The 56618-nt window shown below is 63.3% G+C and carries 53 protein-coding genes, 2 tRNA genes and 1 pseudogene (2 of these 56 running past the window's edge); 26 read left to right on the forward strand and 30 right to left on the reverse strand.

Features of this window, described 5'->3' with window-relative positions:
- The 4 genes and pseudogenes from V1290_RS18085 to V1290_RS18100 form a co-directional block, all read right to left on the reverse strand.
- Positions 1 to 117: pseudogene (locus V1290_RS18085) on the reverse strand (hypothetical protein) (it extends 377 nt beyond the left edge of the window).
- A 29-nt stretch (positions 118 to 146) separates the two neighbouring features.
- On the reverse strand, positions 147 to 1346 hold the full coding sequence (gene rlmN, locus V1290_RS18090; RefSeq protein WP_334365660.1) for a 23S rRNA (adenine(2503)-C(2))-methyltransferase RlmN: 1200 nt from the start codon (positions 1344 to 1346) through the stop codon (positions 147 to 149).
- Positions 1347 to 1514: 168 nt separating this feature from the next.
- Entirely contained in the window at positions 1515 to 2144 is a 630-nt protein-coding gene (locus V1290_RS18095; RefSeq protein ID WP_334365661.1) for an invasion associated locus B family protein, read from the reverse strand.
- Positions 2145 to 2309: 165 nt separating this feature from the next.
- Positions 2310 to 3149, reverse strand: coding sequence for an SDR family oxidoreductase (locus tag V1290_RS18100; RefSeq protein ID WP_334365662.1), 840 nt, complete (start codon positions 3147 to 3149; stop codon positions 2310 to 2312).
- A gap of 110 nt (positions 3150 to 3259) precedes the next feature.
- On the opposite strand from V1290_RS18100, the gene V1290_RS18105 reads away from it, so the two are divergent.
- From V1290_RS18105 to V1290_RS18115, 3 genes are all read left to right on the forward strand, one after another.
- Entirely contained in the window at positions 3260 to 4234 is a 975-nt protein-coding gene (locus V1290_RS18105) for an NADPH:quinone oxidoreductase family protein (protein WP_334365663.1), read from the forward strand.
- Between the two features lie 155 nt (positions 4235 to 4389).
- Positions 4390 to 5685, forward strand: a complete 1296-nt coding sequence (locus tag V1290_RS18110; protein ID WP_334365664.1) for a hypothetical protein — start codon at positions 4390 to 4392, stop codon at positions 5683 to 5685.
- Positions 5686 to 5830: 145 nt separating this feature from the next.
- A complete protein-coding gene (locus V1290_RS18115; protein ID WP_334365665.1) occupies positions 5831 to 6994 on the forward strand; it encodes a TAXI family TRAP transporter solute-binding subunit in 1164 nt (387 codons plus the stop codon).
- A gap of 113 nt (positions 6995 to 7107) precedes the next feature.
- Here the strand turns inward: V1290_RS18115 and V1290_RS18120 are convergent, their stop codons facing one another.
- Complete coding sequence (locus V1290_RS18120) at positions 7108 to 7494, reverse strand: YkvA family protein (RefSeq protein WP_334365666.1); 387 nt, start codon at positions 7492 to 7494, stop codon at positions 7108 to 7110.
- 105 nt (positions 7495 to 7599) lie between these two features.
- Entirely contained in the window at positions 7600 to 7908 is a 309-nt protein-coding gene (locus V1290_RS18125) for a 4a-hydroxytetrahydrobiopterin dehydratase (protein ID WP_334369081.1), read from the reverse strand.
- A 242-nt stretch (positions 7909 to 8150) separates the two neighbouring features.
- Between V1290_RS18125 and V1290_RS18130 the strand changes: the two genes are divergently transcribed.
- From V1290_RS18130 to typA, 3 genes are all read left to right on the forward strand, one after another.
- Positions 8151 to 9581, forward strand: a complete 1431-nt coding sequence (locus tag V1290_RS18130; protein ID WP_334365667.1) for a TAXI family TRAP transporter solute-binding subunit — start codon at positions 8151 to 8153, stop codon at positions 9579 to 9581.
- An 89-nt stretch (positions 9582 to 9670) separates the two neighbouring features.
- Entirely contained in the window at positions 9671 to 11245 is a 1575-nt protein-coding gene (locus tag V1290_RS18135; RefSeq protein ID WP_334365668.1) for an alkaline phosphatase D family protein, read from the forward strand.
- Positions 11246 to 11617: 372 nt separating this feature from the next.
- Positions 11618 to 13444: a translational GTPase TypA gene (gene typA, locus V1290_RS18140; RefSeq protein WP_334365669.1), complete on the forward strand. Its 1827-nt coding sequence runs from the start codon at positions 11618 to 11620 to the stop codon at positions 13442 to 13444.
- A gap of 1 nt (position 13445) precedes the next feature.
- On the opposite strand, the gene V1290_RS18145 is transcribed toward typA, so the two are convergent.
- Positions 13446 to 15299 carry a hypothetical protein gene (locus V1290_RS18145; protein WP_334365670.1) on the reverse strand — a complete coding sequence of 618 codons (1854 nt, stop codon included), beginning with the start codon at positions 15297 to 15299 and terminating at the stop codon, positions 13446 to 13448.
- A gap of 163 nt (positions 15300 to 15462) precedes the next feature.
- Between V1290_RS18145 and V1290_RS18150 the strand changes: the two genes are divergently transcribed.
- Positions 15463 to 16713, forward strand: a complete 1251-nt coding sequence (locus V1290_RS18150; RefSeq protein WP_334365671.1) for a flavin monoamine oxidase family protein — start codon at positions 15463 to 15465, stop codon at positions 16711 to 16713.
- 149 nt (positions 16714 to 16862) lie between these two features.
- On the opposite strand, the gene V1290_RS18155 is transcribed toward V1290_RS18150, so the two are convergent.
- Genes V1290_RS18155 through V1290_RS18170 form a run of 4 tightly spaced genes read right to left on the reverse strand, consistent with a single transcriptional unit; the run spans position 16863 to position 19969 of the window.
- Positions 16863 to 17270 (reverse strand): thiol-disulfide oxidoreductase DCC family protein, encoded by a 408-nt coding sequence (locus V1290_RS18155; RefSeq protein ID WP_334365672.1) that lies wholly within the window; start codon positions 17268 to 17270, stop codon positions 16863 to 16865.
- A gap of 10 nt (positions 17271 to 17280) precedes the next feature.
- On the reverse strand, positions 17281 to 18600 hold the full coding sequence (locus V1290_RS18160) for an SDR family oxidoreductase (protein WP_334365673.1): 1320 nt from the start codon (positions 18598 to 18600) through the stop codon (positions 17281 to 17283).
- 5 nt (positions 18601 to 18605) lie between these two features.
- Positions 18606 to 19073, reverse strand: a complete 468-nt coding sequence (locus V1290_RS18165) for a DUF2269 family protein (protein ID WP_334365674.1) — start codon at positions 19071 to 19073, stop codon at positions 18606 to 18608.
- On the reverse strand, positions 19070 to 19969 hold the full coding sequence (locus V1290_RS18170; protein WP_334365675.1) for an alpha/beta hydrolase family protein: 900 nt from the start codon (positions 19967 to 19969) through the stop codon (positions 19070 to 19072). Before V1290_RS18170 ends, V1290_RS18165 begins: the two co-directional genes overlap by 4 nt.
- A 290-nt stretch (positions 19970 to 20259) precedes the next feature.
- On the opposite strand from V1290_RS18170, the gene V1290_RS18175 reads away from it, so the two are divergent.
- Together V1290_RS18175 and ppa are read left to right on the forward strand one after the other, a co-directional pair.
- Positions 20260 to 20769, forward strand: a complete 510-nt coding sequence (locus V1290_RS18175; protein WP_057842744.1) for a GNAT family N-acetyltransferase — start codon at positions 20260 to 20262, stop codon at positions 20767 to 20769.
- A gap of 99 nt (positions 20770 to 20868) precedes the next feature.
- The gene (ppa, locus tag V1290_RS18180; protein WP_334365676.1) at positions 20869 to 21399 is read left to right on the forward strand and encodes an inorganic diphosphatase; all 531 of its coding nucleotides are present in this window, start codon (positions 20869 to 20871) and stop codon (positions 21397 to 21399) included.
- A gap of 270 nt (positions 21400 to 21669) precedes the next feature.
- Here the strand turns inward: ppa and folD are convergent, their stop codons facing one another.
- The 3 genes from folD to V1290_RS18195 all read right to left on the reverse strand — a co-directional run bounded on the left by folD (position 21670) and on the right by V1290_RS18195 (position 23278).
- The gene (gene folD, locus V1290_RS18185) at positions 21670 to 22554 is read right to left on the reverse strand and encodes a bifunctional methylenetetrahydrofolate dehydrogenase/methenyltetrahydrofolate cyclohydrolase FolD (RefSeq protein WP_334365677.1); all 885 of its coding nucleotides are present in this window, start codon (positions 22552 to 22554) and stop codon (positions 21670 to 21672) included.
- An 85-nt stretch (positions 22555 to 22639) separates the two neighbouring features.
- Entirely contained in the window at positions 22640 to 22957 is a 318-nt protein-coding gene (locus V1290_RS18190; RefSeq protein ID WP_334365678.1) for a DUF167 domain-containing protein, read from the reverse strand.
- 30 nt (positions 22958 to 22987) lie between these two features.
- Positions 22988 to 23278 carry a YggT family protein gene (locus V1290_RS18195; RefSeq protein WP_334365679.1) on the reverse strand — a complete coding sequence of 97 codons (291 nt, stop codon included), beginning with the start codon at positions 23276 to 23278 and terminating at the stop codon, positions 22988 to 22990.
- A 184-nt stretch (positions 23279 to 23462) separates the two neighbouring features.
- Between V1290_RS18195 and V1290_RS18200 the strand changes: the two genes are divergently transcribed.
- Positions 23463 to 23538, forward strand: a tRNA-Ala gene (locus V1290_RS18200).
- 132 nt (positions 23539 to 23670) lie between these two features.
- On the opposite strand, the gene V1290_RS18205 is transcribed toward V1290_RS18200, so the two are convergent.
- The 4 genes from V1290_RS18205 to V1290_RS18220 form a co-directional block, all read right to left on the reverse strand.
- Entirely contained in the window at positions 23671 to 24483 is an 813-nt protein-coding gene (locus tag V1290_RS18205) for an enoyl-CoA hydratase (protein WP_334365680.1), read from the reverse strand.
- Positions 24484 to 24596: 113 nt separating this feature from the next.
- On the reverse strand, positions 24597 to 25397 hold the full coding sequence (locus V1290_RS18210) for a glutamine amidotransferase (RefSeq protein ID WP_334365681.1): 801 nt from the start codon (positions 25395 to 25397) through the stop codon (positions 24597 to 24599).
- 166 nt (positions 25398 to 25563) lie between these two features.
- Positions 25564 to 26343 carry an SDR family NAD(P)-dependent oxidoreductase gene (locus V1290_RS18215; protein ID WP_334365682.1) on the reverse strand — a complete coding sequence of 260 codons (780 nt, stop codon included), beginning with the start codon at positions 26341 to 26343 and terminating at the stop codon, positions 25564 to 25566.
- 229 nt (positions 26344 to 26572) lie between these two features.
- Positions 26573 to 27076, reverse strand: coding sequence for a tellurite resistance TerB family protein (locus V1290_RS18220; RefSeq protein WP_334365683.1), 504 nt, complete (start codon positions 27074 to 27076; stop codon positions 26573 to 26575).
- Positions 27077 to 27446: 370 nt separating this feature from the next.
- Between V1290_RS18220 and V1290_RS18225 the strand changes: the two genes are divergently transcribed.
- Positions 27447 to 27923 (forward strand): hypothetical protein, encoded by a 477-nt coding sequence (locus tag V1290_RS18225; RefSeq protein WP_334365685.1) that lies wholly within the window; start codon positions 27447 to 27449, stop codon positions 27921 to 27923.
- Between the two features lie 6 nt (positions 27924 to 27929).
- Here the strand turns inward: V1290_RS18225 and V1290_RS18230 are convergent, their stop codons facing one another.
- The 4 genes from V1290_RS18230 to V1290_RS18250 form a co-directional block, all read right to left on the reverse strand.
- Complete coding sequence (locus V1290_RS18230) at positions 27930 to 29339, reverse strand: adenylate/guanylate cyclase domain-containing protein (RefSeq protein WP_334365686.1); 1410 nt, start codon at positions 29337 to 29339, stop codon at positions 27930 to 27932.
- Between the two features lie 103 nt (positions 29340 to 29442).
- Positions 29443 to 30828, reverse strand: a complete 1386-nt coding sequence (locus V1290_RS18235; protein ID WP_334365687.1) for a cytochrome P450 — start codon at positions 30826 to 30828, stop codon at positions 29443 to 29445.
- 536 nt (positions 30829 to 31364) lie between these two features.
- Positions 31365 to 31814 (reverse strand): cupin domain-containing protein, encoded by a 450-nt coding sequence (locus tag V1290_RS18245; RefSeq protein WP_334365688.1) that lies wholly within the window; start codon positions 31812 to 31814, stop codon positions 31365 to 31367.
- A 314-nt stretch (positions 31815 to 32128) separates the two neighbouring features.
- On the reverse strand, positions 32129 to 32260 hold the full coding sequence (locus tag V1290_RS18250; RefSeq protein WP_334365689.1) for a hypothetical protein: 132 nt from the start codon (positions 32258 to 32260) through the stop codon (positions 32129 to 32131).
- Between the two features lie 174 nt (positions 32261 to 32434).
- Here V1290_RS18250 and V1290_RS18255 point away from each other — a divergent pair, with 174 nt between their 5' ends.
- The 6 genes from V1290_RS18255 (at position 32435) to V1290_RS18280 (ending at position 39248) form a co-directional block, all read left to right on the forward strand.
- Positions 32435 to 34126, forward strand: a complete 1692-nt coding sequence (locus tag V1290_RS18255) for an MFS transporter (RefSeq protein ID WP_334365690.1) — start codon at positions 32435 to 32437, stop codon at positions 34124 to 34126.
- A gap of 318 nt (positions 34127 to 34444) precedes the next feature.
- A complete protein-coding gene (locus V1290_RS18260; RefSeq protein WP_334365691.1) occupies positions 34445 to 35566 on the forward strand; it encodes a TRAP transporter substrate-binding protein in 1122 nt (373 codons plus the stop codon).
- Positions 35567 to 35679: 113 nt separating this feature from the next.
- Positions 35680 to 36285 carry a TRAP transporter small permease subunit gene (locus tag V1290_RS18265; RefSeq protein ID WP_334365692.1) on the forward strand — a complete coding sequence of 202 codons (606 nt, stop codon included), beginning with the start codon at positions 35680 to 35682 and terminating at the stop codon, positions 36283 to 36285.
- Positions 36282 to 37631 (forward strand): TRAP transporter large permease, encoded by a 1350-nt coding sequence (locus tag V1290_RS18270; protein WP_334365693.1) that lies wholly within the window; start codon positions 36282 to 36284, stop codon positions 37629 to 37631. The genes V1290_RS18265 and V1290_RS18270 overlap by 4 nt, the downstream gene beginning before the upstream one ends.
- Positions 37632 to 37662: 31 nt before the next feature.
- The gene (locus tag V1290_RS18275) at positions 37663 to 39078 is read left to right on the forward strand and encodes an amidase (RefSeq protein ID WP_334365694.1); all 1416 of its coding nucleotides are present in this window, start codon (positions 37663 to 37665) and stop codon (positions 39076 to 39078) included.
- On the forward strand, positions 39075 to 39248 hold the full coding sequence (locus tag V1290_RS18280) for a hypothetical protein (RefSeq protein ID WP_334365695.1): 174 nt from the start codon (positions 39075 to 39077) through the stop codon (positions 39246 to 39248). Before V1290_RS18275 ends, V1290_RS18280 begins: the two co-directional genes overlap by 4 nt.
- Before the next feature lie 21 nt (positions 39249 to 39269).
- Here V1290_RS18280 and V1290_RS18285 read toward each other — a convergent pair whose 3' ends face one another.
- Both V1290_RS18285 and V1290_RS18290 read right to left on the reverse strand, forming a co-directional pair.
- Positions 39270 to 39491, reverse strand: coding sequence for a hypothetical protein (locus V1290_RS18285; protein ID WP_334365696.1), 222 nt, complete (start codon positions 39489 to 39491; stop codon positions 39270 to 39272).
- A 231-nt stretch (positions 39492 to 39722) separates the two neighbouring features.
- A complete protein-coding gene (locus V1290_RS18290) occupies positions 39723 to 40001 on the reverse strand; it encodes a hypothetical protein (RefSeq protein WP_334365697.1) in 279 nt (92 codons plus the stop codon).
- A gap of 208 nt (positions 40002 to 40209) precedes the next feature.
- Here V1290_RS18290 and V1290_RS18295 point away from each other — a divergent pair, with 208 nt between their 5' ends.
- Positions 40210 to 41238, forward strand: coding sequence for a polysaccharide deacetylase family protein (locus V1290_RS18295; RefSeq protein WP_334365698.1), 1029 nt, complete (start codon positions 40210 to 40212; stop codon positions 41236 to 41238).
- A 75-nt stretch (positions 41239 to 41313) separates the two neighbouring features.
- Here V1290_RS18295 and V1290_RS18300 read toward each other — a convergent pair whose 3' ends face one another.
- The 5 genes from V1290_RS18300 to V1290_RS18320 form a co-directional block, all read right to left on the reverse strand.
- On the reverse strand, positions 41314 to 41718 hold the full coding sequence (locus tag V1290_RS18300; RefSeq protein ID WP_334365699.1) for a hypothetical protein: 405 nt from the start codon (positions 41716 to 41718) through the stop codon (positions 41314 to 41316).
- A 122-nt stretch (positions 41719 to 41840) separates the two neighbouring features.
- Positions 41841 to 41916 (reverse strand) — tRNA-Thr (locus V1290_RS18305).
- A gap of 95 nt (positions 41917 to 42011) precedes the next feature.
- On the reverse strand, positions 42012 to 43790 hold the full coding sequence (locus V1290_RS18310) for a heme biosynthesis protein HemY (RefSeq protein WP_334365700.1): 1779 nt from the start codon (positions 43788 to 43790) through the stop codon (positions 42012 to 42014).
- A gap of 8 nt (positions 43791 to 43798) precedes the next feature.
- Positions 43799 to 45019, reverse strand: a complete 1221-nt coding sequence (locus tag V1290_RS18315; RefSeq protein ID WP_334365701.1) for a COG4223 family protein — start codon at positions 45017 to 45019, stop codon at positions 43799 to 43801.
- Positions 45020 to 45129: 110 nt separating this feature from the next.
- Entirely contained in the window at positions 45130 to 45885 is a 756-nt protein-coding gene (locus tag V1290_RS18320; protein WP_334365702.1) for a uroporphyrinogen-III synthase, read from the reverse strand.
- A gap of 144 nt (positions 45886 to 46029) precedes the next feature.
- On the opposite strand from V1290_RS18320, the gene tsaD reads away from it, so the two are divergent.
- The 3 genes from tsaD to V1290_RS18335 are packed head-to-tail and all read left to right on the forward strand — an operon-like array spanning position 46030 to position 48501.
- Positions 46030 to 47103, forward strand: a complete 1074-nt coding sequence (gene tsaD, locus V1290_RS18325) for a tRNA (adenosine(37)-N6)-threonylcarbamoyltransferase complex transferase subunit TsaD (RefSeq protein ID WP_334369082.1) — start codon at positions 46030 to 46032, stop codon at positions 47101 to 47103.
- Position 47104: 1 nt separating this feature from the next.
- A complete protein-coding gene (locus V1290_RS18330) occupies positions 47105 to 48085 on the forward strand; it encodes an NAD(P)H-dependent glycerol-3-phosphate dehydrogenase (RefSeq protein ID WP_334365703.1) in 981 nt (326 codons plus the stop codon).
- A 2-nt stretch (positions 48086 to 48087) separates the two neighbouring features.
- The gene (locus tag V1290_RS18335) at positions 48088 to 48501 is read left to right on the forward strand and encodes an EVE domain-containing protein (RefSeq protein ID WP_334365704.1); all 414 of its coding nucleotides are present in this window, start codon (positions 48088 to 48090) and stop codon (positions 48499 to 48501) included.
- 166 nt (positions 48502 to 48667) lie between these two features.
- Here V1290_RS18335 and V1290_RS18340 read toward each other — a convergent pair whose 3' ends face one another.
- Positions 48668 to 49822, reverse strand: a complete 1155-nt coding sequence (locus V1290_RS18340; protein ID WP_334365705.1) for a DNA topoisomerase IB — start codon at positions 49820 to 49822, stop codon at positions 48668 to 48670.
- A 368-nt stretch (positions 49823 to 50190) separates the two neighbouring features.
- Between V1290_RS18340 and acs the strand changes: the two genes are divergently transcribed.
- From acs to cysD, 5 genes are all read left to right on the forward strand, one after another.
- Complete coding sequence (gene acs, locus V1290_RS18345; RefSeq protein ID WP_334365706.1) at positions 50191 to 52143, forward strand: acetate--CoA ligase; 1953 nt, start codon at positions 50191 to 50193, stop codon at positions 52141 to 52143.
- Positions 52144 to 52470: 327 nt separating this feature from the next.
- Positions 52471 to 52983: a L,D-transpeptidase gene (locus V1290_RS18350; RefSeq protein WP_334365707.1), complete on the forward strand. Its 513-nt coding sequence runs from the start codon at positions 52471 to 52473 to the stop codon at positions 52981 to 52983.
- A 176-nt stretch (positions 52984 to 53159) separates the two neighbouring features.
- Positions 53160 to 54878: a methyl-accepting chemotaxis protein gene (locus V1290_RS18355; RefSeq protein ID WP_334365708.1), complete on the forward strand. Its 1719-nt coding sequence runs from the start codon at positions 53160 to 53162 to the stop codon at positions 54876 to 54878.
- 160 nt (positions 54879 to 55038) lie between these two features.
- Positions 55039 to 56058, forward strand: coding sequence for a sulfotransferase family protein (locus V1290_RS18360; RefSeq protein ID WP_334365709.1), 1020 nt, complete (start codon positions 55039 to 55041; stop codon positions 56056 to 56058).
- A gap of 5 nt (positions 56059 to 56063) precedes the next feature.
- Positions 56064 to 56618: the 5' portion of a sulfate adenylyltransferase subunit CysD gene (gene cysD / locus V1290_RS18365; protein WP_334365710.1), read on the forward strand. It continues 408 nt past the right edge of the window; the window shows 555 of its 963 coding nt (coding positions 1–555); the start codon lies at positions 56064 to 56066; its stop codon lies beyond the right edge, outside the window.

A 56618-nucleotide genomic window follows, 5' to 3' on the forward strand; every position in this document is an offset into this window, starting at 1 on the left:
GCCGCCGAGATCGCTGAATTCGGGATACAGCACCGCGCCGACCACGATCATTCCCGCCACGAAGCAGGCGGCGAGGAAGGCGAACAGGATGACGAAGAAGCGGCCGACTAGTGCCATGGTTCATGCACCGTCATTGCGAGGATCGCTCAATCCGTCATCGCCATGGCGCGGAGCGCCTGGCGCTCGCGCGCGGACAGTTTTTCGGTCTCCGACTTCAACTGGCCGCAGGCGGCGAGGATATCGCGGCCGCGGGGCGTGCGGACCGGCGACGAATAGCCGGCGTTGAAGATGTATTCGGAGAACTTTTCGATCTGCTCCCAGTCCGAGCACTCGTAGCGCGAGCCCGGCCACGGGTTGAACGGGATCAGGTTGATCTTGGCCGGAATGCCCTTGAGCAGCTTGACCAGCAGCTTGGCGTCGTCGAGGGAATCGTTGACGCCCTTGAGCATCACATATTCGAAGGTGATGCGCCGCGCATTCGACGAGCCCGGGTAGTCGCGGCAGGCCTGCAGCAGTTCGGCAATCGGATATTTTCGGTTCAGCGGCACCAGCTCGTTGCGCAATTCGTCGCGCACGGCATGCAGCGAGATCGCGAGCATGACGCCGATCTCCTCGCCGGTGCGGATGATGTTGGGCACCACGCCTGAGGTCGACAGCGTAATGCGCCGGCGGGAAATGCCGATGCCTTCATTGTCGGCTGTGATCAGCAGCGCATCGCGCACCGCGTCGAAATTATAGAGCGGCTCGCCCATGCCCATCATGACGATATTGGTGACGAGGCGACTGCCGGTCGGCGTCTCGCGATCGGCCCAGTCGTTGAGGCGGTCGCGCGCCACCATGATCTGGCCGACGATTTCGCCCGCGGTGAGGTTGCGCACCAGCCGTTGCGTGCCGGTATGGCAGAACGAGCAATTCAGCGTGCAGCCGACCTGCGAGGAAACGCAGAGCGTGCCGCGATCGGTTTCGGGGATGTAGACGCACTCGACTTCATGCGCCTTCTGGAACGCGTCGCCGCTCGGCAGGCGCAACAGCCATTTGCGGGTGCCGTCGTTGGAAATCTGCTCGGCCACCACTTCGGGACGATCGACGGTAAAATGCTGCTCGAGCTGCGCGCGCATGTCCTTGGAGACGCTGGTCATCTCCGCAAAGGATTTGGCGCCGCGAAAGTACATCCAGTGCCAGAGCTGTTGCGTGCGCATCTTGCGCTGCGCAGGCGCAACGCCGATCTCGCCGAGCCGGTCGGCGATCTCGGCGCGCGACAGCCCGATCAGCGAGGGCTTTGCCGGCGGCACATAGGTTTCGAGTGGAACCTTCTCCAGCGGCGCCACGGAAGATGAAAGCGTCATTAAGTCACACGAGATGGTTGAGGCGGTGTAGGGTGGGCAAAGCGCAGCGTGCCCACCAAAAAACGTTGATGGTGGGCACGGCGCTGTGCGCCTTTGCCCACCCTACGAAGTCAATCAAATAGGCCTTCCCCGGCCCCTAAACAACGCCATTCTGAGCTTAAATGCCGTCTAGCGCTTACAATCCTGTGCCAGCCGGTCGAGCGCCTGGGACAGCCCCTTGAGCGAGAAGACGTCCGTGGTCTCGGTCCCCTTGGCAGAGACGCCCTTGATGGTGACCTCGGCAGACTTGCGCATGGCCGCGACCATTTGCTCTTCCTCCGCGGCGTTCTTGATCCAGAGCCCATCGCCCTGGGTATACATCGCATAGGACGCGCCGCCGACCTCGAGCGAGGATTCCGAGCCCGGCTTCAGCGCGTAGCCGATCATGATCGAAACTTCGTTGACGACTTTTTCAGCCGGACGCGTCGAGACGAAAGCGTAGGCGGGATCGCGCGGGCGGTTCGGCGGGTTGGTCTTCGACGACGACGGCTTCGCCAACGCGAAGCAAACCTTCTTGCCATTCGGCGTCGCGGTGTAGGCGCCCCAGGTCCCGTACTGACCGATCAAGGTAGGTTCCGCGCCGCCCGCGGCAGCAGCCGCTGCCGGTTCCTGCTTCTTTGCCGCTGGTGCAGGTGCAGGTGCCGCCTTGCCGGAGTCCTTGGCGCCCTTCGCAGCAGGGCTCGGTGTTTGCGCGAGGGCTGTCGTCCCGCACAACGCCGCAATCGCAACCAGAAATGCCAGTATTCGCAACACGGACAACTGGTTCCCTCATTATTGTGACTGGAAGATGGCCCGCGGGCGCATCGCGCCGCCGGGGATGGATAGCCGGGAAATGCTTTTTTGGGAAGGCAGTTACGGTGTTACTCACCGCCGCGGCGACGCTTCGTCCCTGATACCTTCGAATTCAGAGCGCGGGTCTCGACTTCAATCCCTGGAACGGCGCTCGCGCTGCTTCTGCCACTGCGCATCGGTCCATTGCAGCAGATCCTCGGCGCCGGAACTGCGCAAATGCGCGCCGCCATCCTGCACCACCATCTCGCCATTGATGTAACCGGCCTGGTCGGAAATCAGAAAGCTCGCGAGATTCGCAAGTTCGCCATGCTCGCCGGCGCGGCCAAGCGGATTGCGTTGCGCCCAGCTTTCATCGCGACCTTCAGGACGGAGCTGACCAGACGCGCCGGGCGTCGGAAACGCGCCGGGCGCGATCGCAACCGTGCGCACACCCTTCGGTCCCCATTCCACCGCAAGGCTTTTGGTCATCGCCAGCACGGCGGATTTCGCCATCGCCGAGGGTACCGTGAAAGCGCGGCCGGTGATCGTCGAGGTCGAGAGTATGCTCAGCACCACGCCCTCGTGCTTGCTTTCGATCCAGCGCCTGCCCGCGGCAAGGGTGCAGTACATCGTGCCGTGCAGCGTCGGCGCCAGGATCGCATCCGCCGCGCGGAACGAAAGATGCTCGGTCTGCGCGATGAAGGTCGCGGCAGCATTGTTGACCAGCACGTCGATCGGCGCCTCCCGCCAGATCTGGTCCATCATTACATCGACGGCCGCGCCGTCGCGGATATCGCATCGGACTGCAGTAACCTTGCCGCCGAGTTCACCACGCATCTGCGCGGCAGTCGCCTCCAGCAATTCGAGCCGTCGGCCGCAGATGACGAGATCTGCGCCAAGCTCGACGAAGCGGCGTCCCATCGCCGCTCCAAGCCCCGAGCCGCCACCGGTGACCAGTATCCGTTTTCCGGCCAACAGGTTGTTTTCAAACATCGTTTGAATCCCTTCACCCGCGAGTCATGCGTCCGAATCGGATTGTAGCCCGGCTTCAAATCCGGCATGAAGCAGTCAGCTCATCGTTGGTCCGAAAATCAGGTGTGTCCATGAAAGCCATTCTCTGCTCGCAATATTGCCAACCGAACGATCTCGTGCTGGCCGACGTGCCCGATCCGGTGGCCGAACCGGGACAGGCCGTGATCGCGATCAAGGCCGCGGCGCTGAATTTCTTCGACATCCTGATGATCCAGGGCAAGTACCAGATCAAGCCGCCGTTCCCGTTTTCGCCGGCCGCCGAAGTTGCCGGCGTGATCGAAAGCGTCGGCGCCGGCGTGACCGACCTGAAGGTCGGTGACCGCGTGGTGGCGTCCTGCGGCCACAACGGCGCGCGCGAAAAGATCGCGCTGCCGGCAAGCTCGATCGTGAATATCCCCGACAATCTGGATTTTGACCGCGCCGCCGGGATCATCATCATCTACGGCACGGCACTGCACGCCCTGGAAGATCGTGCCAGCCCGAAGCCCGGCGAGACGCTTGCCGTGCTGGGCGCTGCCGGCGGCACCGGCCTTGCGGCCTGCGAGCTCGGCAAGCTGATGGGCCTGAAGGTGATCGCCTGCGCGTCGTCGGACGAGAAGCTGGAATTTGCCAAGGCGCACGGCGCCGAGCTGACGCTGAACTACAGCAAGGAAGATTTGAAAGAGGGCTTGCGTCGGCTCACCGGGGGCAAGGGCGTCGACATCATCTTCGATCCGGTCGGCGGCCCTTACGCCGAAGCCGCCCTGCGCTCGATCGCCTGGGAAGGCCGCTTCCTGGTGATCGGCTTCGCGGCGGGCGACATTCCGAAGATGCCGCTCAACCTCGCGCTGCTCAAGGGCTGCGATATCCGCGGCGTGTTCTGGGGCGCGTGGACCAGGGTCAATCCCGAGAAGAACCGCGCCAACCTGGAAAAGCTCGTGAAGTGGACGGCGGAAGGCAAGATTTCCTCGCATGTCGACCGCACCTTTCCGCTGGCACAAACCGCCGAAGCGCTGAAGGTGCTTGCCGGCCGCAAAGCTATGGGCAAGGTGATCCTGCATCCCTGAGGTGCGCGATCATCTGTCGAACTTAGTCGCCCACTCGGAAGAAGAGAGGAACAAGAGGGAGAGCGGTCCGTGCGATGCACGGACTAGCGACGCACATTTTTTCGCGTCTGCGGCATGAATTTCATCTCACCGATATAGTTTCTCGGTAACAATGCGTGTTTTCAAACGGCAGGATGTCGCTTGTTTGCCTCAATCATACCAAAATATCTCCTCATTCCCACCCGCCGCCGCCGTTTTTTGAGCCCAATCCGTGTGCGATTTTAACCATCAGTCAAGGGGCTCCTGTACGTCAACAAAAGCAAGAAGTAGGTGCAGGGGAACGCCCGTCGTTGCGTTCAGTAGTGGGGAGCATCATCATGGCGGAGAACGCCAAGCCGATCCAGGCGAGAGATCCGTTCGACAGATTCGACGAAGCCATCAGCGATCCTCGGTTGTACGAGGCCGATCAGCCTCGGTACGAGCAGCTTCGATACGAGCAACCCCGATACGAACAGCCTCAGTACGAACAGCCCCGATATGAGCAGCCTCAATACGAGCAGCCGCAGTACGCTCAGTCTTTTGCGCCATCGTTTGAGCGGACAGATGTGTTGCCGGAGGAGCTCCCGCCACACGAGCCGGTGCCGCTTTTCCTCTCCAACTACGAGGAAGAGTCACATCAGCAGCTTTCCGAATATACGTTCGGCAGCGGAAGGTTCGGCAGCGGCGGCCTGAAGAAGGCGCGCGCCGGGCGCATCGTAACCGGCGTCGTGATCGTGTCGGCGATAGCGGCCGTTCTCGCGCTGTTTTCGATCGATTCGACCCGGGCCGTCATCTTCAACGCCTCGCTCGGTGGTGGCGGCAGCGCGCCGCCAGCCGCCCAACTCGCCGCAGCGGTGCCGGAGCCCGCACCGCCGCAGCGCGTTGCGGCGCCGCCACTGGCCGCCGAGCCATCCGGTGCGGAGATGGCAGCCGCTCGCCGCTCGCCGCCCACCGCGCTGGCATCCGCATCGCCCACGCGCGACGAAATTGCCGCCGCCTATCAGAGCGCACTCAAGGGCAAGGTCGCGGTGCCGGAGCCGGTGGCGCGCGAAGCAGCCAACGACGTCGTCGCTGCGATCAATCCGGCGGCCCCGGTTGCTGCGGCCGCACCGGCGGCACATGAGCCCGCGCGCGAGGCGGCTCCGGCACGTCGCATCGATCCGGACGAACTTGCGGCGTTGCTGAAGCGAGCGAAGGGCCTGCTCGCGATCGGCGACATTACTTCCGCCCGTCTGTTGCTTGAGCGCGCGGCGGACGCGCAGGAGGCGGAGGCGGCATTGATGCTGGCCGGAACGTATGATCCGCAAGTGCTGGGCAGCCAGGATTTGCGGAGCGTCACGCCCGATCCGGCAGCGGCGCGGCTCTGGTACCAGAAGGCCGCCCAGCTCGGGTCGCCTGATGCGAAGCGGCGGCTCGGCCAGTTGCAGAACTAGAGCATGATCCGGAAAAGTGGGAACCGGTTTTCCGAAAGAATCATGCTCAAATCAAAGACATAGAGCGAGATGACGATTCGAAAAAAGTCATGTCGCTCTACGCAATTACTCAAGAAAATTACTCAAGACCAGCGCAGAGGAACCCATGCGGCACTTAATGGGAATGGCATTGCTTGCCATAACGGTGGCATGCAGCAATACGGCGGCCAAGGCCGCTGAGACGGAATACGATCCGGCCAAAGTCAGCGAAAGCCTGAAGGCCATTTTCCAGTTCGGTTCGGTCGCCACCAAGCAGGCGCTGAACGCCAACACAGTTACGCTGATCTCAGGAACAATCGGCGGCACCTATGTGCAGTTCGGTGCCGACCTCGCTTCCGTGCTCGACGACGGAAACAAGTTGCGCGTACTTCCGATCGTCGGGCGCGGCTCCGTGCAGAGTGTGGCCGACATCCTGTTCCTGCAGGGCGTCGACCTCGGCATCGTGCGCGCCGACACGCTCGACTATCTCGAGAAGAAGGGCTTTGCGAAGGACATCAAGAAGCAATTTACCTATGTGACGAAGCTCTACAACGAGGAGATGTACGTCCTCGCGTCGAAGTCGGTGACCAACATCAGCCAGCTCAACGGCAAGAAGGTCAGCGTCGACCTTCCCAATGGCGGCACCTTCGTAACCGCCGCGATCGTGTTCGAACGGCTCGGCATCAAACCGAATTTCCTCTATCTCGAGCAGCGCATCGCGATGGAGAGAATGCGGGCTGGCGAGATCGACGCCGTGATTGCCGTCGGCGGCAAACCGTACAAGTCCGTCGCGGCATTCAAGGACGACCGCTTCCATCTGGTTCCGGTCGACTATTCGCGGCCACTGCAGGGCGACTACTTGCCGGCCACCCTGACCTCGAAGGACTATCCCAACCTGATCGCCGAAGGCGCGAAGGTCGATACCATTGCGGTGCCTGCGGTGCTCGCAGCCTACAACTGGGCACCCAACACCGAGCGCTACCGCAAGCTGGCCCAGTTCGTGGACGCGTTCTTCACGAAGTTCCCGACATTCCAGAACCCGCCGTTCCACCCGAAGTGGAAGGAGGTCTCGCTGTCGGCGCCGCTCCCTGATTGGCAGCGTCTGCCGGTTGCCGAGCAATGGCTCAAGACTCACAATGTCGAGGCCGTGTCACGCGCCAGGTTCGATGAGTTCCTGAAGCAGAGCCCGACGACGGCGGCCAGCGTCAAGACCGACGCGGACAAGGAAGCGCTCTTCAAGCAGTTCCAGGCGTGGGAAGCGGAGCGAGGCGCCAGGGCGCAGACCCGCTAGGCGTCTTCCGGCGGAAGCCGGCGTCGGATTTGGTCCGGGACGGCTGCCGGTTCATCAAGGCCAGAAAATCAAAAGCCCGTTCCGATTCAAGCGGAGCGGGCTTTTGGCATCCGCTATTCCGTCGCTTCATCAGCGTCGATCCCGCGCTTCAGCGCAGCGCGGGCGGCATCGCGATGCTCCTGCGTGATGTGACTTGCGACCAAGCGGATGGCGGTGGCAAGCACAGCCGCATCGTCGGTGAATCCGAGCAGCGGCATCACGTCCGGCATGAAATCGAGCGGCAGGATGAAATAGGCGACGGCGCCGATCAGCGCAGCCTGTACGTGACGCGGCGTCTCTTTGTCGAATGCACAATAGTACGCCGCGAGCAGATCCTCGGCGAACGGAAGCTGCGCCATCACCCGCTTGAACTTGATCCAGAAGCGCCGGCGCACGCTCTCGCGGTCCTGCGCCAGCCGATCGGCCGGCTCAAAACCCGCGGAGTGATCGGACGATGCCATCGCGGCGCTCCCCTTGCATCCGGCGCGGCAGATCGCCGCGGCCAACATGTACAAATGAAGAATTGGGGATGTCCGCCCCACCTCGCAAGATCGCGAGAGGTGACCTCAGGCGACGCCCAATTGCCCGGCGATGGCGTTCATGGCCTTGGCCAGATCGATATCGCGCCTGGTGACGCCGCCGGCGTCATGGGTCGCCAGCACCACTTCCACCGTCTTGTAGACGTTCTTCCATTCCGGGTGGTGGTCGGTCTTTTCGGCCACGAGGGCGGCGCGGGACATGAAACCGAACGCCTCGTTGAAGTCCCTGAAAGTGAAGGTGCGGGTAATCGCCTCGCGGCCGGCCGTTTCCGACCAGCCGGTCAGTTCCGCCAGCGCCGATTTTCGCGCTTCTGCCGACAGCCGTTCCGCCATGATCGCCTCCGCGCTTGAATCAGCCTGTTACCTAACACCCAGGCCTAACACCCAAGCCTAACACCCAAGGCCGCTTCGGGGATCCCCCATGCCCAAAATAGGCATGCAGGGCGCGTCCAATGGCGGTCCCGGACGCCGGTAACCATGACAGAGATGTAACAAAGGTTCCGCGGGAAAATTTGCTAGAATGTTAAGCGAAGCGTGCCGGCTGCGTGAAAATTCCACCCTCAAACCTACGGGGATTGATGACCGACGGCCCCCATTCTGCGGAAACGCCGGCCGCCCCCTCGCCCCGCTCTGCGAAACGACGGCTGACATTCGTGACGCTGGCCGGCGTACTGGCCGTCGTCGGGGCGCTGGCGGCCGGCTATTACTTTGCGATGCGGCCGGTGACGCTGCGGATCGCGGTTGGCCCCGCCAACAGCGACGATCTCAAGGTGGTTCAGAACCTGGCGCAGGCCTTCAATAATCCTCGAAACAGCCAGGTCCGGCTGCGTCCGGTGCAAACCGACGGCGCGCTCGCGAGCGCCAATCTGCTCGGCGAAGGCAAAGCTGATCTCGCCATCATCCGCGGCGACCTCGATGTGCCGAAGAACGCGCAGGCCGTGGCAACGCTGCGCAAGAACGTCGCGGTGTTATGGGTGCCGTCGGCCGGCAAGGCCAAGGCTGCCAGGGGCAGGAAGGCCGCGCCCGAAATCAAGAACATTACGCAACTCGCCGGCCGTCGCATCGGCGTGGTCGGCCGCACCCAGGCCAATGTCAATTTGCTCAAGGTGATCCTGCGGCAATACGGCGTCGATTCCGGCAAGGTCGAGATCGTTCAGTTTCCGGCCAACGAGGCCGCGGAAGCCATTCGCAGCCAGAAAGCGGATGCCTATCTCGCGGCCGGCCCGGTCAACAGCAAAATCACTTCGGACGCGATCGCGGCTTCGACGCGCGACGGCGGCACGCCGAAATTCCTGGCGATCGATTCGGCGGAGGCGATTGCGCAGAACCACCCCGCCTACGAGGCTTCCGAAATTCCCGCTGGGACCTTTGGCGGCGCGCCGGACAAGCCCGAGGCAGAGGTCAAGACCATCAGTTTCGCGCATCACATCGTGGCGCGCAGAGGCATTTCGGAAGCGACCATCGCCGCCTTTACCCGCCAACTATTCGCCATCCGGCAAAACCTGAAGAACGAATTTCCGCTCGCCGCAAAGATCGAGACGCCCGACACCGACAAGGACGCCACGATTCCCGTGCATCCCGGCGCCGCCGCCTTTGTCGACGGCGAGGAAAAAACCTTTCTCGACCGTTACAGCGATTACATCTGGTGGACGTTGATGGCGATGTCGGCGATGGGCTCCGCCGGCGCGTGGTTTGCGGGCTACCTCAAGAAGGACGAGCGCAACGTCAACGTCTCGCAGCGCGACCGGCTTCTCGACATGCTCAGCGCCGCCCGCCAGTGCGATTCGATGGACGAGCTCGACCAGATGCAGGCGGAAGCGGACGACATCTTGCGCCACACGCTGCTGTGCTACGAACACGGCACGATCGAGGAAGGCACGTTGACCGCTTTCAACATCGCGATCGAGCAATTCCACAACGCGGTCGCCGACCGCAAGGCGCTGTTGCTGAGCATGCCGCAAAACCTGCAACGCGCCAGCGCGCAGTTCCGCGCGGCCGGCAATGCCTGATCTGCCAACCCGGTAATCGGGCTGTCATCAATTCTTTCTAGATCTGACGGTGCTACGCTGCACCCGCGCCAGATCCGAAAGAGGCCCGCATGAGGTTCAGGATTTCCCGCTACCGCCTTCCTGGAATTTCGCGGCGTCATTTCCTCGCCACCGCCGGAGCAGGCGCCATCGGCGTCATTGCAACGCCTTATCTCAGCCGCGCCGCGGACCGGCCCGTGGTCACCTCCGGCGTGCAGTCGGGCGATGTCGGCGCTGACGGCGGCGTGGTATGGGCGCGCGCCGACCGGCCCTCGCAAATGCTGGTCGAGGTCGCGACGAATGAATCCTTTGCCAGCGCACGGGCTTTGCCGCCGATCGCAACGCTGCCCGAAAGCGACTTTGCCGCAAAAATGCTGCTGGAGAATCTTCCAGCCGGACAGGAGATCTTCTATCGCATCCGGTTTCGCGACCTCGCCCATACCGGCATCGAAAGCGAGCCGGTGGTCGGGCGGTTTCGCACCGCACCTGGCGACCGCCGTAACGTCAGTTTCGTTTGGGGCGGCGACGTTGCCGGACAGGGCTGGGGCATCAACCCGGATGACGGCGGCATGCTCACCTTCGCCACCATGCGCAAGCATCGCCCGGATTTCCTGCTGCACTCGGGCGACACCATCTATGCCGACGGCCCGATCAAGAGCGAGGTGACGCTTCCCGACGGCAAGGTCTGGAAGAACGTGACGACCCCCGAGAAAGCAAAGGTCGCCGAAACGCTCGACGAATTTCGCGCCGCGCACAAGTACAACTTCATGGACGAGCATCTGCGCGCGTTCAATGCCGAGGTACCGGTCTTCGTGCAGTGGGACGACCACGAGGTCGTCAACAACTGGTCGTCGTCCAAGGAACTGCCTGCCGCCTACAAGGAGCGCAACCTCGCCCTGCTCGCGGCCCGCTCAGCACGCGCCTTCCACGAGATGTATCCGATCCGCGCGAACATCACGGAGCCGGGACGGCTCTACCGCACGCTCCGTTATGGCCCGCATCTCGACGTGTTCATGCTGGACGAGCGCAGCTATCGCGGACCGAATGGCTCGAACCAGGAGACCGCTTACGGGCCGGAAAGCTTTTTCCTCGGGCCGGCGCAACTCGCGTGGCTGAAACGGGAACTGTTGAACTCGCACGCCACCTGGAAGGTGATCGCATCCGACATGCCGCTCAGCATCATCGTCTATGACGACGCGCGCAACAGAAAAGGCTCGGAAGCCGTTGCACAAAGCGACGGCCCGCCGCGCGGCCGGGAGCTGGAGATCGCCGATCTCCTGCGCTTCATCAAGACGTCGGGCGTGGTCAACACCGTGTGGCTGACCGCGGATGTGCACTACGCGGCCGCGCATTATTACAATCCCGACAAGGCGCAGTTTCAAGAATTCGATCCCTTCTGGGAGTTCGTCGCCGGGCCGCTGCACGCCGGCACCTTCGGCCCGAACGACCTCGACAACACGTTCGGACCCGAGGTGAAGTTCATCAAGGCGCCGGGACCCGGCAAACAGAATTTGCCGCCGTCCGCCGGAATGCAGTTTTTCGGCCATGTCAGGATCGACGGCGGCAGCGGACAGATGACGGTGACCTTGCGCGACCGCGCCGATGTTGCGCTGTGGTCGACGACACTCGATCCCAAGCCGGTCTAAATCGAGCATGACGAGCAAGTCTCGACCATGGGATCGCTGCGGAACCGGTCCAGCCACTGCAAAGAGGCGGCCAAAGCCCAGTTTGACCAAGTTTTGCGCAGTTTATCCCACCCCCGAAACGGGCAGTCGAGCCCGGCGCCATACCCAAAATCGGCTAACCAAATGCCAAACGAACCATTGTTTTTTGGCGTTTTCTGAATATATTGCGCCGCAACGCGTAAGGTGTGCCCGGTCCTTTTGGCCGGGCTTCCTTTTTGGGGCAGGTTTGAGCCATGGCCCCGTTCGCATCCCAGGTTTGAGCGCGATCCGGAAAAGTGGGTCCCGGTTTTCCGGTGAGATCGCGCCTCCACATGCACGACCAGAAGAAGAGCCATGAACCTTCGTAACGTCGCCATCATCGCCCACGTCGACCACGGCAAGACCACCCTCGTCGACCGTCTGCTGCAGCAATCCGGCACCTATCGCGAGAACCAGAAGGTCACCGAGCGCGCGATGGACTCCAACGATCTGGAGCGCGAGCGCGGCATCACCATTTTGGCCAAGGCCGCCTCGGTGCAGTGGAAGGACACCCGCATCAACATCGTCGACACCCCCGGCCACGCCGATTTCGGCGGCGAAGTCGAGCGCATCCTGAACATGGTGGACGGCGCGCTGGTGCTGGTCGACGCCGCCGAAGGCCCGCTGCCGCAGACCAAGTTCGTGGTCTCCAAGGCGCTCAAGGTCGGGCTGAAGCCGATCGTCGTGATCAACAAGGTCGACCGTCCCGATGCGCGTCCGACCGAAGTCATCAACGAGGTATTCGACCTGTTCGCGGCGCTCGACGCCAGCGAGGAGCAGCTCGATTTCCCGATACTTTACGGGTCGGCCAAGCAGGGCTGGATGGCCGACAGCCCGGACGGCTCGCAGGATGCCGGCATGCAGCCGTTGTTCGACCTGATCGTGCGCCACGTCGCGCCGCCGAGCGTCGAGCAGGGCCCGTTCCGGATGATCGGCACCATTCTGGAAGCCAATCCCTATCTCGGCCGCATCATCACCGGTCGCATCACCTCAGGCGCGATCAAGCCGAACCAGCAGGTGAAGGTGCTGGGCGCTGACGGCAAGACAATCGAACAAGGGCGTATCACAAAGATCCTCGCCTTCCGCGGCATCGAGCGCACTCCGCTGGATGAAGCCGAAGCCGGCGACATCGTCGCGATTGCGGGCCTGACCAAAGGCACCGTCGCCGACACCTTCTGCGATCCTTCCGTCGAGATGCCGCTGGTGGCGCAGCCGATCGATCCGCCGACGGTGTCGATGTCATTCATCGTCAATAACTCGCCGCTCGCCGGCACTGAAGGCGACAAGGTGACCTCTCGCATGATCCGCGACCGCCTGCTGCGCGAGGCCGAAGGCAACGTCGCGCTGCGCGTGGTCGAGGCCGCCGACAAGGATTCCATGGAAGTATCGGGCCGCGGCGAATTGCAGCTCGCGATCCTGATCGAGACCATGCGCCGCGAAGGCTTTGAACTCTCGGTGTCGCGTCCGCGCGTCGTGCTGCAGAAGGACGAAGCCACCGGCCAGTGGCAGGAGCCGATCGAAGAAGTCGTGATCGACGTCGACGAGGAGCATTCCGGCGTCGTCGTGCAGAAGATGAGCGAGCGCAAGGCCGAGATGATCGAGATGCGCCCCTCCGGCGGCAACCGCCTGCGGCTGGTGTTCTACGCGCCGACCCGCGGCCTGATCGGCTACCAGGGCGAACTGCTCACCGATACCCGCGGCACCGCGATCATGAACCGCCTGTTCCACGGCTACGCGCCCTACAAGGGCGACATCCAGGGCCGCCGCAACGGCGTGCTGATCTCCAACGACCAGGGCGAAGCAGTGGCCTACGCGATGTTCAAGCTGGAAGACCGCGGCCCGATGATGATCGAGCCCGGCTGGAAGGTCTACAAGGGCATGATCGTCGGCGAGCACACCCGCGACAACGATCTCGAGATCAACGTGCTCAAGGGCAAGCAGCTCACCAACATCCGCACCACGTCAAAGGACGAGGCGGTGCGTCTGACGCCGCCGATCAAGATGACCCTGGAAAAGGCGCTGGCCTATATCGAGGACGACGAGCTGGTCGAAGTGACGCCGAAGTCGATCCGCCTGCGCAAGAAGTTCCTCGACGCCAACGACCGCAAGCGCGCGGAAAAGGCCAAGGAAGCGGTGGCGTAAACTATCCTGCTGCGTTGGATGCCAGGGCGCTGTCGACCACGGCGACGGCCTTGCCAATATCCGCAAGGTCGATGGCCTCCTGAAGCGCGATGACATGCGGGGCCTGAAACGTTTCAGGCTCGCGGCAAACGTCCCAATAAGCGGTATGGGTGAAGAAGTCCGCGGCGCCATCCCCACGCGTCGCGACCGGGTAGTCGACGATGTGCGACCCGAAGATCGGCGCGAGCTTGCCACCGATCGCGTCGCCCCAGAAGATCTGCACCATCGGAAAGAAGATGTTGGTCCATCGGGTCAGGCCGAACAGCGCGCCATGATGGACCTGTTTCTGCCCTGTCTTCGGATTGCGAAAAGTAAGCAGGCCGTCATTGTCGAGACGTTTCGGCGGGCAAGTCGGGAATTCGCGCTCGGCAACGCGACGGCAGAAATCGGATTCGAGAAGACGGCGGGTATTGCCGATGCACATCAGGAAGGTCGCATGGCTCAGCGCGCTTCCTAGTGTTACGAAATCGGTTACAAGCCATGTCTTTGTCTTTTTATCTTCACCGGCCTTTTCCGCTGCCGCCGCGATGCTCGCGACGGCACGTCGCGCTTTCTCCCGCAGGGCCTTCTTGTCGGCAGCGGATGCCGTGCCGCTTGGCTGCCAGGAGGCAGTGTCGATCTCGTCAAAATCGGTTCCGAAGGTCGTGACCGGAGGCAGATCTCGGCAAATCCGGCTGAAATAGGCGCGCAGCATGTCATATGCGACGACGGTTCCGAGGCTGTGGGCCACGACGATGATGCGGTCGTAATAGCCACTCTGGTGCAGGTTATGAAGCGCGTTCACCGCCTCTACTCGGATCGCGCGGCGCACTGCGACATTGGCCGGCGAGGCACGGAAATAGCGCGCCGCGTCGCCGAGATATGGCTGGAGGAACGCAGCGTTGACGATGAGATAGATGCCCAGGATGGCAAAGGCCACCGGCGCGCTCCAGGGTGAGTTCAAGCCCCAGGGCCATGCCGTAACCAAAGTCTCCATGAAGGGCGTGTCCGAATGCCAGAGTCGGTCGACGCCGACGAACATGCCGGCCACGATCAGCGATATTAGAAGCGCACGCCAGAACGCCCGCAAGCCGGGTTCTCCGGTTAGGAGGTAGGTGGCGATCAAGCCGATCAGCGTTGGGAGCGCTACGATGGTGGCGAGCTCGGCCGCATCCGGTAATTTCTCCGTCGGCTCCCAAAGCGGATTGAACTCAACGCCAAAGTAGACCGCGCTGACAATCACGCCGATCACGCAAAACGCGGCAAGCTTTCTGATGAGACGGAAAGCCCGCCATTTCAGCGCGATAAAGAAACCGAATACCAGCGAGCTGAAGATCAGCAGGAACGGAGCGACCAGCAGATTCTGGACGACAGAGACTTGCGCAAAAATGACCGCGCCCTTTAGCGCCAGCAGGGCGAGAGAAAGATTCATGAAAGACAGGAAGATGGACGCGACCCACCAGAGCCCGTTGATCCCCTCCTTCATGATCGGGCCCTTTCGGCAAAGCTCGTACAGCCAGAGCAAAACTGCGACCGGCTTGGTTTCGCTCATCAGGTGGGCCCAATAAAGTTCGTGGAAATCGACCGCGCGCTTGTCCCTTGATTCGGGCACCTCGTTGGTTGTCATTACCGTCAGGTCGATATCCGCGCCGTCCCGTTGGGGATGGCTCCACAACCTTCGGCCCGCGTCATAGGGATTTTCACTGTTCAACCAGACGCCCTTGACGACGCCACGTACGGTTTCCAGCGCCCGCTGGCTCCCAATGCCATGGACGACGAGCACCGCCGTTCGCTTGTGAACCTTGTCGAATTCGGCATCGGTCATGGTCATGGTCATGGGGAAAATTCCTGCCTAAAAAGTAAAAAGGGAATGGTTCATTCAACACAACTTCAGGCAGAGTGACAAGTAGCTTTGCGCTGGCCACGCAAATCGGCAACTGGCTTCAAGGCGGCGTTACGGCCTATTCAGCCCTCTGCGCGAACGTGCTAGAGCCTTGCGCATGACGTCTCTCCCCTCCTCAGTCGATGTCGCCATCATCGGCGCCGGCGCCGCCGGGCTTGGCGCCGCCAATGCGCTGAAAAATTCCGGCCTCTCCGTCATCGTGCTGGAAGCGCGTGAGCGCGTCGGCGGCCGCGCGCATACCATCATGGCCTCGCCTGACGTCACCTTCGACGTCGGCTGCGGCTGGCTGCATTCGGCGGATGAGAACTCTTTTGTCAAAATCGCCGAACAGCTCGGTTTCGCGATCAACAGGTCACTGCCGCCATGGCGCGAGCGCGCTCACGGCAAGGCATTTCCGCAAGCCGAGCGCGACGACTTTATGCACGCGCTCAATGCGTTCTACGACCGCGCCGAAGCTGCGGCGGCCGAAGCCGAGAAGAGTGGCCGCGACTGCGCCGCAAGCCTTTATCTGGAGCCTGGCAATCGCTGGAACCCGATGATCGATGCGATCTCGACTTACGTCAACGGCTGCGAGCTCGACCAGGTCTCGATCCTCGACATGGACGCCTATGAAGATACCGACATCAACTGGCGCATCCGCCGCGGCTATGGCGCGCTGATAGCGGCCTATGGCGCCACGTGCCCGCTTGCGCTCAACTGCGCGGTGACGCTGATCGATCATTCCACCAAGCGCGTCCGCATCGAGACGTCGCGCGGCACGCTGACGGCCGACAAGGTGGTCATCACGGTACCGACCAGCCTGATCGCCGACGAAGGAATCCGCTTTCACCCGCCGTTGCCGCAAAAGGTCGATGCCGCGCGCGGCCTGCCGCTTGGCCTCGCCGACAAGGTGACGCTGGCAGTGGATGAGCCCGAGGCGCTGCCCGTAGAGGGCAATCTGCGCGCCGCCACCATGCGCACCGAAATGGGCACCTATCACATCCGACCGTTCGGCCAGCCCTGCATCGAAGGCTTTTTCGGCGGCCGCTTTGCGCAATCGCTCGAAGATGCCGGCCCGGGCGCGCTGGCCGCAGCAAGCATCGACGAGATCGTCTCTATCCTCGGCAACGATTTTCGCCGCAAGCTGAAGCCGCTCGCGGAATCACGCTGGGCGCACGATCCCTTCGCCCGCGGCTCCTATTCACACGCGCTGCCGGGACATGCGGGAGATCGCGAGGTCCTCGCCGCGCCCGTCGATGGTCGGCTGTTCTTTGCAGGCGAAGCTACCTCGCCGGAGTTCTTCTCGACCGCGCATGGGGCAAGGGACAGCGGTGAGCGGGCGGCGGACGAAGTTTTGACCAAGCGCTGAGCCTGACATCCGTCATTGCGAGCCACCCGGTCGGCGCGAAGCGCCGCCGGATGACAGGCTCCGCGAAGCAAGCAATTTCGCGGCTTGCCGAGACATGGATTGCTTCGTCGCTTTGCTCCTCGCAATGACGGTTGAGGCGACGTTCTTTCCTACTCCATCACCCTCGCCCGAATCTCCGCGTCCGGCACGAAGCACTCGTCATACTTCCCGAAAATCCGATACCGGTTGCGCGCGACGAGATTATAGACGGCATCGCGCAGCGGCTTCGGTACGGCAAACAGCGCGCGCATCCATCGCCAGCCCGGCAGCATGCCGAGTACGGTCAAAGCGGCGTCCGATTTGAGATACGCGACGCCTCCATGCACCACCGCGTTGGTATCGGGATCATGAGGGTCGATACCAAACGCCTGTGCCAGCCGTGTGCCATAGGGCGACTGGATCGCGGTGAAACGAAACCTCCGCTCGACGTCGCGTTTCGCAACGAAGCGGACCCAGCGCGAGCAGAAGACGCAGACGCCGTCATAGAGGATCACGTCATCGTCGGGCCATCGGGTCACGGATTTGGGCTCATCGGTTATCCAGCGTCACCAGCGCCACCAGCATCAGCACGACCGCGGGTCCCGTCTTCACCAGCGCGCCGAGCGGCTCGATCCAGAGGTCCAGCGTCAGGATTGCGGCGCCGGCCATATAGCCGAGCGAGGCAATGATACCCGCCACCAGGCCAAATGCCGAGGTGCGGCGGAACGCGATCAGCACGCCGATGGTCATATCCATCAGGCTGGTACCCACCGTGATGGGCGCGACGAGCGCCGGCGGAAAGCCGTGGCTGCGCAGGATTCCGGCCGCCGCGTCATAGGAAATCACCAGCGCAATGAAGCCGGAGACGACCCAGAACAGCACGAGGCTTGCGATCATCAGCGCCTTGATCGGAAACAGCCGGGCGAACCATTTGTCCTGGATGGTCGCTACGCGTTTTCCCGCCATTTGCCCGATCGTCTTCGGTATGATGCCGGTGGCGGCCATCCAGCCTGCGGGGCTGCCGCTGACGCCGCGCCGCAGCTCCGCAATCGCCGTGGTTCGCATCGGCGGCGTCCAGCCGAGCAAGCTCGTGAGGTCGCCGAGCCTGGCGCCGAGATCGAGCAGGAACGCCGGCATCACAATGCGCCACCATTTGCCGGTGCCGAACACCTCGCGAAATTGATCGATCACGTCGCCGAGCGTGACCGGCTGCTCCTGCATCAGGTCCCACGTCACCGCGTTCGCCTCGCCCGGATCGCGCGCAGCAAGCCAGGCAATGGTCGCCGCAATATCCTCCATGGCGACCGGCTGGAATGGCGTCAACCGTTCGGCGGGCGAAAGATCGATCGGAAGCGCTGCGACCGAGCGCAGCATGGCGCTGCCGCCATAGGCAGCCAATGCCACCACGAAACCCGGCCGCAGGATCGTGTACGGGACGCCGGAATCGGCGATCAGCCGTTCGGCCTCGCGCTTGGTGGTGCTGAAAGCGGTGGCGTCGGTCTCGGCGACACCGGGAATCGAGATATGCACCAGCCGGATCGCGAGGCGGCTTTCGCGGATCGCCTGCAACAGCCGCGCGACGAATTCGCGATGCACGACGGCGGTGTCGCTGCCGGGGCCATCCTGCAGCACGCCGACGCAATTGACGACGAGGCCGATGCCGTGATCGCGCAGCAGTCGCGCAAGTGCTGCCGCATCCATCGACATGAGCGGCAGTTCGAGATCGAGCGCGCCGTTCTTTTGCGAAGCGGATAATTTCCGGGCGACGCCGACCACGCGAAACCCCCTCCCGCGCAGATCGTCGGTCACGAAGCGGCCGATCAGGCCGGAGGCGCCGAGCACGAGGATTTTTCGGATGTCGGCGTTCATGCTGCCTAGAACGGTTTAGCGATCATCAGCCAGAGAATAGCCATGACCGAGCCAAACCCGGGAATCCCAAACAGAAACCAGCGGTGGAAAAGTGCGAAATAGCGCGACGGCAACTCCCGGTTTTGCTCCGCCGCCTTGCGCGCGAGATCGCGCATTTCAATCTGCATGAAGACGACCGGCACCCAGAACAGCCCCGCCACCGCATAGAGCCCGAGCGAGATCATCAGCCAGCGTTCGCCCCACGCGGTGGAGGATAGCCACATCAGCGCGCCACCGCTCACCGGCTGTAGCAGCACCGCCGTCAGCGTGAACAGCATGTCGGCGACCACGACGGTCTCTGCCGTGCGCGCGATGAACGCCACGTCCCGGCTGCGATGGGCCATCACCATAAAGAACGCGATGCCAGCGCCGGTGCCGAGAATGACGATCGCGCCGAATACATGCAGATACTTGACGAGGAAATACAGCGTCATCGCTTGACGGCCGGGGTGCGGGACCGCGCCCTCAAGGCACGATCGAGTTCAGGTCCGGCAAGATTTACACCGCCTCCAGTTTCCACCAGCCAGTGGCCTTCACTGCCATGGGCCGGCAGCACGCGAAAATCGGCCTTGCCGCCAGCGGCACGAAACGCATCGGCCAGTTGACGCGACAATGCGGGCGAAAAGTAGCTGTCATTGGCAGCCACCAGCCAGGTCACCCTCACGCGTGCGGCCTTGCCGAATTCGCCCGCGGCAGCCATCAGCGTGTTCGGCGCGCAGACGCGGCTGGAAGAATCATCGGCATGCCCGCCGCGCCCCGGCGCGAACGCGATGATGGCCGCAACGTTCTTCGGATCTTCGCCGGCCAGCGCCAGTGCACCCCAGGCACCGGCCGAATGGCCGATCACGACCATGCCCTCGGCACGGATGAAGGGTTGCTTGCGTATGAAGCCGGTAGCAGCGGCGATCGCATCCGCCACAACGCGGCCAGACTTGGCGTAATCAGCCTCGTCGCAACCGCCCTGATCCTCCAGGTATGTTCCGCCCGTCGCGCCGTGGCCCGGGCGTTCAGGAACCAGCACGGCAAAACCGCGGGCCACGAGCCATCCGGCGAGCGCGCGGTATTCGGGCGGCGGCATCTGCGCCCGCCGCAGCACGTTCTGGGTCGAGGCGTGCGCAATCACCGCAAGCGGAAACGGCCCCTTGCCCGGCGGCCTGAACAGCACCGCATGCGCGGCAGTCACAGGATCGGAAGCAGGCACCATCCATTGTTGCAACCGGTGCGGCTCGCCTTCGGGGCCCTGCGCGCCAAGGCTGGGCTGCGCGATGGCGGCCTTCACACCGAGCGCGGCAACGAGGACCAGCGCAGGAAGCATGTTTAGGGGACGCATGAAATGGCCTGGTGCAGCCGAGGGAAGGGCGTATTGCGAGGTCACCAATAGAATACCGTCGGCGAATCAAATCCTGCGCATTTTTCCGTGAACAGAATTCACCGAGCCGTTTGGTTGGATGATTTTAACAACGATTCGCCGCCCATTGCCTCGGCGAAACACCTGATGAGACAGCCACCTTGTCCTCTTTCGGTACAGAACAACACGAAACTGATGCAGAAAATCCACAGGTTAACCGATAATTAACGATGGACCTTGAAGCCGGCCCGCCGACTTGCTTTGATCAGGATATGAGCACAACCCTGATAGAGGTTCGACCGGCCAAGGCTGCGGATGCAGCCGCGGTGGCGTCTACCCATGATGAAGCCTGGCGCTCGGCCTATCAGGGCATCATTCCCGGCGCCGAGCTCGAAAAACTCATTAACCGTCGTGGCCCGCAATGGTGGGATAGCGCAATCCGCAAAGGCAGCCGCGTCAGCGTGCTGGTGTTCGGCGACAAAGTCGCGGGCTACGCCAATTACGGCCGCAACCGTGCGCGCAGCCTGCATTTCGAAGGCGAGATCTACGAGCTTTACCTGCGGCCGGAATTCCAGGGCCTCGGCTTCGGCCGCCGCTTGTTCACCGCCGCCCGGCGCGATCTGATGCAGAGCGGGCTGAAGAGCATGGTGATCTGGGCGCTGTCGGACAACGATCCGGCGACGGAATTCTACCGCGCGCTCGGCGGTCGCATGGTGGCGCGCTCCTCGGAGAAGTTCGGCGCCAAATCGCTCGATAAAGTCGCTTTCGCCTGGACCAACTGAAGCTATTTCAGGCTTTTCCCTGCTTGGCTGCGGGTCTAAAGGGACCCTGACGCGCGCCCGATTCCTGGCGCGCCCTTTAAACGCCAAGCGGAGCCCCTTATGCGCATTGACGCCATCCCGATCGGAGTAAATTCGCCACACGACGTCAACGTCATCATCGAGGTGCCTGTTGGCGGCGAGCCGATCAAATATGAGATGGACAAGGAAGCCGGCACGCTGGTGGTCGATCGCTTCCTCTATACGGCGATGCGCTATCCCGGCAATTACGGTTTCATCCCGCACACGCTGTCCGGCGACGGCGACCCCTGCGACGTGCTGATTGCCAATACGCGCGCCATCGTGCCGGGCGCCGTGATGAGTGTGCGGCCGGTCGGCGTCTTGCTGATGGAAGACGAGGCCGGCGGCGACGAGAAGATCATCGCCGTGCCATCCTCAAAGCTGACCCAGCGCTATGACAAGGTCCGGAACTACAACGACCTGCCCGACATCACGCTGCAGCAGATCCAGCACTTCTTCGAGCACTACAAGGATCTCGAAAAGGGCAAGTGGGTGAAGGTGCTGCGCTGGTGCGGCGCCGAGGACGCCCACCGCCTGATCCTGGAAGGCATCGAGCGCGCGAAGAAGAAGTAGCTCCGCCCTTCGTGTCCCGGACGCGGTGCAGCCTAGGCGATGCGAAGCATCGTCCGGTAACGCTGCGCCGCAGAGCCGGGACCCATTGCGCCTATGCGCCGCCTCATCGGGAACGCGGCGCGGCCATTTCCGCCGTCATTGCGAGCCTCCCGGTCGGCGCGAAGCGCCGCCGGATGACAGGCTCCGCGAAGCAATCCATAGCTCCGCAAGCGGAGGAATGGATTGCTTCGTCGCTTGCGCTCCTCGCAATGACGAGGAGAGAGCGTCGCGTCACACCGCCGGCTTCGGCAGCCCGTGAATCGCACAGGCCGCACGTAGCGTATTCACCAACAGGCACGCCACCGTCATCTGGCCGACGCCGCCCGGCACGGGCGTAATCGCACCGGCGACCTCGGCAACTTCCTTGAACGCGACATCGCCAACCAGCCGCATCTTGCCGTCAGCTAAAGGCAGGCGGTTGATGCCGACGTCGATCACGGTGGCGCCCGGCTTGATCCAGCCGGCGCGCACCATCTCGGGCTTGCCGACCGCGGCATAGACCAGATCGGCGCGGGCGCAGAGTTGCGCCAGATCCTTTGAGCGCGAATGCGCGACCGTCACGGTCGCATTTTCATTCAGCAGCAATTGCAGCAGCGGGCGGCCAACCAGGTTGGAGCGGCCGATGACGATCGCGTTCATGCCTTCCAGCGAGGCATGCACGCTCTTGGTCAGGATGATGCAACCGAGCGGCGTACACGGCGACAACGCGGCAAAGCCGCCGGCCAGCCGGCCGGCATTGTTGGGATGCAGCCCGTCGACATCCTTGGCGGGGTCGATCGCGTTGATGATGGTTTCGGTGTGAAGCGATTTCGGCAGCGGCAATTGCACGAGAATACCGTGCACGGCGGGATCGTGGTTGAGCTTTGCGATCAGCGCCAGGAGATCGGCCTGCGCGACGTCGGCGGGCAGTTTGTGCTCGAACGAGGCCATGCCGGCGGCCTGGGTCTGGGTGTGCTTGCTGCGGACATAGACCTCGCTGGCGGGGTCGTTGCCGACCAGCACCACCGCAAGGCCCGGTGTGACCTGATGCTCGCCTTTGACCCGCGCGACCTCTTCCGCGACACGGGCGCGAAGCTCCGCCGCAATGACCTTTCCGTCGACAATGCGTGCCGTCATCTCAATCCTTTGTCTTCGTCTTGACGCATGATCTTTTCGAAAAACCGGTTCTCACTTTGCGCTTCCGCGGCCCTCCGGGTCCGGATCATGCTTTGGCGGCGGCTACCTTTCGCAGCGTTTCGCCGAGAATTTTGGGATCGCCATCAACGGCGACCTGCTTGATGCGCGAGGTCATGCCCGACAAGATTTTCACCCTCGCCTTCGGGACGCCGAGCACCTTCGCCAGCAGTTCCGTGACCGCACGGTTGGCCTCGCCGCCGTCGGCGATGGCGCGGACGCGAACCTTCACCACCAAGCGGCCGTTGGCGAGCGTTTCAATGCCATCGATATCGTCGCGGCCGCCGCGCGGTGTCACCCGCAGCGCGACACTGATGCCGTCGGTGGAGTAGCGCCAGGGATCCATCAGGCATCCGTCAGCTATCAGTGCTCGCGGTCAGATGACGTTGGGATAGATGTAGTAGAGGATTACCCGCTGGACGAGCATGATGATCAGGATCAGGATGATCGGCGAGATGTCGAGCCCACCCAGGTTGGGCATGAACCGGCGGATCGGTGCCAGCGCCGGCTCGGTAATTCGGTACAGGAATTCAGCCACCGCCGCGACGAACCCGTTGCGCGTGTTCACGACATTGAAGGCGATCAGCCAGGACAGGATGGCCGCGGCGATCAAAAGCCAGACGTATAGGTCAAGGACAATGATGACGATGTCGAGGATAGCGCGCATGGGAGGGGGAGCTCGCGAGGAGGGACAAACAGCTAGATATCGGTTCATCCTCTCGCAAACAAGGGAAGTTCCCGGCAAAATCACGCCAAAATCGGTACTTTCACCGTTCTTGACTTGGCCTTGGGCCGGACTGTAAATGGCGCCGATTGTCGGCTGCTTCGGACGATGTCGAGGCGGTCGCGACGGGGCCATAGCTCAGCTGGGAGAGCGCGTCGTTCGCAATGACGAGGTCGGCGGTTCGATCCCGCCTGGCTCCACCAGCCTTCGCTCGCTTCGCGAACTTCGGCTGGGCAAGCCACACCGTGCCCTATCGTAGCGAAGCAAGCGAAGGCTGCCACGCCATAGCCCGCGCAGGGCGAAGGCGGGCCGACAGACCCGACCCCAATCCCCCTTCACTTCCCCGTAAACCGCGGCGGCCGCTTCTCCACAAAACTCGCTACCCCCTCCCGGAAATCGCTCCCCTTCAGCGCGATCTGCATTTCGCGGTTGGCATCGATGGTGGCTTCGGCGAGTGTCTGGAACGGCACGTCATAGAGCTGGCGCTTGATTACCGAAATCGCGCTGGGCGAGACGAAATCGGCGAGATCGAGCGCATAGGCATACGTCTGCTCGCGCAACTGGTCCGGCGGATAGATCCGGTTGACCAGCCCGATGCGCAAGGCTTCCTCGCTTGAGACCCGCCGCGCCGACATCAGCAGATCCAGCGCATTGGCGTGGCCGACGATGCGCGGCAGCATCCAGCTAATGCCGTGCTCGGCGATCAGCCCGCGGCGCGCAAACGAGGTGGTGAAGACGGTATTGTCGGCCGCAAAGCGCAGATCGCAATAGAGCGCGTGGACCAGGCCGATGCCGGCGGTAGCGCCGTTGAGCATGCCGATCACGGGCTTTGGGATGGCAGGATAATAGGCGTAGCGCGTCTGCCAGTCCGCCCGGCGGTTCATGTCGAAGGGCGGGATGTTCTCGCCGCGCCTGATCTCGCTGGGGTCGATGGCCTGCAACGCCTCCATGTCCGCACCTGCGCAGAAGGCGCGGCCGGCGCCGGTGAGCACGATGACGCGGACATCGTCATCGGCGCTGGCGGCCTCCATTGCATGGCGCACGTCGCGCTCCATGGTCGCGGTCCATGCGTTCATGCGGTCGGGGCGGTTGAGCGTGATGGTCGCGATCTTGTCGCTCACCTCGTAGAGAATATGCTGATAGGTCACCGCGGGTCTCCCTGTCATTCTTGTCATTGCCGTGCGGGCTCAGGAGCGCGATCCTATCACATCAGCAGTTTTTGAAAGACGTGCGGTGGCGCGGATGAAATTCCGCGCGGCGGCTATTCGGCCGCTTCCAGCAGAGCCGTGTGCGGCGCGCGCACGATCCAGCCTGCAATGAAATTCTTCAGCCACGCCCGTTCGACGACGTCGTGCACGGCGCGGCCTTCGAAGTGAAGGTGACGCGGCTGCGCGCCCGGCGAATCCATCCGCACGCATCCGCGCGTGGTCCAGCGATGCATCATGGCGTAGGTGACGTCGGGATGAAACTGGAAGCCGAACGCGTGGCCGTGCCGAAACGCCTGCACCGGAAAGTCATCGCCTTCGGCAAGCAGTTCGGCGCCGTCAGGCAGTTGAAACCCTTCGCCGTGCCAGTGGTAGACGAGCTCCGGCCAGTCCGAACAGAGCGCGTGACCGGCAGCGGTTGGGCGGATCGGATAGTAACCGACCTCGACCCTGCCTTCATGATGCGGCGCGACCGGCGCGCCCAATTGTTTGGCAAGCATCTGGGCCCCCAGGCAGATGCCGAGAAACGGCCGCCGCTCGCGCAAGGGAATTTCGATCCAGTCAATCTCGCGGCGGACATACTCGTCGGAGTCGTTGGCGCTCATCGGGCCGCCGAAGATGACCGCGCCGGCATGCTGGGCCAGTGTTTCAGGCAACGGGTCGCCGAACCGCGGACGCCTGATATCGAGGGGATAGCCGAGCGCGCGCAGCGCGTTGCCGACCCGGCCGGGCGTCGAGCTTTCCTGGTGGAGAACGATCAGAACCGGTGACAGGGATGCGGCGTCAGGCGCGGCCAGCGCCCCTCTGCCCGGAAAGGGCACGATGTTGTCGCCATTTTTGCTCGACCGGAACGACATCGACGTTGCTCAGGTGCCTCGAATCGAAACCATACCTAAGTGAGTGTTAATTTCGGGTGAGTTCACGCACACATACAAAAATGTAAGCAAACCGCGGGCCAGATGCGGTCAGCGCGCTGGCCCGCGGTGCGAACAGGCAAGAACACCGGAAAAACTCGGGGTTTCGTCAGCGCTGGCGGAGCTGGAAGCGGCCGATCGCTCCGAGGACAAAGGAGCGCGGAACCAGCCGGAGCAGGAACGGCACAATCTTGATGCCGAGGCCCGGCAACACTGCCCGTTTGTTCGCCATCAATCCGCTGTAGGCCTGCTGCGCGACATCGGCCGACGACATATTGAGGATCGACGAATCATAGCCGGGTCTAAATCCGGCGCGCGCCTGAAATTCCGAAGGCACGGGTCCCGGACACAACACCGTCACGCGCACGCCATGTGGCGCCAGTTCTGCGCGCATCGCTTCGGTGAACGACAGCACATAGGCCTTGGACGCGTAATAGACCGCCATTCCCGGCCCCGGCAGAAAGCCCGCGATCGAGCCGACGTTGAGAAGGCCGCCGCGATTTCGAATCAGGTGATCGGAAAACCGCAGTGACAGGTCGGTCAGCGCGCGGATATTGACAGCGATTATCTCAAGCTGGTTGGAGCGATCACGCTGGATTGCTCTGCCAAACACGCCAAATCCGGCGTTGTTGACGAGGTATTCAACCTCCATGCCGGAGGCGGTCAAGGCCTCGGCAATCCTGTCGCCGCAGTCGGGTTGCGCTAGGTCGCAGGGAATGACGATCGGCGCCGCGCCGCCGGCCGCCTTGATTTCCGCCGCCAACGCTTCCAGGCGATCCGCGCGCCGCGCCACCAGCGCCACGCGATGACCCCTCGATGCAAAAACGCGCGCCAGCTCGGTGCCTATGCCCGCCGATGCACCAGTAATCAGCGTCACACGCTCGGTCACGGTTGAATGCTCTTAAAAATCAAATCAGGGTTATGCCGCCAGCACGGGAACGAGAGCATAGGCGCGCGGTGTGGCGCAAGCCATCCCCCAAACATGGCGCCATGCCGGCCTGTGTGCTCCACACGCTGAAGTCCCTATGTTTTCAGGCTTATCGCGCACCGTCGCAGCCGGTTGCGGCGCACATCAAAGTTTCGTCATCTGCAATGATGCGTGGCTGCGCCGCGCATTGTCACATTGCTGCGTCTTCGGCCTTCGACGCGCCTGCGGACGAGACCGGCTGCCGCTCAGCCACCCGATGCTTGAGATCGATCCGGTCGCGCGAGGAAATGCCGAGCAGGTCAGCCGCGCGCCAGACGACGTTATCCTCGAACTCGCTCACCTGGCCGTCCGCGTATACCAGTTCCCACATCATCTCGATGATGCGAAGCCGGCCCTCTTCGTTCACCGAACGCATGATGACGCTGGTGAAACGATAGAGATCGACCGCATCGCCTTCCGCCCGCGTCGCCGACGCGATCAAATGATCCGCCGTCCCGGGATCGAGCTTGAAGCGGCTTTCGATCAAACTGTGCAATTTGCGCTTCTCGATCACGCTCGGCTCGCCGTCGAGCGAGACGACATGGACCAGTAGTGCAGTTGCCGCGAGAAGATACCCGGTATCGTCGAACGCGAAATCCTGATCCGCGTTGGGGGCGACGATGTCGGCAATGAATTGGCGCAGTCCGTCGAGCATCAATCTACCTGCAAAGTCTTGTAAAGCCTGTCGGTCGAATATGGGTTTAAAATCTGGCCTCCGCAATCAACGCCTGGCTGCGCGGGCAGATTAAATCGGCGTCACCTTTGAAGTGACCAAAACATCTGCATCGAAGATTTAGCAGTACCTGCAGGCAGTCACAGAGCCGTCGCTTATCGGTGAGTCAAAGCGCGCCGGCTGAGGTTCAAGAGCGCCACCGCCGAGTGCGTCGAAAGACAGGACATGTTCGCCAAGATCTGACCCGCGCGATTTGCCGCAGCCAGCAAGGCGTCATTCAATTGCAAATCATTCGCATTTGCATTAGAAAACGAACTCGTTGTTTCAATGAGTGATTTCTGGGGGAACGCGCATGACCCACTTCCGCTTTGCGCTCGGCGCCGCCGTTGTGCTCGGAGTCGCCTCGGGCGCCGCGCTTGCGGCAGGTGACCTGTCGCGACAGACGCCGATCGAGGTGACGGTCGATCTCGGCTCGCCCGGCAAACACGAATTCGCGCCGAAGCAACTCAAGTTCGAAACCGGCAAGCTCTACAAGCTGATCCTACGCAATTCGAGCAACGATCCGCACTACTTCACCTCGCACGCGTTCTCGCAGATGGTGTTCACGCGCAAGGCGCAGGTGACGCAGCAGCAGAACGGCAAGACCGTTACGCTCGCCGAATTCAAGGGCGCGATTCGCGAGATCGAGGTCTATCCGGGACAATCCGCCGAATGGTGGCTGGTGCCAATCGCCGCCGGCCGTGCCAGCGACCTGCGCTGCGACATCAAGACCAGCGACGGCAAGACCCACGCCGAACTCGGCATGACCGGTGAGATCGTGATCGAGTAGTATCGTTTAAGGTATCTCGTACACCATCACCTTGTCGGCGATGCCGCGCAGTGCCGCTTCCTTCTGGATCGGCCTGATCGCCTGTTTCGCCAGAATGGTGGCAACGCCCGGCGATTCGATCACAGGTCCTGTGATGTGGATCTCCTGCGAGGTCGACAGGTGCTGCACCCTTGAAGCGATGTTGACGGTCTGACCGAAATAGTCCTGTCGCTCGTTCAGCATGACCGCCAGGCACGGACCTTCGTGGATGCCGATCTTGATAATCAGGTCCTCCCGGCCGCGCTCGGCATTCAGCGTCGCCATTGCCGCCCGCATGCGCAGGCCCGCGACGATCGCATGTTCCGGCCTGATGAAGGTCGCCATCACGGCATCGCCGATCGTCTTCACGACCGCGCCCTTCTCCGATGCGATGATTTCGAGCAGCGCGTGGAAATGCGCCCGCACCAGGTCGAAAGCGGCGAGATCGCCGACCCGCTCATAGAGCGCGGTGGAGCCCTTGAGGTCCGTGAACAGGAAGGTCAGCGAGGTGATCTTGAGGCGCTGATCGACGTTGAGGTTATCCGCCTTGAAGACGTCGCGAAAAGTCTGGTTGGACAGCATCCGCTTGGCGGTCAGGATCGGCTTGCGTTTGCCGAGCAGCTCATGGAGCGTGTCGTTGGCGATCCAGACCGCGGGCAGCACCCGGTGGTCCGTCTGGTTTTCCAGCGACAGCCGTAGCGGTCCCGGCCGCATCACCGTCGAGCCCGTAGGCGGGTGCAGCTTGTTGAAGACGATCGAAAACTGTTGCCGCTCGCGGGTCGGTTCGCCCTGGACATCGAAGAAATGCGCCGAATGCGTCACCGGCTCGAACACGATCACGAACTGGTTGGGCAATTGCAGCGACAGCACTGCCTTTTCGCCCGCCGGCAACTCGATGGCTTCGAGCGAGACTTCATCGATGAGCCGCTTGATCGATTCCTCGCTCAGGTCCATCCCCGAGCTCCAGAACATCTGGCGGTTATATTCCCAGATCGGCAGCGTGTTGGGATCGTGTGCCGCAATGCGCCTGACGCGCGGGCTGACCGTGAAGGCGACCTCGACGCGGTCGTCGACCGACGCCTCGTAACCTTGGGCGCATAGCGCGCAATTGTAATCGTCGTGGCGGAGGGATTTCAGGGTGTTGTGCGCGCCGAGCACGCCACCGCAGCCGGGGCACAGCACATTCCAGGTGAGATCGAACAGCCCGAGCCGCGCCGAATGCAGGAAGGCCGAGATGACCTTTTCCTCGTCGAGCCCGTAGCGCGCGGAGAAATCCAACAGGTTGATGCGGTTGAGCTCGCGGTCCTCGCCCTTGGCGATCAGTTGCGTGATGGCGTCGACCACCGCGGGATCGGCGGTCTGCTTCAAGACTGCGAACTGGGCCTGGGTATCGCTCATGGTAATAACCTAGATGACGCTCCCGAAGCGACTGCGCAAGGTGCGCTTCCTTTTCTGACGCATTTTCTTCGCGTGATCCGGCAATCGGCCGATCAAAAAAAGACTACCGAGCCGTGATGGCAAACATCGGCGAACGGTCGGGCTGTGTCGTCACCACGCCGATCGGCATCACCGGATCCTTGTCGACCAGCGTGACTCGAAATGCGCCGATCATCTTCGCCAGCGCCAGCGTCGCCTCGACCAGCGCGAAATGCGCGCCGATGCAGACGCGGGCGCCGACGCCGAACGGCAGATAGGCGAAGCGGTCGGGCGGCGTTCCCGTCATGAAGCGGGACGGGATAAACGCGCTCGGATTGCGCCACAGTTTTTCGTGCCGATGCAGCAGCCACGGCGCGATCAGAATGACGTCCTTCTTCTTGACCGGCAGACCCGCGATGGTATCCGCCCCGATCGCCGCGCGGGCGATCAGGAACGCCGGTGGATAGAGCCGCATCGTTTCGTCGATCACCGCGCGCGTGAATTTCAGCCGCTCGATATCGGACGCGCCGTTGACGGCCGCGGTCTGTACTTCGCTCGCCACCTGCTCCTGCGTGGCAGGATCGAGCGCCAGGAGATAGAGCGCCCAGAACAGTGCGGTCGCCGTCGTCTCATGGCCGGCGAGAATCATGGTCGCGACCTGATCGCCGAGTTGTTCGTCGGAGAAGGCTTCGCCGGTTTCCGGATCGCGCGCATCGCCCATCAGGTCAAACAGATCGCGCGCCGGCGCGCCCTCCTGCTTGCCGGCAGCGCGGCGCTCGGCCATCAGCATGCCGATGAATGCAGTCCAGCGCTTGCGGAAGCGGCCGCGCGCAATGTCCTGCGGGCTTGGCCAGTTCAGCGGCAACAGCAAATCCAGAAAATGCGGGCGCGCCAGCCGCTCGCCATATTCCATCACGAAATCGCGCAAGGCGGCGCCATGGCGATCCATCCCGAACGAGAACATGGTGCGGCCGGCGATCTCGAGCGCCATCCGCTGCATCGCCTCGCGCAGGTCAACGTGTCCATTGCTGGCGCCTCTCAGCTTGGCGACTGTCTGGTCGGTCGCCGCCAGCATGTGCGGAATGAGCGGCATCACCGCGCGCGGCGTGAATGCCGGCGCCAACGTGCGGCGCTGATGCTTCCACGCGCGCCCTTCCGCGATCAAAAGGCCCTCGCCGAGAATTGGACGCAGCACCCGGATGCCGGCAGGCGTGCGCGTATAATTTTCGTAATTGTCGACCAGCACATGCTTGATCGCATCCGGCGCGTTGAGAATGAACGTGCTGCGTCCGAAGAAGCGGCCCTGGACGATATCTTCCTCATAGGCCCGCTGGCCCCAGCTACCGATCGGGCTTTCGCGGATCGCCTTCATCCGCCCGAACACTGTCATGTCGTCGGGCGCCCGCGGCGGGCTCGGCGGCACCAGCGGTGCGCGCGCGACCGTCATGTCGTAGGCTTCGGCTATGCTCATTGGCGCCACTCTCGTAGCCCGGACGAGCGACGCGATATCCGGGACCAACGCCCCGCATATCGCTTCGCTCATGCGGGCTACGGCTCCAACTATGTATTCGATCCGGGCGCCACAAAGGCGCATTTGTCAGGAAACAGCTAATAAGTCAGTTCGGCAACCGCAATCCGGTTCTCGGAGGCCGGCCACGCCCGCGCCACGATCCGCTCCTGGTTGAATAATGCCACCACGGGGCGGTTGACCTCCGCGTTGCTTGACAGCCTGGCCGAGCTCGCGGCGCTGGTCTTCGGTCGAGGAACGGTTCGGTTGTTCGAGCTTGTCATCGGAGCGTGATGGCCAGCAGGTTGTATCGGAGGTCGGACTTAGTTCGCTGAGCCCGGACTGCTTGCAATATCATTGCATCGCCCCAGAGGCATTCAGTCCGAAATTAACGCGCTCAGTCACTTATCAATAGGTAAGTCTGCGCCCGATTCAATCAGCCACCCACGTCGGCGGCTGAATTGAATTGCGGAAGCGGATCATGTCGCCACGACAAGCGGCTATTTCGCCGCTACGGTTGTGGGTTTTCCCTCCTCGCCGGCGAAGACTACCAGGACCTTAGCCGGAACATTGCCCTTATTGAAAAGCTGGTGCAGGTGATTGAGAGCCTCGATGTACGCTTCGCCGGCTTTGTATTGATGCGGCTGTCCGCCGTGACTCTGCAACTCTACCTCGCCCTCTAGGACGTACACGTAGGTCGGTACCGGGTGCTCATGCAATGGCGTGCGGCCGCCTGGCTCGATGATCCCAATAACGGAGATGATCTCTGGCTTGTCTGTCTTCGGATAGGCAATCGGCTGCTTGTCTCGAGTTTGACCCGTTTTCAGCAGCGGCTGGGTCTTGAACCCGGCCGGCAGCGCACTGTCCTGGGCACGTACTGTCGCGGCTGCGGCCACGAGCCAGATTGCGGCCAGCTTGCCAGCAGTTGAAACAAAACGCGTGGGCGTCATGGAATGTCCTCCTGGTTGCGAATGCGGCCCCCATGAGAGCAGACAGGATCATGCGCCAGGCTCGCAACGCCCGCAGCGGATAGCTGTTGTCGTCTTCTCCGAATGATTACGTCGCATCTGGTCGAGCCGCTGTTCGCGCGCGTCGCGGAACCGCTCAATTCCAATCGTCATGGCGTGTCCCGCTTTGGGGTCACATTCAATGATTAACTGGAATGATATCAACCCCAAGCACGCGTTCTATGCGCAATTTGCCGCGCATCGCGAAAGCGATGGCCATGAGCATCGTTCGGAGCCCGCTGGAACCTTATTGCAGGTCAGGGCCCGACACTGCCCTTGAGTCCTTCCGCCTTCTTTACTGCGAGCGCTTCCGTGGTGCGCTGGCTGATCAACCGGCGCTCCTTCTCTGCAGGGGCGGCGTAGAGCAAGAGATCGGCATCAGCGCCCAAGCACCAACCGCCGCGACAGCCGCATTCCGAAACCTTCCGTTGCTTTTCAATACCTTAGTTGTGCGATAGCACCGCCGATAGTGCTGCTTCGACTGGACAGGCCAGGGGTTTCGCAGGCATCACTTTACATTCGAATGGAATCAAGCCGGTGACAGAACGCCAACGGAACCGATCATGACCGACCAGCCGAAACGCTCGCGTCTTGCGACAGATGGCATCGCAGCGCCGTTGCGGCACGCGGTGTTCCGGCGCATCTGGCTCGCCAGCCTCGTTTCCAACCTGGGGATTTTGATCCAAGGCGTCGGCGCGGCCTGGGCGATGACGCAGATGACTGCTTCGGCCGACAAGGTCGCGCTGGTGCAGACCGCGCTGATGCTGCCGATCATGCTGATCTCGATGCCGGCCGGCGCCATCGCCGATATGCACGACCGCCGAATCGTCGCGCTGGTCTCGCTCGGCATCGCGCTTGTCGGCGCAACCGCGCTCACGGTGCTGGCGTGGCTCGGCCTCGTTACGCCGAATATCCTCCTGGCGCTGTGCTTCGTCGTCGGCAGCGGCATGGCGCTGTTCGGGCCGGCCTGGCAGGCCTCGGTGACCGAGCAGGTGCCGGCGGAGACGCTGCCGGCGGCGGTCGCACTCAACGGCATCAGCTACAACATTGCGCGCAGCTTCGGTCCGGCGATCGGCGGCATCGTAGTCGCCACATCAGGCGCCGTGGCGGCGTTTGCCGTCAATGCGGTGCTGTATCTGCCGCTGATGGTGGTGATGTTTCTGTGGAATCGCGCCAACGAGCCGTCGCGCCTGCCGCGCGAACGGCTCAACCGCGCCATGGTCTCCGGCGTGCGCTACATCACTAATTCGCCGTCGATCAAGATCGTGCTGACGCGCACGCTGGTCACCGGCATCATTGGCGGCTCGGTCTCGGCGCTGATGCCGCTGGTCGCCCGCGATCTCCTGCATGGCGGCGCGCAAACCTACGGCATCATGCTCGGGGCCTTCGGCATGGGCGCGGTGTTCGGCGCGCTGAATATCGGCGAGGTACGGCGGCGCATGAGCGGCGAGGCCGCAGTACGCGCCTGCGCGATATCGATGGCCGGCGCGATCGCGGCGGTCGCCCTGAGCACCAACGCGGTCCTGACGGCGATTGCGCTCGTGCTCGCTGGCGCGGTGTGGATGCTGGCGGTCGCCCTGTTCAATATCGGCGTGCAGCTCTCAGCGCCGCGCTGGGTTGCGGGCCGCTCGCTGGCGGCTTTCCAGGCGTCGATCGCCGGCGGCATTGCGGTCGGAAGCTGGGGCTGGGGACACCTCACCGACCTCGCCGGCGTGGAGATTGCGCTATTGGTTTCGGCTGGCCTGATGCTGATCTCGCCCCTGCTCGGCATCTGGCTGCGCATGCCGCCGGTCGGCGCGCGCAACGAGGATGCCACCGAACTGCTTGCCGATCCCGAGGTGCGGCTGTCGCTCACGGGGCGCAGCGGACCGCTGGTGGTCGAGATCGAATATCGCGTCGCGCAGGATAACGCGCGCGCGTTTCACAATGTGATGCAGGAAGTGCAGCTCAGCCGCCAGCGCAACGGCGCCTATGGCTGGTCGATCGCGCGCGACATCGGCGACCCCGAATTATGGACCGAGCGCTACCATTGCCCGACCTGGCTCGATTATCTGCGCCAGCGTAACCGTGCGACGCAGTCCGAGCGCGCCCTGCACCAGCGCGCGATCGACTTTCACCTCGGGCCGGAGCCGATCCGCGTCCGCCGCATGCTGGAGCGGCCGTTCGGCTCGGTCCGCTGGAAGGAAGATACCCCCGACCGCGCCGCCAACGAGGTCTTGCCGGTGGTCGCGACCGCAGCCGGCAGCAGCACCTGATCCATCGATAAGGGCGACGCGCCGCGGCCATTGGGCGCAGAAATGGCGCGGGAATAAATCAGCCCAACTTGATTCAGCGTACCGCCGACACCGCGCCACCGATTTCCTGCGACTAAAGTGCAAGACGTCGGTGCGCCGCCGAACGCGAACAGGTCCTGCTTCGCGCCTGCGAGATAGCAACGTTACCCTGCCAATTGAGCGATTCATAACGAGCCCGCGCACTTCCCGCTTGCCAAAATGCCGCGCAAGCCTTTGACTTGTCGTTGAGACAAACAAGCCTGCGGCGACAGCGGGCGACATCTCAACCGGGAGGAGCTCATGAGCAAGCGTAGCGATACAAAAACGACGCGGCGCCGTTTCCTGACGGCCGCGGCCGCCGGCGGTGCGGCGATTGCGATGCCACAAGTCAGCCGGGCGCAGACGGCGACCTTGAAGATGCAGGGCTCGTGGGGCAAGGCCGACGTCTTCAACGAGATGGCCGAAGATTATGTGAAGCGCGTCAACGAGATGGCGGGAGGCCGGCTGCGTATTGACTATCTGGTGGGCGGTTCGGTTGTGCATCCGTTCCAGGTATTCGACGGCGTGCATGGCGGCCAGATCGACGCGGCCCATACGGTGACCGTCTACTGGTACGGCAAGCACAAGGCCGCATCGCTGTTCGGCACCGGGCCGGTGTTCGGCTTTAATGCCAACGAGGGTCTTGGCTGGATTCACAACGGCGGTGGCAAGGAGCTGTTCGAAGAACTCCAGACCCAGATCATGAAGGTCAATATCAAGAGCTTCTTCGCAATGCCGATGCCGACCCAGCCGCTCGGCTGGTTCAAAAAGCCGATCACCAGTGATGCCGACCTGAAGGGGCTCAAGTACCGCACCGTGGGTCTGGCTGCCGACTTGTTCCAGGTGATGGGCGCCTCTGTCGCGCAGCTTCCGGGCGGCGAAATCGTGCCGGCCATGGAGCGCGGCGTGATCGATGGATTCGAGTTCAACAACCCGACATCGGACAGGCGCTTCGGCGCGCAGGACGTCGCCAAGAACTACATGTTAGGCAGCCACCATCAGGCGACGGAATATTTCGAGATCATGTTCAACCGCACGAAATACAATGCGCTGGCGGCCGAGCAGAAGGCGATCCTGCAGTATGCTGCAGAGGCAGTCTCCTCCGCCAACGAATGGAAGGGGATGGACTATTACTCCAAGGACCTGCAGGAGCTGATCAACAAGGACAAGGTCAACGTCCAGCGGACGCCGAAGTCCGTATTCGATGCGCAGATCAAGGCATGGGACGGCTTGATCGCCCAGCTCGGGTCGGATCCATTCATGAAGAAGGTGATGGACTCGCAGAAGGCATGGGTGCGCCGCGTGGTTTACTACAACATGACCAACGCGACGGATTATCGTGGCGCCTTCGAGCATCACTTCCCGGGTGTGCTCAAGGTCTGACGAGCTCGCAGCGCTTGATCGGCGGTACGAATAATGGGCGGCGCGGTTGACGCGCCGCTCAGCCAGCAACTGGGGGACATCCGGATGTGCGATTTACCGCGAGCTCAACTCGCATGAAGAAATTTCTGTTTTTCATCGATGAACTCAGCACATGGGTCGGCAAGGCGTTCGCCTGGCTGATTCTCGTCCTCACGCTCGGTGTCAGCTACGAGGTGTTCATGCGCTACGTGCTGCGTGCGCCGACCACCTGGGCGTTCGACATCAGCTACATCACCTATGGCGCGATGTTCCTGATGGCCGGCGCCTATACGCTGTCGCGCAACGGCCATGTGCGCGCCGACGTGGTCTACCGCCTCTGGTCGCCGCGCACGCAGGCGACGATGGATCTCATTCTTTACATTCTGTTCTTCCTGCCGGCGATTGCGGCATTGATGTATTCGGGCTGGAATTATGCCGATATGTCGGTGCGCTTCCGCGAAGTCAGCATCTTCAGTCCGGCCGGCGTGCCGGTGTTTCCGCTGAAAGCGCTGATCCCGATCACCGGCTTCCTTTTGTTTCTGCAGGGGCTCGCTGAAGTGATCCGCTGCGTGCTGTGCATCCGCACCGGCCGATGGCCGCAACGCCTGCACGACGTTGAGGAGACCGAAAGCCTGATCATCCGCGAGCATCAACAGCAGCAGGCAGCAGCGGAGCCAAGCGAGAGGGGGGCGGGCGCATGACCGACCCTCAACTCGGCATGTTGATGCTGGGGCTTTTCATCTTCATCATCATGCTCGGCTTCCCGATCGCCTTCACGCTGATGGCGATGGGCGTCTCGTTCGGCTACTACGCGTACTACACGCCCGGTCAGGAGTTCTTCCAGAACCGCATCTTCACGCTGCTGGTGCAGAAGACGTTCGAGGTCACGTCCAGCGACGTGCTGGTCGCGGTGCCGCTGTTTCTCTTCATGGGCTATCTGGTCGAACGCGCCAATATTCTCGACCGCCTGTTCCACTCGCTGCAATTGTCGATGAAGAACGTGCCCGGCGCGCTCGCGGTGGCCACGCTCATCACCTGCGCAATGTTCGCGACCGCCACCGGGATCGTCGGCGCCGTTGTCACGCTGATGGGCCTGCTGGCATTGCCGGCGATGCTGCGCGCGGGTTACGACACCAAGCTGTCGGCTGGCGTGGTCTGCGCCGGCGGCTGCCTCGGCATCCTGATTCCGCCGAGCATTCTCCTGATCGTCTATGCAGCGACCGCCGGCGTTTCGGCGGTCAAGCTCTATGCGGCCGCATTCTTTCCGGGGTTCTTGCTGGCCTTGTTCTATGTCCTCTACGCGATGGCGCGGGCGATCATCAATCCCGCGCTGGCGCCGAAGCTGCCGCCCGAGCAGACCAATGTGCCTCTCAGCACGGTGATCTGGGCGCTCGCCACGTCATTCCTGCCGCTGGCGCTCCTCATCGTCGCCGTGCTCGGCGCCATCCTGTTCGGCTTGGCGACGCCGTCCGAAGCGGCGGCGGTAGGCGCTCTCATGAGCATCGTTCTGGCAGCGGCCTATCGCTCGCTCAACTACACGATGATGCGCGAGTCGGTGTATCTGACCGTGCGCGCGACCGCGATGGTCTGCTACCTGTTCATCGGCTCATGGACGTTCTCCGCGGTATTTGCCGTCCTTGGCGGACAGTCGGTGGTCGAGCAATTCTTCACCTCGCTGAATCTGTCACCGGTGCAGTTCCTGCTGCTGACCCAGATCATCATCTTCCTGCTCGGCTGGCCGCTGGAATGGACCGAGATCATCATCATCTTCGTGCCGATCTTCCTGCCGCTACTTCCCCAGTATGGCATCGATCCAATCTTCTTCGGCATCCTGGTCGCATTGAACACACAGACTGCGTTCAATACGCCGCCCGTCGCGATGGCCGCCTTCTATTTGAAGGGCGTGGCGCCGCCGCAAGTGAAGCTCACCGACATCTTCTCCGGCGCGCTTCCCTTTGTCGGCCTGGTCTTCCTCACCATGGCGCTCGTCTACATCTTCCCGGAAATTGCGTTGTGGCTGCCCAGCTATCTCTATGGATCGCGGTGAGCCGGCCCGGTAAAGCGCTGAAAGGATGCGCATGAGCCTCAATGCGCTCGGGCTTGCGGAAGCGGCGGCCGGCATCCGCGACGGCCGGCTCAGCTCAGCGGAGCTTGTCGCCGACTGTTTGAAACGCATCGACGAGGCCGATCGCGACATCGAGGCGTGGGCATTCCTCGATCGCGACTACGCGATGCGGCAGGCCGAGGCCGCCGACGACCATCGCAAGCAGGGCAAGGCCACAGGCCCGCTGCATGGCGTGCCGCTGGGCATCAAGGACATCTTCGATACCGGCGACATGCCGACGGAGTTCGGATCCAGCCTGTGGGCCGGACGCACGCCGCGCCGCGACGCGACGGCGGTGGCGCGCCTGCGGGCCGCAGGGGCCGTGATCCTCGGCAAGACGGTGACGACCGAGTATGCCTATTTCAATCCCGGCAAGACCCGAAATCCGCACAACCCGGCTCACACGCCGGGCGGATCGTCGTCGGGCTCCGCCGCGGCGGTTGCGGCGCTGATGGTGCCGGGCGCCATCGGCTCGCAGACCAACGGGTCCGTGATCCGCCCTGCTGCCTTCTGCGGGGTGGTTGGCTTCAAGCCGACACACGGTCTCATTCCACGGAGTGGCGCGCTACTGCTATCGCGGGCACTCGATCATGTCGGCGTGTTTGCGCGATCGGTCGACGACGCAGCACTGCTGGCACAGACGCTTGCGGGTTTCGACGAGGAAGATCCGGATACGCGCCCTCTTGCCCCTCCCCGCTTTGTCGAAATGGCGGCAAGCGAGCCGCCATTTCCGCCGCGGTTCGCCTTCGTGCGCTCGCCCGCGTGGAAGCATGTCGAGCAGGTGACGACGGAGGCGTTTGCCGAATTGGTGGAAGTGCTGGGCGAGCAAGTTTCCGAGGTCGAGATCGGCCCGAGTTTCGACCGCGCTGTCGACATGCACCGCACCGTCATGGAAGTGGAGATGGCGCACAACCTGCATCGCGATTTCGAGCAGGGCGGCGAATCCCTAAGCCAGGTACTGCGCGCGCTGATCGAGCGCGGGCGCCAGGTTCCGGCCGTCGACTACACACGCGCCTTGGCCGGCAGCGCGCCGCTCAACGCGACGCTCGACGGCGTGTTTGGCGAATACGACGCGATTCTGACCCCGTCTGCACCGGGCCCGGCGCCGCGCGGCCTCGACAGTACCGGCAACCCCGTGTTCTGCTCGATGTGGACCTATCTCGGCACGCCGGCGGTGACGCTGCCGCTGCTGCAATCGGACAGCGGCCTGCCCATTGGCGTTCAGTTGATTGGGCGCCGCGGCAACGATGCGCGGCTCCTGCGGACGGCCAACTGGCTAGTCAAAACTCTCGGAAAAGGCGGCCGCGACAGAGCCGCGCCTGCCAAAACCGGTGCCAAGACCCGTGCTAAGACCAGTGCGCGTCGCGCGAAAACAAGGAGCGACAGATGACGAATTTGATCACCGGACTGATCGGCCTCGCCGGTGTCTGCGCTTTTCTCGGCATCCTGCTCTGGTGGATCAAGGCAGTGCCGCTGATCATCATCTGCGTGTTGGTGATGGCGCTGCTGATCTACGATTTCTACCAATCGCTGCGCGCCAACGGAAACGGAGCGGGATAGATCGCGGCCGCCCGGCGCCTTCTACTGCCCGGCGCCCGCTAGCTTCCGCTGGCAGGCCTTGCTGATCCGTGAGCGGTTCTGCTTCAGGCAGGCCAGAATGACCTGATCACCATCCTGCATCTGCGCCCGGCAATACCGCGAGACGTCGCGCGCGCACTCGTCATGCCCCTCTCTTTTTTGTGTTTGTGCCGACACGCTTGAGGCCATCAGGATCAGCGGAATGACGAAAAGGATCTTGGTCATTTGTTATGCCTTCGTAGCCGGGAAACGCGATCAGCGCGCTCTATAGCGTTTTCTGGCGAGGTTGGAACCGGTCCGCGTCAGGAAAACGCGTCAAACAGGAATCCAGCGCGCCAGAATCCCGGCCGCACGCATTTGTGAACGGTGAAATGCCTCGTTCGCGTTGTGAACGCCGCAAAACGAAAAACGCCTGCGTCGCATCGCCGCAAGCGTTCCCGGAAGCCGGAGGGCCGACTATTGCGCGGCGAGCTTGCCCTTCTTCGCCGCGAGATCGCGATCCATCACGGTGCGGCAGCCCGCGCTCAGGTCGGCGCGATGCTTGATCATGCAGGCGGTGATTTTCGGAATATTCGGGATTTCCGAGCTGCAGAGGCGGAATGCGTCGCCGGTGCACATCTGCTGCTGCTCAGAGGTGAAGGCGAAGCTCGCGGTCGACGAAGCAGCGGCGAACGAGGCGGTCAAGGCCAGCACTAGACTGACCTTGCGAACGGCATTGAAGAACACTGCGGTCATTGTCGGCTCCTGTTGGCTCGGCAGGCGAGCCCGTTGTTGATGGCAGGAGCATGCGCTCGGAACCGCGGGGCGACTGTGACTGACCTCACTCGCGCATAACACCCTCATTTCCTTGTCCTAACCGGCGCTTGTTCGCGAGACGTTAAGACATTGTTGGCATTAATGGCCCGTTGCGTGTGTGTACCCCGAGTATGTGGAAAGAGTAGCGATGCGTAATGCGTTGGGCCTGATGCTGGCCAGTGTAGTGACGGCGCTGGTGATCACCGGCGTTTGGTTCTGGACCTCCTCGCCGCGGGCCGACGCGGTTGCACCCCAAACCGTTGCCGCCCGTGCGGCCGAGCCGGCGCCCGCCGCAGCCAGGCCCGCACTGAGGGACGACGTCGAGACCACGGGCTCGCTCTCGAAGCCGACCCCTGCCCCCGCGCCCATTCCCGCAGCCCAGCCGATGCGATCGGCCTGCGCCAATCCCGACGCACTCGGCGTCAGCCGCACCGTCGTGATCGACACCACCGGCGGCCCCGGCTTCGGCTTCCTGCAATACAAGCAGTTCGACTTCCTGACTGAGAAGGAGGTCGTGCTGACCTTCGACGACGGCCCGTGGCCGACCACGCCCGCTGTGCTCAAGGCGCTATCGGATGAATGCACCAAGGCCCTGTTCTTCCCGGTCGGCAAGCACACGACTTATCATCCCGAGATTCTCAAGCAGGTCGCGACCGCCGGCCACACCATCGGCTCGCATACCTGGTCGCACGCCCATCTCGACGGCAAGAAGCTGACCGAGCCGCAGGTGAGAGAGGAGATCGAGAAGGGCTTTAGCGCCGTGAAGATGGCGCTGGGAACGGCACCCGCGCCGTTCTTCCGCTTCCCGGGGCTCGCGCACACGCAGGCCGCGCTCGGCTATCTCGCCTCGCGCAACATCTCGATGTTTTCAGTTGATGTCGATTCCAACGACTTCAAATCGTCGGGTCCGGACCAGGTGATCCAGAACGTCATGACCAAGCTCGACAAGCAGGGCAAGGGCGTCATCCTGATGCACGATCTGCAGAAAAATACCGCACTGGCTTTGCCGACGCTGCTGCGCCGCCTCAAAGCCGGCGGCTACAAGGTCGTGCAGATGAAGGCCAAGGAGCAGCTCGAAACCCTGCCCGAATACGACGCGATGCTGGTGAAGGACCAGAAAATGCCTGCGGTCGCCAGCCGCCCGATCAGCAGCGTGGTGCAGACGGTTTCGCAGTAAGCCGATAGGCTCAAGCGTCACGCAAAACGCGCCCCTCGGAGTAATCCCGAGGGGCGCGTTTTGCTTTGGCAGTGTTTACCAGTAGATCCCGTGGCGATGCAGCTCGCGGACGATGCGCGCTTCGATCCAGTGGTGCCTGCGGCGCGGCTTCATGTTTCTCGACATGAACGCCGTTCTCCGGGCAACGGGCCTCCCGCGCTCGGCTCTCGACCGCTCAGCGGCCGGCTGTTGAACCTTTGCCGCCACCTTGGGTGCCTCGGCCTTCGATGTCTCAGCCTTCGGAGTCTCGGCCTTGGGCTCGATCGCCGGCCGCTCGACATATTTCGGCGGTTCCGGCGGCTGCGGGACTTCAGCGGTTTTCGGTGCATCGACGGCCTTCGCGGACGCCCGCTCGATGCCACCCAGCGACAAGCTCCGATCCCCAGCCTGAGCAGCAGCGGACGCCAGAACGAATCCTGCGATGAGAATGAGCTTACGCATGTCGGTGTCTCCCCTTGAGGTCGAGGCGGAGACTAGGCCGGACAGGCGGTGCTTTATGTGAGACAGGTCACGCAACGGAGTTGTGAGCGTGCCTGACGAGTTCTGAGAATTTCGGAAAAGCGTGGTGCCGCAAACAGGACTCGAACCTGTGACCCCGTCATTACGAATGACGTGCTCTACCAACTGAGCTATTGCGGCGGACCGAAGCGGCGTCCGGGCGTTAGCCGCGAACGCCCGCACCTGATATCGGGGAGCGCCCCGATTGGCAAGAAAAACGCTAGGCCTCCGAAACGCTAGCTGCCGCCCCAACGTGACAAAAATCCCCGCCAGCCGCCGGCCTGGGCCTTGGGCGGGGCGAGTTGTTCCGCGAATTCGTCCGCCGGGCCGTCCTCGTCGATACCAGGGTCGTCCGGGGCTCGAATGAGGGGGATTACGGCGGGAATCGAGGCCGGAACCGTCTTTGGAATATCCTGCCGCGAACGGAACAGCGGGGCCGGCTGGCTTGGTACCGGTTCGGCCGGCTTGGGCGGGGCTGGCTCCGGCGTCGGAAGAATGGTGGCTGCTTCGGGGCGGGGAGCCTCGGCGGGAGGCACTTCGGCGGCAGCCGCGGGTGGCGGCACATTGTCCTGCGCGGCCGGTGCCGCGGGCGTTTCGGGCGTAACCGGGGCGGCGGGCTCGGCGGGCTGCTCGTCCACGGCCTCGGGCGGTGCAATCACCACGGCACGGCGCGGCGTTGCCAACATGGCTTCCTCGAACGGGGAGGATTCGATCGTGCTCGCCTTGTCGGACGGCAGCGCCGCGACCGGCGTCTGCCACTGGAAGGCATCGAGCCGCCCGGTGACGGGGGAGACCGGCCGCCAGCGATCACTGACATAGCCGTCCGCGGTCCAGGCCGGATCGTGCAGCGCGCGCACCGCGCGCAAGGTCCACGCGCGCGCACGGCCACTATCGCCGTGCTCGGTGCGCTCGATCTCGGCCATCAACAGCGCGACCCGCTGCGTCGGCTGAGCGATGAAGGGCGCCAGCGCCTCGCGTGCCTTGGTAAACTCAGACGCATCGATCGCAGCGCGCGCGATCGCCAGCGCGCCCTCGATGTGACCAGGCACTTTCGCTGCCAGCGTCTCCACCCGCACCAGCCGTTGCCGCGCGGAATCCCCCAACTTCACATGGGCATAGGCATCGGCCAGATCCGGATGCGGCTGCGCCAGCCACGCCGTCTCGACAAGCCGCATCGAGCGCCGCACCTGGTGCGCTTCGCTCTCGAACTTGCTCGCCAGCACCGCGGCGGGCACCAGCGTCGGCGCCAGCTTGACCGCTTCCATCACGCTCTCGCGCGCCAGGTCGCGATCGACCTTTTCCAGTTCGAGCGCGCGCGCGGTCAGCAGCACGCCACGCTGCCGGCGATAGGTCGCCTTGTCGATCAGCCCGGCCGATTGATTGTTGTCGAGGATCTTTAGCGCGCCGCCCCAGTCGCCCTTGGCGCAGCAGAAGCCGAGCACGGCGTGCGATGCCCATGACGACGACGGCGACAGCTTTAGTGCTTCCTCGGCGAGCATGACGGCGGCGACGGGATCGTCGGCGCGCTGCGCCTCGATGAACAGGCCGCGCAAGCCCAACAGCCGCGTGTCTTCACGCTCGGCCATGGCGCGGAAGGCGCGCTGCGCGCCCTCGCGGTCGCCGTCGAGCTGCGCCGATTGCGCGTGCAGCAGCAGGGCCAGCGGATCATGCGCCGCATGCTTTCGCGCAGCGTCCGCGTGGATGCGGGCAGCCGTGGAATCGCCATGGCCGATCGCGAGCAGGCCTTGCGTGATCGCATGCCGGCCGCGGGCCTGACGACGTTCGCGCCGATTGCGGCGGATCCGTTGCGGTGTGCGCCACAGGCCGCGCAGGGTCGCCCACAGCATCATCGCCGCGACGATGACGATGCCGAGCGCCAGCATGAACACCGGCAGCGTGGTCTGTGCGCGATAGCCGCCCCACGACAACACGACATCGCCGGTCTGCTCGGCAATCCAGGCCGCGCCCGCTGCACCGAGCGCGATCAACAGCAGAAACAGAATGATCCGGACCATTGAAATCCTTATTGCGCCGGTTTGGCGAGCACAGCCATGGCCTCAGTCGCAAATTGACGGGATGCGGCCAGCGCGGCGTCGCGCGCATCGGCCGACGCAAGCCATGATTGCGCCGCGGCGCGATCGGCTGGCTCCAGCGTCTTCAATTCTTGCCGCGCCTCATTGAAATCGTTGCGCAGCGCAGCCGCCGTGATACGCGCCACCACAGCGCCGCGGTCCGTGCCGGCGGTATCGGTGCGCTCGATCTTGACCAGTTTGGCAGCGCCCGCCTGCAAACGATCGACGATGCCGGTGCCGGTGGTGGCGGCGCTCTGTTGGGCCGGCAACAGTTTTGGCACCAGCGCCAACAGTTCCGTGCTCAGCTTGCCGGCGTGCGGCACGCCCTTCTCGGCAAATTCATCGAGCGGCTTCAGCGCTTCGGGATTTGGTGCCAGCGCCTTGGCTGCGGCGAGCGCCGTCGGATAGGGATCGCCGATTCTGACCAGCACATCGAGCAGCGCTGCCGATACCACACGGCGCAGCGGCATATCATCCGCAGGTTTGGCGTCGGCTGTCGTGTCGGCAAGCTTGCTGCCTTGTTGCGCGATCTCGGCGCTCTGCGCCCGCATCTGGCTCTCGACCTTGGCGATGCGTTCGGCGAAAGCGGCGAGATCAGGCGACACGGTGCCGTCGCCGCGCGGCGCCGACTTCACCTCGTTGATGGCAGATGCCAGCTTCTCACTTTGCGTACGCGCCGTGGCGAGTTCCCCGCGCAGCGTCGCGACCGATTTTTCAAGTGCGTCAGTGCGCGCGGCCGCGGCGGGATCGGCCACCGGTTTGCCCACCTTGGATTCGAGGCCGGCGATTTGCGCGGTCAAACCGTCGATGGCGGCGGCGTTGAGCTGTGCGGTCTGCGATACGGAGGCCGGCTGAATCGCGGGCCAGCCCAGCATCCAGCCGACGCCGATCACCAGCGCCGCCGCGACCGCGCCGGAAACCGGCGCGACGACCCAGGGCGACACGGGCCGGGACGGCGGCTCCGCAACCCGTGACTCCTCAACTGGAGCCTCCTCAACCGGCGCTTGGGCGACCTCGGGCGCGGGTTCAGCCTCAGGCTCGGATGGCGCCTCGCCAGCACTCTTGGTCTCGCTCGATACTTCGGAGGCATCGAGATCGATGGTCGGCGGCTCACGCTTCGGCCGCCCCGATTCGGGCAACGATCCAGTGTCTTCGGGCCTGTTATCGACCATCACGCGGTTCCCTTAAGGTGGTTAGATGCCGGAACTTAGCAGAATCGAGACGTCTTAGAGCATGATCCGGCCGTGGCGGCACCGGTTTTCCGATAAGACCATGCTCAGACTTAAAGATTAGGACCCGATCGGGCCTGCAACGCCCGGTCCAGCGCCTCGAACAGGGCGTTTTCATCCGGTGAAACCGCCGTCGTGACCTGGGTCGCGCCGGCGTCCCGCAACACCGCGGCGACGCCTGCCGAAATGCAGCACTGCGGCAGCGCCAATGCCGAGATTTCGACGCCGCCGAAGCGCGCCGCCTCCAGAAACGCACGCGCGCTACGCCGCGAGTAATGCAGCACGGCCTCGACCTCATGCGCCAAGAAAGCGTCAGATATCTCCCGCGGCAGGCTGGGCACGGGCACCATCCGGTAGGTGGTATGCGTCACCACCGTAAAACCCTTCTCCCCGAGTTCGCCGGCAAGGTCGCGCGCGAGGTCGGCGCCGGCAAGGTACAGGATCGGGCTCGTCTTCTTCAGTTGCCTCGATTTCGCGTTCGCCAGCACCAGATCGCGTAACGCGCCGGCGTCGCCCCTGGAGGCGATCACGTCGCCAAACCCCGCATCGCGGGCCGCCGCCGCGGTATTTTCTCCGACCGCGAACAACGGCAGTTTGAGAAGCCGGCTGTCGGCAAGATGGGGCGCGATGGCGCGCAGCGCGTTGGCGCTGGTGACGATGACGGCGCCATAGGCCGCGTCCGCATCGTCTTGGAACGGCACCGGCTCGAACCGCAGCATCGGCGCGCGCAGCACATCGAACCCCCGCGCGTGGAGGGCCTTCGCCGTCATCTCATCATCCGGACTTGGTCGCGTCACGAGAACGGCCATATTTCAGATCTCCGCCAAACCGGTTTCAGGCACGCGCAGGCGATTGCACGTTGTGACCTCGTAATGCTACCCGGTTACGGAAGCGTTGTTTTTGGCGATAGCGCAAGGGCTAAACAAGGGTTCAAATTGGACAACGACAAGCCGATGCTGGTGCTGGGTATCGAGACCACCTGCGATGAAACCGCAGCCGCCGTGGTCGAGCGCCAGCGCGACGGAAGCGGAAAGATTCTATCCAATATCGTGCGCTCGCAGACCTCAGAACACGCCCGTTTCGGCGGCGTGGTGCCGGAGATCGCGGCGCGCGCCCATGTCGACCTGCTCGACGGGATCGTCGGCCAGGCCATGGAGGACGCCAATGTCGGCTTCGCGCAATTGTCGGCGGTAGCGGCCGCTGCAGGCCCCGGCCTGATCGGCGGCGTGATTGTCGGACTCACCACCGCCAAGGCCATTGCGATGGTGCATGACACGCCGCTGATTGCGGTCAATCATCTCGAAGCGCACGCGCTGACGCCGCGGCTCACTTGCGCGCTCGTCTTTCCCTATTGCCTGTTTCTCGCCTCCGGCGGTCACACCCAGATCGTCGCCGTGGTCGGTGTCGGCAAATATGTCCGGCTCGGCACCACCGTCGACGACGCGATGGGGGAAGCCTTCGACAAGGTCGCAAAGATGTTGTCGCTGCCCTATCCGGGCGGCCCTGAGGTCGAGCGCGCGGCGGGAAGTGGCGACGCCAAACGTTTCGCCTTTCCGCGGCCGATGCTCGGCCGGCCGGATGCGAATTTCTCGCTGTCGGGATTGAAGACGGCGGTTCGCAATGAGGCCAACCGCCTGGCGCCGCTGGAGCCGCAGGACGTCAGCGACCTCTGCGCCAGTTTTCAGGCCGCGGTGCTGGAATCGACCGCAGATCGGCTGAGCGTCGGCTTGCGACTGTTTCATGAGCAATTCGGCCCGCCCCGCGCGTTGGTCGCCGCCGGTGGCGTCGCCGCCAATCATGCCATTCGCGGGGCGCTGCAGGATGTGGCCTCGAAGGCGCAGACCACGCTGATCATTCCGCCGCCTGCGCTCTGCACCGATAACGGCGCCATGATCGCCTGGGCCGGCGCGGAGCGGATGGCGCTGGGATTGACCGATACGATGGATGCGCCGCCGCGCGCGCGCTGGCTGCTCGACGCCAACGCAACCGCACCGGCCGGCTTCGCCAACACCCGCGCAGGATTCTGACATGGCGTCCTTCAATTCCGTCGCGGTAATCGGCGGTGGCGCCTATGGCACCGCGCTCGCCTGCGCCGCGGTGCGCACCGGCCGCAAGGTCGTGCTCTATGCGCGAAGCGCCGAAAGCGCCGCGCAGATGCAGACGACGCGAAACAATCCAAAACTACCCGGCGTGAGCCTCGACAGCAGCATCGGCGTCACGGCCGACATCGCTGCCGCGGCGCGCGCGGACGTCGTCCTGCTTGCGACGCCTGCGCAAAGCTTGCGCGAAGCCGCGGCGACGCTAGCGCCGCACCTCAAGCCAAAGACACCCGTCGTCGCCTGTGCCAAGGGTATCGAGCGCGGCACCCACCGGTTCATGACCGAGATCATTGCCGAGACCATACCGGAAGCAATCCCGGCGATCCTGTCGGGACCGAACTTCGCCGACGACGTCGCGCGAGGCCTTCCGACCGCCGTGACGCTTGCGGCAAGGGACGAAAAGCTGGCGAGCCGTCTGGTGCAGGCGCTGGGCTCATCAACCTTCCGGCCCTATCACACCACGGATGTTCGCGGCGTCGAGATCGGCGGCGCGGCCAAGAACGTGCTGGCGATCGCAGCCGGGATCGTCGTCGGCCGTCAGCTCGGCGCCTCGGCGCTGGCCGCACTGACCACGCGCGGCTTCAGCGAACTCGCGCGGCTCGGCCGCGCCTGCGGCGCGCGCAGCGAAACGCTGGCGGGCCTGTCGGGTCTCGGCGATCTGATCCTGAGCTGCTCCAGTCCGCAGTCTCGCAATTTGGCATTCGGCGTCGCGCTCGGGCGCGGCGAGCCGCCGAACCGCGACAAGCTCGCCGAAGGCGAATTCACCGCGCCGGTCTTGATCGAACTGGCGGCTTCGCAGAACGTCGATATGCCGGTATCAAATGCGGTCGCGGCGATCCTCGGCGGCAAGGTGACGATCGACGCGGCGATCGAGGGCCTGCTGACGCGGCCGTTCAAGGCGGAGGAATGACGATGGCGTACTGGCTGGTGAAATCTGAACCGTCGGCCTGGTCATGGGACCAGCAGGTCGCAAAGGGAGCAAAGGGCGAAGCCTGGACTGGCGTGCGCAATTTTACCGCACGGCAGAATCTGGTGAACATGAAGAAGGGCGACAAAGCCTTCTTCTACCATTCCAACGAGGGCAAGGAGATCGTCGGCATCGCGGAGGTCATCAAGGAAGCCTATCCCGATCCGACCGACAAGACCGGCAAATTCGTCTGCGTCGACATCAAGGCCGACAAGCCGTTGAAGACCCCGGTGACGATGGCCGCGATCAAGGCTGACAAGAAGCTCGCCGGCATGGCGCTGGTGAAATATTCGCGGCTGTCGGTGCAGCCGGTCACGGCGGAAGAGTGGAAGCTGGTCTGCAAGATGGGCGGGATGTAGCGCGCGTCACTGCGTAGGACCGCCATTGAGTAGGGTGGGCAAAGCCACCGGGTCGCGCGAATGCGCGCCCGATGACAGGCTCCGCCCACCATTCAGTATCCCGATGTCGATAGACGGTGGGCACGCTTCGCTTTGCCCACCCTACGGCTTCTACGAGAGCTACGGTTTACGCCGCAGCCGCCGCCGTCACCACCTGCGCCAGCAGCGCTTCGCGTTTCGCTTGCGTTCGGTAGCCCTTCATCGTCGCGGCAAAGCGCTCGAGGATGCCGTCTTCGAACGCGGTGACGATGGTGTCGTGGACGTAGCTCTTGCGGCAGATCGCCGGCGTGTTCGAGAGTTCGTCGGCCGCCGCGCGCACGGCTTCGAGCACCTGCTTCTTGCGGCCGCGCTCACTTGCTGCGGGTGTAATCCGCGACAGCGATTCCAGCACCACGGCCGATGCCATCAGCGTGCGGAAATCCTTCAGCGAAATCTTGATACCGGCGATCTCGCGCAGAAACGCATTCACGGCCGTGGTCGAGGCGGCGCGCACGACGCCAGACCTGTCGCGGTACTGGAACATGCGCTTGCCCGGCACGGTGCGCAGGATGCCGATCGCGCGCACCAGCTTGGCGGCGTCGCATTCCTTGCGCACGGCCTTGCCGCCCTTGGCCTTGAAGGTCAGGACCAGGCAATCGTCCTCCAGCGTGACGTTCGATTTCAACAGCGTGGTGGCGCCGCGGGTGCCGTTGAGGCGGGCATAGGATTCATTGCCCGGACGGATGGCGGTGCGCGCGATCAACTCGATCACGGCCGAGAGTGCGAACTCCCGCGTCGGCTCCTCGCCCGACAGATACGCAGAGACCTTCCGCCGGATCTTGGGCAGCGCCGCGACCAGTTTGGCCAGGCGGTGCGCCTTGCGGTGCTCGCGAACCTTTTCCCAATCAGCGTGGTAGCGATACTGCAACCGGCCAGCGGCATCGAAGCCGACCGCCTGCAGATGCGAGTTCGGATCGGCCGAATAGCGAACGTCGCGATAGGCCGGCGGCACCGCCATCGAATGCAGGCGCCGGATCGTTCCGGCGTGGCGGATCTGCGTGCCATTGGCGCGAATGAATGAATAACTTTTTCCGCGCTTGATGCGGCGGATGGTCAGGCCGTTTTGATCGCCGAGTTTGAGGCCAAGTTCCTGTGCCAGTGCTTCGACGGAGGCGATGATGTGCGGCTTTGCCGCGGACGATTTGGACGGTTCCTTTGGCAGTTGCCCGAGCGCTTCGGCCAATGCAACGGCAGGATCGGCGGAAACGGGCCGCGTAGCCTCGAAATTCTGCTGATCCATCATATGCGTTGTCGCCCTACTCCGCCTGTTTCGCCGGTAATGCCGTTTGTTATGGCTTGTTCCGGGAGGCCGCCGGCCCCGGGGAGGCCATTTAGGGGGTAACGAACCACTTTGCGAGTCCCGATTCCGTCATTGACGGTTATTAGATACCGGCCATGGGAGCCATTCCGCCGATAACGTTGATTTGCCCTGAGCGGGACCCGCGAAAATGACCTGACTTTGATCCGCGACAAGGCCGGAAACCGGCTGGCCGACCAAGGTCGCACACGTTCCGCCTTGTCCGGGCATCGTCCCGCGACGCATAATCGCTGCAACAATCAGGGACGACTTGTGGCCGCCGAGCATCCGGCCGCAATGAGTGGGAGGGTAACATGTCCGAGAAGATCTACGACGTATCCGCCGATTGGGCCAAACGCGCCTATGTCGATGACGCCAAGTACCGCGAAATGTACGCCCGCTCGGTCTCGGACCCCAATGGTTTCTGGGCCGAACAGGCCAAGCGCATCGACTGGATGAAGCCCTTCCACAAGGTCGAAAACGCCTCCTTCGCCCCCGGCAACATCTCGATCAAATGGTTCGAGGATGGCGTCCTGAACGCCGCCTGGAACTGCATCGACCGGCATCTCGACAAGCGCGGCGATCAGACCGCCATTATCTGGGAGGGCGACGATCCCTCGCAGTCCAAGCATATCACCTATCGCCAGTTGCACGACGAAGTCTGCAAGATGGCCAACATCCTGCGCACGCGGAACGTCAAGAAGGGCGACCGCGTCACCATCTATCTGCCGATGATCCCGGAAGCGGCCTATGCAATGCTGGCCTGCGCGCGGATCGGCGCCATTCATTCCGTGGTGTTCGCCGGCTTCTCACCGGACAGCCTCGCCCAGCGCATTACCGACTGCCAGTCCAAGGTCATCATCACCGCCGACGAGGGACTGCGCGGCGGCAAGAAGGTGCCGCTGAAGGCCAATGTCGACGCCGCGATCGAGAAAGCGGGTGGCGTCGATTGGGTCGTCGTCGTGAGACACACTGGCGCTGCCGTCGACATGAATCCAACGCGCGATTTCTGGCACCACGAAGTGGCCAAGCTGGTGACGACGGAATGCCCGTGCGAGCACATGCACGCGGAAGACCCGCTGTTCATCCTCTACACATCGGGCTCCACCGGTCAGCCGAAGGGCGTGCTGCACACCACGGGCGGCTATCTCGTATACGCGTCGATGACGCATCAATACGTGTTCGACTACCACGACGGCGACATCTTCTGGTGCACCGCCGACGTCGGCTGGGTCACCGGCCACAGCTACATCGTCTATGGGCCGCTGGCGAACGGCGCCACCACGCTGATGTTCGAGGGCGTGCCGAATTACCCTGACACCTCCAGGTTCTGGAACGTCATCGACAAGCACAAGGTCAACATCTTCTACACCGCACCGACCGCGATCCGCGCGCTGATGCAGGGCGGTGACGAGCCGGTGAAAAAGACTTCGCGCAAGAGCCTGCGGCTGCTCGGCACCGTTGGCGAGCCGATCAATCCGGAAGCCTGGGAATGGTATTATCGCGTGGTCGGCGACGGCCGCTGTCCGATCGTCGACACCTGGTGGCAGACCGAGACCGGCGGCATCCTGATCACGCCGCTGCCGGGCGCCACAAAACTCAAGCCGGGTTCGGCGACGCGGCCGTTCTTCGGCGTGGTGCCTGAGATCGTCGATGCCGACGGCAAGGTGCTCGAGGGCGAAGCCACGGGCAATCTCTGCCTCATCAAGTCCTGGCCCGGGATGATGCGCACGGTCTATGGCGACCACGCCCGTTTTGAGCAGACCTATTTCTCGACCTACAAGGGCAAGTATTTCACCGGCGACGGCTGCCGCAGGGATGCCGACGGCTATTACTGGATCACCGGCCGCGTCGACGACGTCATCAACGTCTCCGGCCACCGCATGGGCACCGCCGAGGTCGAAAGCTCGCTGGTGGCGCATGCCAAGGTGTCGGAAGCGGCTGTGGTCGGCTATCCCCACGACATCAAGGGCCAGGGCATTTACGCCTATGTGACGTTGATGGCCGGTACCGAGCCGACCGAGGAGCTGCGGAAAGAGCTGGTCGCCTGGGTGCGCAAGGACATCGGCCCGATCGCGTCCCCCGACCAGATCCAGTTCGCACCGGGCCTGCCGAAAACCCGCTCCGGCAAGATCATGCGCCGCATCCTGCGCAAGATCGCCGAGGATGAGCCCTCCAGTCTCGGCGACACTTCGACGCTCGCCGACCCCGCCGTGGTCGATGACCTCGTGAAGAACCGGCAGAACAAGAAGTCGGCGCCGGCGTAGAACGACGCTATAGCAAGCCTCTCGTCCCGGGACCCCCGGGACGAGGCGAGTGCCGAATTTTGCGGCAGTCCCATCGCTCACGCGTTTGTCAGTGGCGAGCCCGCCTCACGGGACTCTTCGCCGCTGCGTGTTGTTTTACGGTCATTTACTTTATTTCGAACATTCCCTTTGTTCCCTCCATCGAAAACAATCTCGAAGGCTGGCGTTGAAACCAGCCGGTCAGTTCGTGCGACTAAACTGAAAACGGATGGACAAGACAGCGGGCCGTCAAGGCTTGAAAGGACATTTTGAGGGCCCCTGAGAGGGCGGGCAGAGCGGAGCTGGGGAATGTCAAAAAGGATTGCGGTGGCGTTGGCCGCCACCTTGGCTGCGGGCACTATGATGTCTTCGCAGGCACAAGCGAGGCCGGAGCTGGTCGATGTCAGCGGCGAATACGCGCCGGGCACGATCGTGGTGAAGACCGGCGAGCGACGTCTCTATCTCATTCTCGAATCCGGCCGCGCCATGCGCTATCCGGTCGGCGTCGGCAAGGCCGGCAAGCAATGGTCGGGCACCACAAAGATCGACGGCAAGTATCTCAACCCGGCCTGGTCGCCCCCGAGCGAAGTCAGGCGCGACAAGCCTTATATGCCCGACGTGATTCCCGGCGGCTCGCCGCGCAACCCGATGGGCGTCGCGGCAATGACGCTGGCCGGCGGGGAGTATGCCATTCACGGCACCAACGTGCCGGGCTCGGTCGGCGGCTTCGTGTCCTACGGTTGTATCCGCATGCTCAACGACGACATCTCCGACCTCTATCAACGCGTGCCGGTCGGAACCACCGTGACCGTCACGCGCTGATCGTCCCACATCATTTTCACCTGAAAAAGCTGCGCCCCGGCGCAGCTTTTTGTTTCGGTAGTTTCGCAGAACGCGGTTTCTGCGGAACTCCCCCTGTAGTTGTACGGGGTTTAGTTTTTACGTTTGGTTTAGTTGTATGTCGCCTACTGCTTCAACTGCAAGGGGAGCGGCGCGCCATGGGACGGTTCAAGTTTCGTATCGGTACAAAGCTGGGTCTGACGGCCGGCATCGGCGTCATTTTGGTGGGCGGCATCCTGACCAACCAGATGCTCGGCCACCGGTCGATTGTGGAATCCAACCGCCTGGTCATCATCAACTACCTCAACAAAGGCAATGCGCAGGCGACGCAGACGGCGATGGCGCGCGCGCAGCTCGCCGCTCTCGAGATCGGCTCCGCGCCGTCAGTTGCAGAGGTTGACAAGTTCCTCGAGATTCTCCGCACCCACGCAACTGAAGCCGGGACCGAAATCAACGCCGCAATGGAACGGGCGACGCGGAAGGTCACACAGGATGCCTACCGGGAGACCAAGAGATTCGCGGATGCCTATCTGGCCAGTGCCGTCGAGCTGGCGACGGCGCAAAAGGCCGTCATCGGCGCTGCCGCCGGCGACGCCAAGGCCGCGGCCGAAACGGCGAAGGCGAGCATTCTCACAGAGCGTATGCGCCCGGCGGCCCAGGAAGTCAGCAAACGCATTGACGACTTGGTGGGCGTCGCCAACGAATTCGCGGCACGACGCAGAGGCGAGCTGCTGGCGGAACTGGATCGTGTCGCCAACTTCGCGTTCATCGTCGGCGCATTCGTCATGGTGATGTTGATCGCCTCCGCGGTTTTTTCGGTGTTGAGCATCGCCCGACCGATCCGGCGTATCGGCGACGTGCTCATGCAACTCGCCGGCGGTAATAAGGCCGTCGAGATTCCCTACACGGCCCGCGGCGACGAAGTCGGTGACAACGCCCGCGCGGCCCACACCTTCAAGGACAACCTGCTCCGCATCGAACAGATGGAAGCCGAGCGGAAAGATCAGGAAGCCGCTGCGGCCGCACGACGCAAGTCGGAAATGATCAAGCTTGCCGACGCTTTCGAGTCCGCCGTCGGCGGCATCGTCAGCACGGTATCGTCGGCATCCCAGCAGCTCGAGGCCGCCGCCGGCACGCTGTCGGGCACCGCTGAGCAGACGCAGCAGCTCTCCGGCATGGTCGCCGCGGCTTCCGAGGAGGCTTCCACCAATGTCGGCGCGGTGGCTTCCGCCGCCGAGGAAATGAGCACGTCGGTTGTCGAGATCAGCCGGCAGGTCCACGATTCCAGCCGCATTGCGAACGAGGCCGTGAGGCAGGCGGAGCAGACCGACCTGCGCATCAATGAACTGCTGAAGGCAGCGGGCCGGATCGGCGACGTCGTCAAGCTCATCACCGCGATCGCCGAACAGACCAACCTGTTGGCGCTGAATGCTACCATCGAGGCTGCGCGCGCCGGCGAATCCGGCCGCGGCTTCGCCGTGGTGGCGAGCGAGGTGAAGGCACTGGCGGCTCAGACGGCCAAGGCCACCGACGAGATCGGCGCACAGATCATGGGCATGCAGGCGGCGACCGAAGACTCGGTCAGCGCGATCAAGGAGATCGGCGCCACCATCGCCAGGATTTCGGACATCTCGACGACCATCGCTGCAACCATCGAGGAGCAGGGTGCCGCAACGGCCGAGATCGCCCGCAACGTAAGCGAAGCAGCCAAGGGCACCGCCGAGGTCGCGGAGAGGATCACCCAGGTCAACTCCGGCGCGAGTTCCACCGGTTCGGCCTCGGCCCAGGTACTGGCATCGGCGCGCTCACTGTCCAGCGAAAGCGGTCTCTTGAGGGCGGAGGTCGAGAAGTTCCTCAACACTGTGCGCGCCGCCTGAGCCGCCAACAAGGCAGCGAGCACACGTTCGGTGCTCGCTCGATATACGCAGCACGCCCCGGGATTGTACGGGTTTGACCAGCACCGTCGAACAACTATAGGTTGGCTGAGAAGCCACAAGCAACCTCGCTTGCGGAACCTGCCTCAGTGAGCCTCCCGACATGAACATCCACGCGACCTCAGCCGATTCGCTCGAACGAATCGCCGATCTGGTTCGGCAGCAGCACAGTTCCCTCGACACCATGCTGCTTTCGCCAGTTGGCGAATTCCAGACCAGGACCGTCGCGCTCGAAACCTTGATGCGCGAAGTGACGGAGTGCCTTGCCGAGAACTTCCGGCATCGCCCGGCGCAAGACTTCCCGATGCTTTATTTCGCATGCGGCAAGGCCCGGGTCGGATCGACAGCTCTGAGCAACCTGTTCGGCATGATCGGGATGCCTTCATACTATCAGCCGCTCAAGGCGATCCTGCGCGATGCGCTCGTCGGCCAGTCGCTGACGCCCTGGATCGTGCCGTCGGCGACCGATGAGCCTGACATCTTCAGCAAGGAGACGATCGGGCCCTACGTGCTCGCCGAGAGCCTGTTCAATCCGCTGCAGCTCTTGATCGAGGCGGGCTATCCGCAGGCCCGGCTGCACCTCATCATGCTCGATCGCGAGCCGGCGAGTGCGCTGGCGTCATGGATCGAGAAGCTGATCTCTCGCGCGCCGGAAAGTACGTTGCTACAGCATTATGTCATCGCCGCGCTGAGCGCGGTTCGGGTGGAAAGCTACGCCAAGCGACAGGGCGTTCCGGTCACTCACTACGTTTACGAGGTGAGCAAGGAGGCCATATCGTCGGTCCGTGTCCTGTTCGACCGCCTTGGCCTTTCGAGCAGCTTTACCGAAAATGCCGTGACGTCGTGGCGGGAGCCGGGACAAGCGCAGGTGAACAACGCGCGCGTCATCTTCCCGAGCGAAGCGACGATTTACAAGGTGCCCAATCTACACACCTCCGATAGCGCCTATCGCTACCAGTGCCGCGCAACGGCCTCGCTGAGCGAAGCCCAACTGGACATCCTGGAGCGGTGCGGGGTCAATGATGCCTATCGCGCCTCGGTTGCGGCGTGTGTTCGGGATCTTGGCCTGAGTGCGGCCACGTCGGAGCGCTTGTTCGGCGATTGGTTCGCCGCGGCCGCGTGATCGCCATGCTGGACATTCGCACGATCGCCGAGCCAGCCCTCCCTGGAAGGGCTGGCAAGCAGCCCCGCACCGCCACCAGCCATCTGCAGCGCCTGGAGTCCGAAAGCATCCACATCATACGCGAGGTGGCGGCCGGATTCCGTAAACCCGTGATGCTCTATTCCGTCGGCAAGGACTCCTCGGTGCTCTTGCACCTGGCGATGAAGGCGTTCTATCCCGGCAAGCCGCCGTTTCCGCTGCTGCATGTCGATACGACCTGGAAGTTTCGCGAGATGATCGCGTTTCGCGATCAGCGCGCAAGCGAGCTTGGGCTCGATCTGATCGTCCATGTCAACGCCGACGGTCTGAGGCAGGGCATCGGCCCGTTCAGCCACGGCTCGGCGCTTCATACCGACGTGATGAAGACGCAGGCGCTGCGGCAGGCGCTGGAAGCCGGCGGCTTCGATGCCGCGATCGGCGGTGCGCGCCGTGACGAGGAGAAATCGCGCGCCAAGGAGCGCATCTTCTCGCATCGAAGCGCCACGCACCGCTGGGACCCGAAGCAGCAGCGGCCGGAGCTG

The organism is Bradyrhizobium sp. AZCC 1578 (assembly GCF_036924675.1).
In the GTDB taxonomy this organism is placed as follows: Bacteria; Pseudomonadota; Alphaproteobacteria; order Rhizobiales; family Xanthobacteraceae; genus Bradyrhizobium.

Coding starts and splice junctions, on each gene's coding strand:
- V1290_RS18295 (WP_334365698.1), top strand. CDS start 40,210: ATGCGTAATGCGTTGGGCCTGATGCTGGCCAGTGTAGTGACGGCGCTG.
- V1290_RS18210 (WP_334365681.1), bottom strand. CDS start 25,397: ATGTCGTTCCGGTCGAGCAAAAATGGCGACAACATCGTGCCCTTTCCG.
- V1290_RS18145 (WP_334365670.1), bottom strand. CDS start 15,299: ATGACCATGACCATGACCGATGCCGAATTCGACAAGGTTCACAAGCGA.
- folD (WP_334365677.1), bottom strand. CDS start 22,554: ATGACGGCACGCATTGTCGACGGAAAGGTCATTGCGGCGGAGCTTCGC.
- V1290_RS18280 (WP_334365695.1), top strand. CDS start 39,075: ATGACGAATTTGATCACCGGACTGATCGGCCTCGCCGGTGTCTGCGCT.
- V1290_RS18290 (WP_334365697.1), bottom strand. CDS start 40,001: ATGACCGCAGTGTTCTTCAATGCCGTTCGCAAGGTCAGTCTAGTGCTG.
- V1290_RS18135 (WP_334365668.1), top strand. CDS start 9,671: ATGAGGTTCAGGATTTCCCGCTACCGCCTTCCTGGAATTTCGCGGCGT.
- acs (WP_334365706.1), top strand. CDS start 50,191: ATGTCCGAGAAGATCTACGACGTATCCGCCGATTGGGCCAAACGCGCC.
- V1290_RS18360 (WP_334365709.1), top strand. CDS start 55,039: ATGAACATCCACGCGACCTCAGCCGATTCGCTCGAACGAATCGCCGAT.
- rlmN (WP_334365660.1), bottom strand. CDS start 1,346: ATGACGCTTTCATCTTCCGTGGCGCCGCTGGAGAAGGTTCCACTCGAA.
- V1290_RS18275 (WP_334365694.1), top strand. CDS start 37,663: ATGAGCCTCAATGCGCTCGGGCTTGCGGAAGCGGCGGCCGGCATCCGC.
- V1290_RS18230 (WP_334365686.1), bottom strand. CDS start 29,339: ATGAGCGATACCCAGGCCCAGTTCGCAGTCTTGAAGCAGACCGCCGAT.
- V1290_RS18235 (WP_334365687.1), bottom strand. CDS start 30,828: ATGAGCATAGCCGAAGCCTACGACATGACGGTCGCGCGCGCACCGCTG.
- V1290_RS18310 (WP_334365700.1), bottom strand. CDS start 43,790: ATGGTCCGGATCATTCTGTTTCTGCTGTTGATCGCGCTCGGTGCAGCG.
- V1290_RS18355 (WP_334365708.1), top strand. CDS start 53,160: ATGGGACGGTTCAAGTTTCGTATCGGTACAAAGCTGGGTCTGACGGCC.
- V1290_RS18270 (WP_334365693.1), top strand. CDS start 36,282: ATGACCGACCCTCAACTCGGCATGTTGATGCTGGGGCTTTTCATCTTC.
- V1290_RS18130 (WP_334365667.1), top strand. CDS start 8,151: ATGACCGACGGCCCCCATTCTGCGGAAACGCCGGCCGCCCCCTCGCCC.
- V1290_RS18320 (WP_334365702.1), bottom strand. CDS start 45,885: ATGGCCGTTCTCGTGACGCGACCAAGTCCGGATGATGAGATGACGGCG.
- V1290_RS18300 (WP_334365699.1), bottom strand. CDS start 41,718: ATGCGTAAGCTCATTCTCATCGCAGGATTCGTTCTGGCGTCCGCTGCT.
- V1290_RS18245 (WP_334365688.1), bottom strand. CDS start 31,814: ATGACGCCCACGCGTTTTGTTTCAACTGCTGGCAAGCTGGCCGCAATC.
- V1290_RS18100 (WP_334365662.1), bottom strand. CDS start 3,149: ATGTTTGAAAACAACCTGTTGGCCGGAAAACGGATACTGGTCACCGGT.
- V1290_RS18285 (WP_334365696.1), bottom strand. CDS start 39,491: ATGACCAAGATCCTTTTCGTCATTCCGCTGATCCTGATGGCCTCAAGC.
- V1290_RS18350 (WP_334365707.1), top strand. CDS start 52,471: ATGTCAAAAAGGATTGCGGTGGCGTTGGCCGCCACCTTGGCTGCGGGC.
- V1290_RS18335 (WP_334365704.1), top strand. CDS start 48,088: ATGGCGTACTGGCTGGTGAAATCTGAACCGTCGGCCTGGTCATGGGAC.
- V1290_RS18170 (WP_334365675.1), bottom strand. CDS start 19,969: ATGCGTCCCCTAAACATGCTTCCTGCGCTGGTCCTCGTTGCCGCGCTC.
- V1290_RS18195 (WP_334365679.1), bottom strand. CDS start 23,278: ATGCGCGCTATCCTCGACATCGTCATCATTGTCCTTGACCTATACGTC.
- V1290_RS18340 (WP_334365705.1), bottom strand. CDS start 49,822: ATGATGGATCAGCAGAATTTCGAGGCTACGCGGCCCGTTTCCGCCGAT.
- V1290_RS18165 (WP_334365674.1), bottom strand. CDS start 19,073: ATGACGCTGTATTTCCTCGTCAAGTATCTGCATGTATTCGGCGCGATC.
- V1290_RS18255 (WP_334365690.1), top strand. CDS start 32,435: ATGACCGACCAGCCGAAACGCTCGCGTCTTGCGACAGATGGCATCGCA.
- V1290_RS18120 (WP_334365666.1), bottom strand. CDS start 7,494: ATGGCATCGTCCGATCACTCCGCGGGTTTTGAGCCGGCCGATCGGCTG.
- V1290_RS18220 (WP_334365683.1), bottom strand. CDS start 27,076: ATGCTCGACGGACTGCGCCAATTCATTGCCGACATCGTCGCCCCCAAC.
- V1290_RS18160 (WP_334365673.1), bottom strand. CDS start 18,600: ATGAACGCCGACATCCGAAAAATCCTCGTGCTCGGCGCCTCCGGCCTG.
- V1290_RS18105 (WP_334365663.1), top strand. CDS start 3,260: ATGAAAGCCATTCTCTGCTCGCAATATTGCCAACCGAACGATCTCGTG.
- tsaD (WP_334369082.1), top strand. CDS start 46,030: ATGCTGGTGCTGGGTATCGAGACCACCTGCGATGAAACCGCAGCCGCC.
- V1290_RS18175 (WP_057842744.1), top strand. CDS start 20,260: ATGAGCACAACCCTGATAGAGGTTCGACCGGCCAAGGCTGCGGATGCA.
- V1290_RS18315 (WP_334365701.1), bottom strand. CDS start 45,019: ATGGTCGATAACAGGCCCGAAGACACTGGATCGTTGCCCGAATCGGGG.
- V1290_RS18150 (WP_334365671.1), top strand. CDS start 15,463: ATGACGTCTCTCCCCTCCTCAGTCGATGTCGCCATCATCGGCGCCGGC.
- V1290_RS18260 (WP_334365691.1), top strand. CDS start 34,445: ATGAGCAAGCGTAGCGATACAAAAACGACGCGGCGCCGTTTCCTGACG.
- V1290_RS18265 (WP_334365692.1), top strand. CDS start 35,680: ATGAAGAAATTTCTGTTTTTCATCGATGAACTCAGCACATGGGTCGGC.
- V1290_RS18115 (WP_334365665.1), top strand. CDS start 5,831: ATGCGGCACTTAATGGGAATGGCATTGCTTGCCATAACGGTGGCATGC.
- V1290_RS18190 (WP_334365678.1), bottom strand. CDS start 22,957: ATGGATCCCTGGCGCTACTCCACCGACGGCATCAGTGTCGCGCTGCGG.
- V1290_RS18225 (WP_334365685.1), top strand. CDS start 27,447: ATGACCCACTTCCGCTTTGCGCTCGGCGCCGCCGTTGTGCTCGGAGTC.
- V1290_RS18330 (WP_334365703.1), top strand. CDS start 47,105: ATGGCGTCCTTCAATTCCGTCGCGGTAATCGGCGGTGGCGCCTATGGC.
- ppa (WP_334365676.1), top strand. CDS start 20,869: ATGCGCATTGACGCCATCCCGATCGGAGTAAATTCGCCACACGACGTC.
- typA (WP_334365669.1), top strand. CDS start 11,618: ATGAACCTTCGTAACGTCGCCATCATCGCCCACGTCGACCACGGCAAG.